Below are 54,120 nucleotides of genomic sequence, written 5' to 3' on the forward strand. Positions count from 1 at the left end.
ACGTCAGCTCGTCGGCGGCGTCAGATGTGGAGAAGAGACAGGCGGTGCGCGGCGGGTGGGCCGGCAGCGCCTCCACGGCCGCGAGGACCGAGCGAGCGCGCGTGCTCTCGAGCGCTGCGGTCGCGCGCCGCGCCGCCTCCGCCGCGGCGGCGGCGAACCACTCGCCGATCTCGCCGCTCGGGCAGGGCACCGAGCCGTCCAGCCCCTCGATCGCGGCCTCGATGCGCGCCTCCTGCACCTGCAGGTCGCGCAGCTCGCCGAGCTCGCGACCGAGCCAGCGCAGCTCCTCGACGAGCGCGTCCGTCTGCTCGCGCACCAGGACCGACCGGAACGCCTGCAGCGTCGCCCGCGATCGCCGCAGCGCCACCCGCAGCTCGTGCACGGCGTCGTGGTCGCCGCGGAGCGCGCCGGGCAGCTGCCCGCGGGCCGCCTCAGCCTGCGCCGCCAGGTACGGCAGCACGACATCGCCGGCAGTGCCTGCCGCATGCTTCGCGTCGCCCATGCGCCCAGCCTGTCGCAGCTCTCGCGAGCGGTCGCGAGTATCCTGGGGGGACATGGCTCCCACCCTCCGCCCCCGCAGGCTGCGGCAGAGCGCTCCCATGCGCCGCCTCGTGGCCGAGACCCGCATCCACCCCGCGCAGCTGGTGCTGCCGATGTTCGTCGCCGAAGGGCTGAGCGAGCCGAGGCCCATCTCGTCGATGCCCGGCCAGGTGCAGCACACGCTCGACTCCGCCGCGCGCGAGGTCGAGCGCGCGATCGCCGCCGGCGTCGGCGGCGTCATGCTCTTCGGCGTGCCCGAGCACAAGGACGCCGAGGGCTCGGGCGCGACCGACCCCGACGGCATCCTCAACGCCGCGACGCGCTTCCTCGCCGAGCGGTTCGGCGACGCGACGGTCGTGCAGACCGACCTCTGCCTCGACGAGTTCACCGACCACGGCCACTGCGGCGTGCTCGCCGCCGACGGCGCGGTCGACAACGACGCGACGCTCGAGCGCTACGCCGACATGGCGGTCGCCCAGGCTGCCGCCGGCTCCCAGATCCTCGGGCTCAGCGGCATGATGGACGGCCAGGTCGAGCGCGTGCGCGAGGCGCTCGACGTGGCCGGCCACCAGCAGACGGCGATCCTCGCCTACAGCGCGAAGTACGCCTCCGCCCTCTACGGGCCGTTCCGCGAGGCCGTCGACTCGAGCCTGCAGGGCGATCGCAAGACCTATCAGCAGGATCCGGCGAACCGCCGCGAGGGGCTCCGCGAGGCGCTGCTCGACCTCGCCGAGGGCGCCGACATCGTGATGGTGAAGCCGGCCTCCCTCTACCTCGACGTGCTCGCCGACGTGGCCGCCGCATCCGACGTGCCCGTGTGGGCCTACCAGGTGTCGGGCGAGTACGCGATGGTCGAGGCCGCCGCCGCGAACGGCTGGATCGACCGCGACCGCCTCATCGCCGAGAGCCTCACGAGCATCGTGCGCGCAGGCGCCGACGTGGTGCTCACCTACTGGGCGATCGAGCAGGCCGAGTGGCTGGGGGCCATGCGATGAGCACCAACGCCGAGCTCTTCGAGCGCGCCAAGCTCGCGATCCCGGGCGGCGTCAACAGCCCGGTCCGCGCCTTCGGCTCCGTCGGCGGCACGCCCGCCTTCCTCGTGCGGGCGCACGGCGCCCACGTGACGGATGCCGAGGGTCGCGACCTCGTCGACCTGGTCGCGAGCTGGGGCCCGGCCATCCTCGGCCACGCCCACCCCGAGGTGGTGGAGGCCGTGCAGGACGCCGCCGCCCACGGCCTCTCGTTCGGCGCCTCGACGCCCGCGGAGGCGCTGCTCGCCGAGGAGGTCGAGCGCCGCGTCGGCCCCGTCGAGCGGCTGCGGCTCGTCTCGACCGGCACCGAGGCGACCATGACGGCCATCCGCCTCGCCCGCGGCGCGACCGGCCGCGACCTGCTCGTGAAGTTCGACGGCCACTACCACGGCCACTCCGACGGCCTCCTCGTGGCCGCCGGCTCCGGCCTCGCGACGCTCGCCATGCCCGGCTCGGCCGGCATCCCGGCGTCGGTCGCCGCGACGACCGTCGTCGTGCCGTACAACGACCGCGAGGCGATCGAGCGGCTCTTCGCCGAGCGCGGCGACCAGATCGCCGCGATCATCGTCGAGGCGGCCGCCGCCAACATGGGCGTCGTCGCGCCCGACGGCGACTTCAACGGCTTCCTCGCCCGCACCGCGCACGCGCACGGCGCGCTGCTCATCAGCGACGAGGTGCTCACCGGCTTCCGCGTGCACCGCGCAGGCATGTGGGGCCTCGAGCAGTGGGTCGGCGACGAGGCGCCCGACCTCATCACCTTCGGCAAGGTGATCGGCGGCGGCATGCCGCTCGCGGCGCTCGGCGGCCGGCGCGACCTCATGGAGCTGCTCGCGCCGCTCGGGCCCGTCTACCAGGCGGGCACCCTGTCCGGGAACCCCGTCGCCGTCGCGGCGGGCCTCACGACGCTGCGTCTCGCGACCGACGAGGTGTACCGCCGCCTCGACGCGGCGGCCGACGTCATCACGGCCGCGCTCGCCGACGCGCTGACGGCCGAGGGCGTCGCCCACGCGATCACCCGCGTCGGCAGCCTCTTCTCGGTGGCCTTCCGCGAGGGCGCGCCGCGCGACTTCGACGAGGTGCGCGCGCAGGACGCCTTCCGCTACCCGCCGTTCTTCCACGCGATGCTCGACGCGGGCGTGAGCCTGCCGCCGAGCGTCTTCGAGGCGTGGTTCGTGACCGCGGCGCACGGCGACGAGCCGCTCGGCCGCATCGTCGAGGCGCTGCCCGCGGCTGCCCGCGCGGCGGCCGCCGCCAAGGGCGCCTGAAGGCCCGAAGCACCTAGCCTCCGGCGCTCGCCGGGACTACCGTTGCGGCATGGCGACGACGCTGGCGTGCCCCGAGTGCGGCACCCCCATGCGCGAGATCGTGTGGGGGTACGGCACCATCCCCGACGTGCTCGAAGCCGGTGACGTGGTGATCGGCGGATGCGTCGTCGACGTCGACGACGCCGGTCGCGTGGCCGCGCTCCAGTGCCCGATCTGCGGCACCCGCGCCGACGCCGAGGGCGTCGCGCTCGCGCGCCCCGAGCCCGCCGCGCCCGCCGAGCACCCCTTCGCCGTCAGCTTCAGCAGCCCGCCGCGCGGGAGATGGGAGGTCACGATGTCCGATCCAGCACCGACCCAGGGAGCCGCCGGCCCGCAGCCGAGCGGCACCGACGCCGCATCGCCGTTCGTCGACGAGGACTTCGGCGGCGCGCCCTCGGCGCCCGGCACGTGGCGCGACCGGGTGCAGCCCTACTCGTCGCACGAGGACGAGCTGCCGCCGCCGTCGGCGCCGACGCCCGACCACGTCGAGCCGTACGCCTCGCGCGAGGACGCGCTGCCGGCCGGCGGTGCGGCAATGCCCGACCGCGTCGAGCCCTACGCGGCCCGCGAGCACGACCTGCCCGCCGCATCCGCCCCCGCCCCCGACCACGTCGAGCCGTACGCGTCGCGCGAGGACGCGCTGCCCGACCGGAGCGCAGCGTGGCAGGAGCGCATCCCGCCGTTCAGCGGCGGCGCGGCCGACGACGCGGCGCCGGGCGAGGCGGTGCCGGGCGGCGAGGCGCCGGGCGAGGCGGCCGACGACGAGGTGCCGCTGCCGCTCGACGTGCGCATCGACCCGCGGTCGCTCGACACGAGCGACTTCACCGACGCCGAGGAGGAAGGGTGGCCGCCGCGGGGCGACTGACCGGCCTCAGAACAGCCGCGCGTGGCCCGAGTCGATGCCGCGCATGTCGTCGTAGTCGAGCACGACGCAGCGGATGCCGCGGTCCTCGGCGAGCGTGCGCGCCTGCGGCTTGATCTCCTGGGCGGCGAAGACGCCCGTCACGGGCGCGATGCGCGGGTCGCGGTTCAGCAGCTCCAGGTAGCGGGTGAGCTGCTCGACGCCGTCGATCTCGCCCCGCCGCTTGATCTCGACCGCCACGGTCGTGCCCGTCGCATCCTTCGCCAGGATGTCGACCGGGCCGATGGGCGTCATGTACTCGCGCCGCCACAGCTCCCAACCGTCGCCGAGGCGCTCGATCTGCTCGGCGAGCAGCACCTGCAGGTGCGCCTCGACGCCGTCCTTCACGAGCCCCGGGTCGACGCCGAGCTCGTGGCTCGAGTCGGCGAGCACCTCGTGCACCGAGACGATGAGCGAGTCGCCCGTCTTGCGGTGCGTGACCGTCCACACCTCGGTGATGCCCGCGGCCCGCTGGTCGTCGTCGGGCTCGGATGCGCTGAAGACGGCGGGCGGGCTCATCCAGTTGAGCGGCTTGTACGAGCCGCCGTCGGAGTGCACGAGGATCGAGCCGTCGGCCTTGAGCATGAGCACGCGCGGCGCGAGCGGCAGGTGCGCCGACAGGCGGCCGGCGTAGTCGACGGAGCAGTGGGCGACGACGAGCCTCATGAGGCGACCTCCTGCGGCGTGGCGGGCGAGACGCGCTCGCGCGCGACATGGCTGGTGACGAGCGAGAGCAGCACGAAGACGAGCACGGCGAGCAGGGCGTTCCGCAGCCCCACGAGGTCGCCGAGCAGGCCCAGCAGCGGCGGGCCGGCGAGGAAGGCGATGTAGCCGATCGCCGAGACCGTGCCGACGCGCGCGGCGGCCATGCGCGGCTCGTCGGCGGCGGCGCTCATGCCGACGGGGAAGCCGAGGCTCGCGCCGAAGCCCCACAGCAGCACGCCGGCGACGACGAGCCAGGAGGCGTCGGCGAAGATCACGAGCAGGAGACCCGCGGCGGCGCACGCGGCGGTCGCGCGCAGCACCGGCACGCGGCCGAAGCGCGCCAGCATGCCGACGCCCAGCAGGCGGCCGCCCGTCATGGCGGTGAGGAACAGCGCGAGCATGAACGCGCCGCCCTCCTTCGAGAAGCCGTGGCCGTCGACCATCACGAGCGCGAGCCAGTCGTTGGCGCTGCCCTCGGTGAGCGACATGCCGAGCACGAGCAGGCCCAGCAGCAGCGTGCGCGGATCCTTCCAGACCGCGAGCCGCTCGCGCAGCGTCACCGGCTCCTCGTGCTCCTCGACCGTGTCGGCGGGCAGGTGCCGGTGGACGACGAAGCCGAGCGCGATCGTCAGCACGGCGATCGAGGTCGCCTGCCAGCCGAGCCCGATGCCGAGGAGCTCGCACAGGCCGCCGAGACCCGCGCCGGCGACGGTGCCGAACGAGAAGGAGGCGTGGAAGAGCGGCATGATGGGCTTCCCCAGCCGCCGCTCGTTGGCGGCGCCCGAGATGTTCATCGCCACGTCGGTGACGCCGGTGAGGCTGCCGCCCACGATGAACCCGGCGATCACGAGCCACGCCTGCCCGGCGTCGGCGGCCCATCCGGCGAGCGCGAGGCCGCCCGAGACCGCGATCATGCCGAACGACACCACGAGCCGCGTGCCCACGGCGTGGATGATGTGGCTCGCCAGCAGCAGGCCCGTGACCGAGCCGATGGAGATGCCGAGCAGGATCATGCCCATCTCGCCGGTCGAGATGTCGAGCACGTCGCGCACGTGCGGCACGCGCGCCATCCAGCTGGCGTAGCCGAGGCCCATCGCGAAGAACGTCGCGAACACGGCGTTGCGCCAGGCGGTGAGGGAGTGCACCGATCCATTCTGCCGTGCCGGGGAGCCGGGCCGCGTCGGGCCGCCGCGCACGACGCAAGCCCCGCGCGCCGCTTCCGCGCCGCTCCGGCGGCCCGCCCCCGATCCGCCGCGCGATCGGGCGGAACGGCTTGCGTTGTGCGGGGCCCGCGCAGGAGTAGCGTCAGCGCCATGGCGGATCGGGTCATCGAGACGAGCGGTCTCGACAAGCGGTTCGTGCGCGTGCAGGCGCTCGACGGGCTCGACCTCGCGGTCGAGCAGGGTGCGGTGCGCGGCTTCCTCGGCCCCAACGGCGCCGGCAAGTCGACCACCATCCGGGTGCTGCTCGGGATGCTGCGGGCCTCCGGCGGCGAGGCGCGCGTGTTCGGCATGGATCCGTGGCGCGACGCGGTCGCGATCCACCGCCGCGCGGCGTACGTGCCCGGCGACGTGACCCTCTGGCCCGGCCTCACCGGCGGCGAGGCGATCGACACGATCACGCGCCTGCGCGGCTACCGGGCCCCCGCATCCGACCGTGCCCGCCTCATCGAGGCGTTCGACCTCGACCCGCGCCGCCGCTCGAAGACCTACTCGAAGGGCAACCGGCAGAAGGTCGCGCTCATCGCCGCGTTCGCGAGCGAGGCCGACCTCTACATCCTCGACGAGCCGACGAGCGGGCTCGACCCGCTGATGGAGAGCGTCTTCCAGGCCGAGATCCGCCGCGTCGCCGACCGCGGCGCGACGGTGCTGCTGTCGAGCCACATCCTCAGCGAGGTCGAGCGGCTCTGCTCGACCGTCTCGATCATCCGCGACGGGCGCATCGTCGAGGCCGGCACGCTCGAGCAGCTGCGCCACCTGCACCACACCGTCGTCGCCTACCGCGGCCCGGCGCCGCAGGGACTGCCGCTCGCCGACGTCTCGGTCGACGGCGAGCACGTGCGCGCCTCCGTCGCCGCCGAGCACATGCCGGCGGTGCTGCGCTGGCTCGGCGACCGCGGGGCGCAGGCCGTCACGCTGACGCCGCCGAGCCTCGAGGAGCTGTTCCTGCGCCACTACGGCGACGAGGCGCGCGTCGACTCGGCGCGGGCCGAGCGCGCGAAGGGCCAGCGGCACGCCGACGAGACGGGCCTGGCAGAGGGGCCTGATCCCGATGGGTCGGAGGCGGCGGATGCGCCGGCGGTCGCGCCGTCGTCGGCCGACGTCGACGACGTCCACGGCCGGCACGCGAGGTGAGCCGGCGATGACCGGCACCGGCCTGCTGCTCGTCGCGGCGCTGCGTCGCGACCGGCTGCACGTCGTGCTGTGGGTGCTCGCGGTCGCCGGCATGTGGTCGGCCGTGCTCGGCGGGCTCGGCGCCGCCTTCGACGAGGAGTCGCGCCGCGGGCTCGTCGCGCTGCTGGCGGCGCAGCCGGGCCTCCTGCTGCTGCGCGGCGCGCCCGCCGGCACGGGCCTCGGCGCGGTGATGTTCGTCTCGACCTTCGCCTACCTCGCCGTGATGGTCGCGTTCATGATGACCTTCTTCGCGGTGCGCCACTCGCGCGGCGACGAGGACGCCGGCCGCGCCGAGCTCGTGCGCGGCACGGCGGTCGGCCGCTGGGCGCCGCTCGTGTCGACGCTGCTCGCCGGAGCCATCGAGCTCGCGGTCGTGTGCGGCGTCACGCTCGCGGCCTCGCTCGCGCTCGGGCTCGACGCGCTCGGCTCGGCGCTCATGGCGGCGGCGCTCGCGGGCGTCGGCGTCGTCGCGATGCTCGTCGGGCTGCTCGCCGGACAGGTCTTCCCCACCTCGCGCGCCGCGAACGGCGCCGCGTCGATCGTCGTGGGGCTGTGGTTCTTCGTGCGCGGCATCGGGGATGCGCTCGGCGAGCCGAGCGCCGACCTCACGCGGGTCGAGTCGGCGTGGCCGATCTGGCTCTCGCCGATCGGCTGGGGCGCCCAGGCGCACCCCTTCGCGGACGAGCCGTGGGAGCCCGACGGCACGCCGCTGCTGCTCTTCGTGCCCGCCGCGCTCCTGCTCGGCGCGCTCGTGGTGGCGCTCGAGGCGCGGCGCGAGCTCGGCCGCTCGCTGCTGGCGGAGCGCCGCCGCCGCGGCGCCGGCACCGCGCTGCTCGGCTGGCACCCCGGCGGTGCGCCGCTCGGCCTCACCGGCCGGCTGCAGCGCGCCGCGTCGCTCGCGTGGCTCGTCGTCGGCGCGGTGATCGGCGCGATCGCCGGGCGCCTCGCGCCGGTGATCTCGGAGGCGCTCGCCGAGAACCCGGCGCTCGGCAGGATCGTCGAGACGCTCGGCGCCGAGGGCGGCGGCGACACCGAGGGCCTGTTCCTCACGGCGCTCGCGGGCGTCATCGGCGTGGTGGCGAGCGCGGCGGGCATGCAGGCGGTGCTGCGGCTGCGGCACGAGGAGCAGGCGCACGGCGAGCTCGTGCTCGCGACGACCGTGCGCCGCACCGGGTGGCTCGGCAGCCACCTGCTGCTCGGCGCCCTCGCGTCCCTCGCGGTGCTGGCGGCCTTCACCGTCGTGACCGGCGCATCCCTCGCCGCCGGGGGCGAGGAGCGCTGGGAGCAGCTGTGGCGGATCGCGCTCACGCACCTGCCGCTCGTCGCGGTCTACCTCGCGGTCGGCGCGGCCCTCGTGGCGTTCCTGCCGTCGACGGTCGCGTGGCTCGGCTGGGTGCTGCTCATCGGGCTGCTGCTGGTCGGCGACTTCGCGCCGCTGCTCGGCGAGGCGTGGGAGTGGCTCGAGAACCTCAGCCCCTTCCACTGGCTCGCGAACCCGCTCGCCGACGACCCGGACTGGACGGGCTCGTGGTGGCTGCTCGCGATCGCGGCGGCGCTGCTCGCCGCGGCCGCCGCGCGCTTCCGCGCCCGCGACGCCCTGGTCTGAGCGCGTCGGGCGGCTACGCCTGGCGCAGGAGCGCGGCCGACATCATGCGCGTCATCGTCGCGACGTAGGCCTCGGCGTCCCAGCCGGCGCGCAGCACGAGCCGGTCGTAGATGTCGCCCGAGAAGACGAGCAGCAGGTCCCTGGCCGCCTCGACGCTCAGGTCGGGCCGCAGGTGGCCGCCGTCCGCCAGGGCGCGGGCGTTGTGCAGCATCCGCGCGGAGCGACCCCGCTCGATCTCGTCGAGCAGCGCCCGGGCCTCCTCGTCGACCTCGGCGGCCGAGCGCACGAGCGCGAGGACGGCGCTCGCCCGCGGTGCGACCTCGAGCGCGAGCCGCAGCCACCCCTCGACGATCGCCTCCCCGCCGGGCGCGGAGGCCGCGATCGCGTCCGCCCGGTGCTCGGCGTGCTCGGGTCCGCCTCCCGCGAGCGCGCCCTCCCAGATCGAGCGCACGAGGCCGCCCTTGCCGCCGAACGACTTGTAGACGGTCTCGGGGGAGACGCCGGCGGCGTCGGCCACGGCACCGACCGTCGTCCGCGCGAAGCCCTGCGCGGCGAAGAGCCGGCGCGCCGCCTCGACGACCTCGCGCCGACGCGCCTCGGCGCGGTCCCGCCGACGCGCCGCGTCGTAGCGCCTCTTGACAGGCTGCTCCACCACGAGGATCCTCCGAATCAGATACACAGCACTGTACCGAATCTTCGGAGCGTGCGTGACGGAGGGTGGAGCGATGGCACAGGAGGATCCGGGCCCGATGGGCTCGACGGCCTCGGCGGCGGATGTCGTGCGGAGCCTGCACCGCGCGGTCGGCGCCCACGACCTGGAGGGCATCGTGGCGCACTTCGCGCCCGACTACGCGCTCGAGGATCCGGTCCGGCCCGACCGGAGCTTCCGCGGTCGCGAGCAGGTGCGGCGCAACTGGTCGCACCTCCTCGCCTCGATGGACGGCCTCGCGCTCGAGGAGCGCCGGCTGGTCGCCGACGGCTCGACGGTCTGGGCCGAGATCGCGATCCGCGGGCGCCTGGCCGACGGGCGCGAGCAGGCGCTGCGCGGGGTGATGCTCTTCCGCGTCGCGGGAGGGCTCATCGCAGCGGGCACCTTCTACCTGGCGCCGGTCGTCCGCGACGGGATCGACGCGGACGCGGCAGTGCTCGACCTCGTCTCGGAGCCGGGGCGATGATCCTCCTGGTGGGCGGCACCGGCCGCCTCGGCCGCCTCGTCGCCGACGCGCTCGTCCCGCGGCACGAGGTGCGCGTGCTCGCGCGGCACGCCTCGACCGCGGAGCCCCCGCTCGACGGCCGCGTCGGTCTCGTCGACGGCGACGTCCGCGACCCGGAGGCGCTGGCCGCGGCCGCCGCGGGCGCCGCATGCATCGTGGTCGCGTCCCACGGCGTGGAGAGCCGGGAGCGCGACGGGCTGGAGTCGGTCGACGTCCTGGGCGCGAAGGCCGTCGTCGCCGCCGCGATCCGGCACGGGTGCGCGATCGTGCTCGTCTCGGCGGTCGGGGCGGCGCCCGACGCCGCGCAGCCGCTCGCGCGCACGAAGTGGGCCGCGGAGCAGATCGTCCGGGACAGCGGCGTGCCGTGGACCATCGTGCGCGCCGCCGCGTTCGCGCAGACCTGGGCCATGATCCTGACCCTGTCCGCCGGCCGCTCGGGCCGCCCGGGGCTCATCGGTGCCGGCTCGGCCCTCCATCGCTTCGTCGACGTCCGCGACGTCGCCGAGGTCGTCGCGCGCGCCGCGGTGGACGAGACGCTCCGCGGCCGCATCCTCGAGGTGTGCGGCCCGGATGCGCTGAGCCCCTCCCGGCTCGCCGAGCTCGTGCAGGCGGCCAACGGCTGGCACGGCGCACCGCGGCACCTGCCCGTGCCGCTCGTGCGGGCCATCGCCGGCGCCCTGGCGCCGCTCCGCCCGGACCTCGCGAGGCGCTTCACGCTGGGGATCGCGATGAACGTGCCGCAGCCTGCGCCCCGCGCCGATGCCGACGTCCCGGCGTGGCTCGAGCCGCACCGGATCTCGCCGGAGACGATGCGCTGGGCGCCGGGGCCGAGGCCCGTCGCGACCTGAGCCGCGGCGGCCGAGCCGTCGGCAGCGACGGATGCGTCAGGCGCGCCCCGTGCGCATCCACGCGTCGGAGCGGGCCCGCAGCCCCAGCGTCACGGCACGGGCGCCCAGGTACCCGAACGAGAACGCCGCCCAGATCACCGCGAGCGCGCTCCAGCCGGGCACGAGCGCGAGCAGCAGCAGCGGCAGGTAGACGGCGAGGTTGAGCACGCCCGTCCACGCGAGGTAGCGCACGTCGCCCGCGCCGATCAGCACCCCGTCGAGCACGAACACGAAGCCCGCGATCGGCTGCGCGAGCGCGAGCAGCACGAGCGCGACCGGCAGCGCCTCGAGCACCGCCGCGTCCGAGGTGAAGGCGCCGCCGAGCACCCAGGCCGCGGCCAGGAGCGCCGCGCCCACGACGCACCCGAACCCCACGCCCCACCGCTGCAGGCGTCGGGTCACCGCTCGCGCCTGCGCGACGTCGCCCGCGCCGAGCGCCTTGCCGAGCAGCGCCTGCCCCGCGATCGCGAGCGCGTCGAGCGCGAAGGCGAGGGTCGAGAAGAGCGCGAAGGCGATCTGCGTCGCGGCGAGCGTCGTGGTCCCCGCTTGCGTCGCGACCGCCGTGGTCGCGAGCAGCGCCGCGCGCAGCGACAGCGTGCGCACGAAGAGCCAGCCGCCGGTGGTGGCGGTGCGGCCGAGGTCGCCCCAGTGCAGGCGCAGCGGCACGCCCTCGCTGCGCGCCTCGCGCACCGCGAACCGCAGGAGGAACGCGGCCATGCCCCACTGCGCGAGCACCGTGCCGAGGGCGCTGCCGGCCACGCCGAGGCCCAGGCCGTAGATGAGCAGCGCGTTCAGCGCGGCGTTCGCGGCGAAGCCGGCGGTCGCGACGACGAGCGGCGTGCGGGTGTCCTGCAGTCCGCGCATGAGGCCGGTCGCCGCGAGCACGATGAGCATCGCCGGCAGCCCCAGGATCGAGATGCCCAGGTACACCGCGGCGTGCTCGGTGACGGCGGATGCGGCGCCGAAGAGGGCGACGACGGGGTGCGCGAGCGGGGTGGCGAGCAGGAGCGCCGCGCCTGCGACGATCGCGAGCCAGATGCCATCGACGCCCGCGCGGATCGCGGCGGGCCGGTCGCCGGCGCCGAGCAGGCGCGCGACCGCCGGCGTGGTGCCGTAGGCGAGGAAGACGAGCAGGCCGACGGCGGTCGAGAGCACGGCGACGCCGATGCCGACGCCGGCGAGCTGCTCGGCACCGAGGTGCCCGACGAGGGCGGTGTCGACGAGCAGGAAGGCGGGCTCGGCCATGAGGGCCCCGAGCGCCGGGACGGCGAGCCGCAGGATCTCCCGATCCAGCGCATCCGCCCGCATCCGCACCCGCCAACGCTACCGGGAGGCGCCCCGCGCGCCCGCGGGCGCGCGACTCCCGCCCGCGGGGCCCGCGACGCGCGCGCAACCCGCGCCGGCGTGGGCATCCGAGCGGTGCGCCCCGGCATAGGCTGACACCATGACGACCCTGCCCTCCGGCCTGCCTGTCGAAGAGTTCAGCGACCGCATCCGCCCCCAGGACGACCTGTTCCTGCACGTGCACGAGCGCTGGCTCGAGCGCACCGAGATCCCCGACGACAAGGCCCGCTGGGGCTCCTTCGCGGTGCTCGCGGAGGAGGCGGAGGAGGCGGTCAAGGAGATCGTCATCGAGATGCAGACGGCCGAGCCGGGCACCGACGCCCGCAAGGTCGGCGACCTCTACGCATCCTTCCTCGACGAGGAGGCAGCCGATGCCAAGGGGCTCGAGCCGATCCGCCCGCTGATCGACCGCATCGACGCGGTCGACTCGATCGACGGCATGCTCGCGCTGCTGGGCGACCTCGAGTCGATCGGCGGCCCGGGCTTCGTCGGCATCTGGGTCGACACCGACCCTGGCGACCCGAGCCGCTACCTGGTGCAGATGAACCAGGGCGGCCTCGGCATGCCCGACGAGTCGTACTACCGCGACGACGCGTTCGCCGAGGTCCGCGAGGCGTACCTCGCGCACCTGACGACGATGTTCGGCCACCTGGGCGCCGAGCACCCCGACGCCGAGGCCGCGTGCGTGTTCGCGCTCGAGACCGAGCTCGCCGGGCACCACTGGGACCGCGTCGCCTCCCGCGACGACGAGAAGACCTACAACCTCCAGCGGCCCGCCGTCGACCACCCGCGGCTGCAGCCGTACCTGCGTGCGATCCACGCGCCCGAGGGCGCCTTCGACGAGGCGGTCGTGCGGCAACCGAGCTTCCTCGAGGGGCTCGCCGAGATGCTCGTCGAGGAGCGCCTCGAGGAGTGGAAGTCGTGGCTGCGCATGGGCGTGCTGCGCTCGTTCGCGAGCTACCTCACCACCGAGGTCTCGCGCGACCAGTTCGCCTTCTACGGCACCGCACTCACCGGCGCCACGGTGCAGCGCGAGCGCTGGAAGCGCGGCGTCTCGCTCGTCGAGAGCATGCTGGGCGATGCGGTCGGCCGCATCTACGTCGAGCGCCACTTCCCGGCGGAGGCCAAGGCGGCGATGGACGACCTCATCGCGCACCTCGTGGACGCCTACCGCGCGTCGATGGCCGAGCTGCCCTGGATGAGCGAGCAGACCCGCGCCCGCGCCCTCGAGAAGCTCGAGAAGTTCACGCCCAAGATCGGCTACCCGGTGCAGTGGCGCGACTACTCGACGCTCGAGATCGGCGACGACCTCGTGACGAACGTGCAGGCGGCGACCCGCTTCGAGCACGACCGCGAGCTGGCGAAGATCGGCAAGCCGATCGACCGCGACGAGTGGTTCATGAACCCGCAGACGGTGAACGCGTACTACAACCCCGGCTTCAACGAGATCGTCTTCCCGGCCGCCATCCTGCAGCCGCCCTTCTTCGACGCGGGTCGGGATGCGGCGGCCAACTTCGGCGCGATCGGCGCGGTCATCGGGCACGAGATCGGGCACGGCTTCGACGACCAGGGCTCGAAGTACGACGGCGACGGCCGCCTCGTCGACTGGTGGACCGACGACGACCGGGCGGCGTTCGAGGAGCGCACCGGCTCGCTCATCGCGCAGTACGACGCGCTCGAGCCGGCCGCGGCGCCGGGCCACAAGGTGAACGGCGCGCTCACGATCGGCGAGAACATCGGCGACCTCGGCGGGCTCGGCATCGCCTGGAAGGCCTACATCGCCTCGCTCGGCGGCGAGGAGCCGCCGGTCATCGACGGGCTGACGGGCGCGCAGCGCTTCTTCCTCTCGTGGTCGAACGCCTGGCAGCTGAAGATCCGGCCGGAGGAGGCCGTGCGGCTCGTCTCGATCGACCCGCACTCGCCCAACGAGCACCGCACCAACCAGGTCGTGAAGAACCTCGACGCCTTCGTCGAGGCCTTCGACGTGCGCCCCGGCGACGCGCTCTGGCTCGACCCGGAGGCCCGCGTCACCATCTGGTGACCGGGCGGAACCTGGGAGCGCGCACGGGCGCGCGCTGGGTATCGTTGGGCACGGACCAGGCCAGCGACGCTGGCGACCCAAGGGCAGGAGTGAACATGCGCGGCAGGATGCTTCTCGTGATCGGCTTCGGTGCGGGCTACGTGCTCGGTGCGAAGGCCGGGCGTCAGCGGTACGAGCAGATCGCCAGCGCGGCCGACAAGGTGTGGAACTCGCCGTCGGTCGCGAAGCAGCGGCACGAGGTGCAGCACTTCGTCGAGACCAAGGGCCCCAAGCTCGTCGAGTCGGCGAAGGAGTCCGCGAGCGACGCGATGGACAAGGTCGGCAAGGTCGGCAAGCGCCGCCACTCGCGCGACCTCGACATCCCGAAGGACGTCTGATGGCGTTCGGAGGGCCGAGCCGCAAGTCGCTCGGCGAGCTCGTCGCCGAGACGCCGAAGCTGATCGTCGACCTCGCGAAGGCCGAGATCGCGCACTTGAAGGCCGAGATCGGCGCGAAGACGAAGGGCCTCGGCGTCGGCGCTGGGCTGCTCGCGGGCGCCGGCTTCTTCGCGATCTTCCTCTTCGGGTGGCTGCTCATCGCCGCGTTCGAGGGCCTCAACGAGGCGCTCGACCCGTGGCTCTCGGCGCTCATCGTCTCGGCGTTCCTGCTCGTGGTGGTGCTGATCCTCGCGCTCGCCGGGCTCTCGCTCATCAAGAAGAACAAGGACTTCAACAACCTCGAGGCCGTCGACAGCATCAAGGACGACGTCAACATGGTGAAGGGCGTCGGTCACGCCGCCGAGGGCACCGACCCGCTCGACGACCTGCCGACCGCGAACGGAGACCTGCGATGACCGAGCAGCGCGACATCGATCGCCAGCGCGAGGAGGTGCGCCGCCACCTCGACGAGCTCGAGAGCCGCCTCAACCCGAAGAAGGTCGCCAACCGGCTCATCGGCAAGGCGCAGGACTCCTACAACGACGACCCGACGCCGTGGATGGCCGCCGCCGCCGGCGTGGCCGTGCTCGTCGTGGGCGGCATCGCGCTCGCGATCTTCCGCAGGTAGCGGCCGGCTCTACGCCGCGAGCGACGCGCCCAGCAGCTCGCGCCGGTCGACCTGCAGCGTGCTGAGGTCGACGCGCACTGCGGTCTCGGGCGCCATGCGGTTCCAGCCGTCGCCCGTGAGGCCGCTCGAGGTCACGGCGATCGAGCCGTCCTCCGAGCGCCGCCACGACAGCTGGTAGTAGTGGTCGACGTGCCCGGCCGGCAGGTCGTCGCCGAGCCCCGACTCCTCGAACAGCTCGTGGGGGATGGGCGCGCCCTCATTGGCGTGCACGGCGATGAGCTCATCGGGCGAGAGCACCAGCAGGTTGAGCGCCGAGGTCGGGAACTCCCCGCGCAGCTCGGAGACGGTCGCGGTCACCGCGTCGAAGAGCGGCTCACCCGCCTCGTGCCGGCGCAGGATGAGGGCGAAGACGACCGCGGTGTCGGTCTCGCCGCCCACCCGGGCGAGCTCGGCATCCGTCACCTTCTCGCGCAGCCGCGCGTAGGGCGTGACCGAGCCGTTGTGGGCGAGCACGATGTCGCCGACGCGGAACGGGTGCGTGTTCTGCACGCGCGTCGCGAAGCCCTCGGTCGCGAGGCGCAGGTGCGTCAGGCGCGCGCGGGACGGGGTGTCGCCGAGCGCGTCGGTGAGGTCGGGGTTGTCGAGGCCGCGGGCGGCGTCGCGGTAGCGGCGCACCTCGTCGCCGTCGAGCCAGGCCGTGCCCCAACCGTCGGTGTGCAGGCGCCCGAGCCGCTGCCACTCGTGGCAGCTCGCGTCGCCGATGACCTCGCGCGTCGTGACAGGGGTGGGGGAGGCGTGTGCGAGCAGTCGGCACATGTGAGCATCCCCTTTCCGTTCCGTCCATCCTCTCGCATCCGGGCCGCAGATGCCCGGATGCGTCGTCACAGTCGGTAACAGCGCGTCGCGCGCCGCTGTTCCACACCCGTCGCGGTGGGCGCGGCGCGCGGGTGCGGCTCGCCGCTAGCCTCGCGCGGGTGCGGGAGGATGGTGGGATGACCGTCGAGCTGACCCCGGAGCAGCTGGCGATCCATGAGCGCATCGAGCGGGGCGACGGGCACCTGTTCATCACGGGCCGCGCGGGCACGGGCAAGTCGACGCTGCTGCGCCACCTGATCGAGCACTCGTCGAAGCAGATCGTGGTGTGCGCGCCGACGGGCGTGGCTGCGCTCAACGTCGGTGGCCAGACGATCCACTCGCTGCTGAAGCTGCCTCTCGGGGTGATCGCCGACGCGCCGCTGCGGCAGAGCGCCGAGCTGAAGCGGCTGCTCGGCAAGCTCGACGTGCTCGTGATCGACGAGATCTCGATGGTCAACGCCGACCTCATGGATGCGATCGACCGCTCGCTGCGGCAGGCGCGCGGCGTGCGCTCCGTGCCGTTCGGGGGCGTGCAGGTGGTGATGTTCGGCGACCCGTACCAGCTCGCGCCGGTGCCGGGCGATGCCGAGGAGCGCGCCTACTTCGCCGACCACTACGAGTCGATGTGGTTCTTCGACGCGCGGGTCTGGCGCGAGGAGTGCGACCTGCAGGTCGTCGAGCTCGTGCACATCCACCGCCAGACCGACCTCGAGTTCAAGCAGGCGCTCAACGCGGTGCGCCACGGCACCGTGACGGCCGAGATCGCGCAGCTGCTGAACGACGCGGGCGCCCGCACGCCGCCCGGCGACGACGTGCTGACGCTCGCGACCCGCAACGACACGGTTAACCGCATCAACGCGCGCGAGCTCGCGCGGCTCCCGGGTCGCCCCAAGACGGCCACCGCCGAGATCACCGGCGACTTCGGCGGCCGGCAGTACCCGGCCGACGCCGAGCTCGAGCTCAAGCTCGGCGCGCAGGTGATGTTCCTGCGCAACGACGCCGAGCAGCGCTGGGTCAACGGCTCGCTCGGCCGCGTGGTCGACATCGGCGGCACGGTCTGGGTCGAGGTCGACGGCGAGCAGCACGAGGTCGAGCCGGCCGTGTGGGAGCAGTACCGCTACTCCTACTCGCCGACGACGAAGGAGATCAAGCGGGATGTCGTGGCCGAGTTCACGCAGTTCCCGCTGCGGCTCGCGTGGGCGGTGACGATCCACAAGTCGCAGGGCAAGACCTTCGAGCGGGCGGTCGTCGACCTCGGCCAGCGGGCGTTCGCGCCGGGCCAGACGTACGTGGCGCTCTCGCGGCTCACCTCGCTCGACGGCCTCTACCTCTCCCGGCCGCTGCAGCCGCGCGACATCATCGTCGACCAGCGCGTTCGCCGCTTCATCCACGAGGTGCGGGAGCGGGATGCCGCGCGCGCATCGGGCGCGGATCTGCGCGACGCCCCCGCGGCGGGTGCCCCGCCGGCCGAGACGGCCGCGCAGGAGGACCGGCGCGATCGCATCGAGGCGCTCTTCGCGCCCGACGCGCCGACGCCCTTCTAGCGCGCTAGTCGGCGTCGGCGTCGCTCGCGGCGGCCGACTCGGAGCGCGGCCGCCCGCGGCCGCCGGAGCCGGCATCGCCGGCGCTGGCACCGCCGCCGCCGGCGTCGCCGCCCGCTGCCGCGCGGTCGTGCTCGAGCACGGGCAGGTCGGCGAGCGCGCGCAGGAAGCGGGTGGCGGCCTGGCGCTCCTCGCTCGACATCTCGGCGGCGATCGCGAAGCGACGGGCGTGGTCGCGCCCGACCGAGGCGGTCGCCGATCGGCTCGACTCCGGGGTGACCACGATCGAGAGCGCGCGCCGGTCGGTGGGGTGGGGCTCGCGGCGGATGTGGCCGGCGCGCTCGAGCCGGTCGAGCATCTTGGTCACCGACGGGCCCGTGATGCCGAGGTGCTCGGCGATCATCGTCGAGGTGACGACGGTGCCGTCGCGCGTGACGGCCATGATGTAGCGGATGGCGCGCATGTCGTTCTCGCCGAGCTTCATGTGGCGCCTGCTGGCCTCGGTGTGCTCTTCCGACGCGCTGTGCCAGCGGCGCAGGGCGTGGAAGAGCTCGACGATCTCGTCGACGTCGGCATCGGTCAGCCCGAACTCGCCGACGAGCGCTGCGGAGGCGTCGTAGCGTCGCGGATCGAGCAGCGCGCGCCCGTCGGGGCCGTCGATCGGCGGTTGCAGCATGAGGGGATTCTATTGCAAAAACTCATAGTTGCACAGGCTCACTATTTGCTACGCTCGACCCATGACCTCACACGCGCAGCAGCCTGAGGAGCTGGTGGTGCTCCTCGACGACGCCGGGAGGCCGATCGGCTCCGCGCCCAAGTCCGAGGTGCACACCGACGCGACGCCCCGCCACCTCGCCTTCTCCTGCCACCTGCTCGACGCCGACGGGCGGATGCTCGTCACGCGCCGGGCGCTCGGCAAGATCGCGTGGCCGGGCGTGTGGACGAACAGCTGCTGCGGCCACCCCGCACCGGGCGAGCGGCTCGAGGCCGCCGTGCAGCGGCGCCTCCAGCATGAGCTCGGCACGGTGGCCGAGGGGCTCGAGCTCGTGCTGCCCGGCTTCTCCTACCGGGCCGTCGACGCGAGCGGCATCGTCGAGCACGAGCTGTGCCCCGTCTACGTGGGTCGCATCGCGGGCCCGCTCGACCCCGACCGGAGCGAGGTCGCCGAGTGGCGGTGGGTGGAGCCGGAGCGGCTCCGCACCGCCATCGCGGCGACCCCGTGGGCGTTCAGCCCGTGGCTCGTGCTGCAGGCCGAGCAGCTGCCTGCGCTGGCAGGTGCCTCGTGACCGCCATCGACGCCCCCACGCTGCTCGCCGAGGTCGAGCAGCGGCTCGCGCGGCTCGCTGCGCCGACCGGGCCGCACCCCGTGCAGGCGGCCGCGGCCGGCGCGGTGGGCGGCGGCAAGCTGCTGCGGCCCCGGCTCGTGCTGGCGGCCGCGGGGGAGGGGGCCGACCGCGAGGCCGTCGTGGCGACCGCGGCGGCGATCGAGCTGCTGCACGCTGCCCTGCTCGTGCACGACGACGTGATCGACGACGACGACGAGCGCCGCGGCCAGCCGTCGGTCTCCCGCGGCGCCGCCGTCACCGCGACCGAGGCGGGCCTGTCGCCCGCCGCAGCGCAGCGGCTCGGCCTGACCACCGCGATCGTCGCAGGCGACGCGCTCCTCGTGCGCGCGCTCGCGGCGCTCGCCCGGCTCGACGTGCCCACCGCGGTGCGGGTGCGCCTCGTCGACATCGTCGAGCGCGCGATGATCCGCGCGGCCGAGGGCGAGCACGACGACGTGCTGCTGGCGGGGTCGACCCCCGACGACGAGACGATCGACCGCATCCTGCGCGGCAAGACCGCCGACTACTCGTTCCGCGCGCCCCTCGAGCTCGGCGCGGTGCTCGGCGGCCGCGACGAGGCAGCGATCGAGGCGCTCGGCGAGATCGGGCTGCGGATGGGCGTGGTCTACCAGCTGCGCGACGACGTGCTCGGGGTCTTCGGCGACGAGGCGACGACCGGCAAGAGCGTGCTGAGCGACATCCGCGCCGGCGCGCCCACGATGCTGTCGACGCTCGCGAGCCGCGAGCCCCAGTGGGCGTCCGTCTCGCGCCACTACGGCGACCGCGAGGCCGACGAGGGCGCCGCCGCGCGCATCCGCTCGGTCATGCGCGGCAGCGGCGCGCTCGGCGAGGTCGAGCGACGCATCGCCGAGGGCGCCGACGAGGTGCGCACGATGCTCGCCGAGGCGCCCGTCGAGCAGCGGCTCCGCGACGAGCTGCAGCTCATCCTCGAGCGCTGCGCGGAGCGCCGCCGATGACCGGGCTCGACCTCTACACCGCCACCGCGCGGCGCGCGAGCGCCACGGTCATCGAGGCGTACTCCACCTCGTTCGGCATGGCGAGCCGGCTGCTGCCCACGCAGATGCGCGGCGACATCCAGTCCGTCTACGCGCTCGTGCGCGTCGCCGACGAGATCGTCGACGGGCCGGGCGCCGAGTCCGGCCTCGACACCGCGGCGTGCCGCGAGGTGCTCGACGCGCTCGAGCGCGAGGTCGAGCGCGCGATGCGGACCGGCTTCAGCGCCGACCTCGTCGTGCACGCCTTCGCCGAGACCGCTCGCCGCGTGGGCATCAGCGCCGACCAGACGCAGCCGTTCTTCGCCGCCATGCGCCGCGACCTCGACCCGGTCGCCTTCGCCGACGAGCGCGAGCTGCGCAGCTACGTCTACGGCTCCGCCGAGGTCGTCGGCATCATGTGCGTGCGCTGCTTCCTCGGCGGCCGCCGCCTGCCCGACGCCGAGGCGCGCCGCGTCGCCCGCGGCGCCCGCGCCCTCGGCAGCGCCTTCCAGGTCGTCAACTTCCTGCGCGACCTCGGCGCCGATGCCGACGCGCTGGGCCGCGCCTACCTGCCCGGGCTCGACCCGGCGCATCCGACCGACGAGGCCGTCGCCCGCGTGCTCGACCGGCTCGAGGGCGAGCTGCGCCTCGCACGAGCCACCATCCCGAGCCTGCCCCGCGAGGCGCGCCCGGCCGTGCTCGCGGCCCACGACCTCTTCGCCGCCCTCGCGCGGCGCATCCGCGCCACCCCCGCCGCCGAGCTGCGCTCGCGCCGCATCAGCGTGCCGCGCACCGAGAAGGCCGCGATCATCGCCCGCGCCGCCGTCGGCGCGGGGCTCTCGCGCGGCCTGCCGGCGCGCGAGCGCGCCGCCCGCCCGGAGCTGGCCCGATGAGCCGCATCGTCGTCATCGGCGGCGGCATCGCCGGCATCGCGAGCGCGGGCCTGCTCGCGCGCGACGGGCACGCGGTCACGCTCGTCGAGCAGGGCCCGACGCTCGGCGGCCGCGCCGGCACGTGGCGCTCGAAGGGCTTCCTGTTCGACACCGGGCCCTCGTGGATGCTCATGCGCGAGCCCTACGAGCACGCGTTCCGGCTGCTCGGCTCGAGCCTCGAGGCCGAGCTCGACCTCGTGCGCCTCGATCCCGCCTACCGGGTGCTCTTCGAGGGGGAGGCCGAGCAGCTCGAGGTCTCGGGCGACCTCGAGACGACGATCGCGCGCTTCGAGGCGGTCGAGCCCGGTGCCGGGCAGGCGCTGCGGCGCCACCTCGCCTCGGCGACCGAGACGGCAGAGCTCGCCACCGCGGGCCTGCTCTCCAACCGCTTCGACTCGCCCGGCGCGTTCGCGGGGCTCGGGCTCGCGCGCCGGCTGCCCACGCTCACGCGGCTGCTCATCGAGTCGCTCGAGTCGCGCATCGCGCGCGGCTTCCGCGACCGCCGCCTGCAGCAGACGCTCGGCTACCCGGCCGTCTTCCTCGGCACCGAGCCCCGGTCGGCGCCGTCGATGTACCACCTGATGAGCCACTTCGACCTCGTCGAGGGCGTCTGGTACCCGCAGGGCGGGTTCACGGCCGTGGTGGATGCGCTCGCGCGCCTCGCGCGCGAGGCCGGCGTCCTGGTGCGCACCGGCACCCGCGTCGAGCGCATCCTCGTCGACGGCGGCGCGGCCCACGGCGTCGAGCTCGCCGGCGGCGAGCGCATCGAGGCCGACCTCGTCGTCTCCGCCGCCGACGGCCACGCGACCGACACCCGGCTGCTCGCGCACGTGCCCGGGATCGCCGAGCGAGCCCGCCGCCGCTGGGCGAAGCGCGTCGCGGGCCCCTCGGCGGTGCTCGTCATGCTCGGCGTCGAGGGCGAGCTGCCCGAGCTCGCGCACCACTCGCTGCTGTTCACGCGCGACTGGGAGGACGGCTTCGGCCGGATCTTCGGCGCTCCCGCGGCCGACCCCGCCGACGGCGTCACCGACCCGGCATCGCTCTACGTGAGCCGCACCTCCGCCACCGACCCCTCGGTCGCGCCCGCGGGGCATGAGGCGCTCTTCGTGCTCGTGCCGGTGCCGGCCGACACGCGCCTCGGCGCGGGCGGCGTCGACGGCGCCGGCGACGCGGCGGTCGAGGCGATCGCCGACCGCGCCATCGCCCAGATCGCAGAGTGGGCCGGCATCGACCGGCTCGCCGAGCGCGTCGTCACGCGCCGCACCATCGGCCCGGCCGACTTCTCGCGCGACTTCGACTCGTGGCAGGGCACCGCGCTGGGGCCGGCGCACACGCTGCGGCAGAGCGCCTTCTTCCGCGGCTCCACCAAGCACCCGAGCGTCGAGCGGCTCCTGCTCGCCGGCGCGACGACGGTGCCCGGCATCGGCGTGCCGATGTGCCTCATCTCGGCCGAGCTCGTCGTCAAGCACGTGCGCGGCGACCGCTCCACCGGGCCGCTGCGGGCGCTGGGCGCCGCCACGCAGACCCGGGAGGAGGCGGAGCCGGCATGAGCCTCGCCTACCTCGCGGGGCTGCTGCTGGCCACCCTCGGCGTCGGCGCCATCGACGCCCGGTGGCGGCTGGCCCTATTCCGCGACCCGCTGCGCGCGATCGGCGCCGTCGGCGCGACCGCCGCGGTGCTGCTCATCATCGACCTCGCGGGCATCGCCACCGGCAACTTCCGGCTCGGCGCCTCACCGTGGATGACGGGCCTCGAGGTGCTGCCGCACCTGCCGATCGAGGAGCTCGGCTTCATCGTCTTCCTCGCCTACGTCTCGCTCGTCGCGCTCGCGGGCGCCGAGCGCATCCTCGACCGCCGTGCGGAGGCCGCGGCATGAGCTACGCGATGCTCCTGACACCGCTGCTCGTGGCCGCCGCGATCGCCGCGATCGTCGCGTTCCGCCGCGACCGGCGGGGCTGGGCGGCGCTCGGGATCGCGGCGGTCGTCATCATGGCGCTCACCGTGGTGTTCGACTCGCTGATGATCGCCGCCGACCTGTTCCGCTTCGACGACGCGCTGCTGCTGGGGGTGCGCCTCGGGCTCGCGCCGATCGAGGATCTCGGCTACGCGCTCATCGCGCTGCTGCTCGTGGCGGCGCTGTGGCGGCTGCTGCCCTCGCGAGGCCGCGGCGTCGCGGCGAGCCCGAGCGCGGAGGCGGCGGATGCGTGAGGTCGTGATCGGCGAGCCGAGCCTCGCCCGCCGGCTGCTGCTCGCGTCGCGCCCGGTCAGCTGGATCAACACGGCGTTCCCGTTCGCCGCGGCGATGCTGCTCACGACCGGCCAGGTCGACGCGCGCCTCATCATCGGCACGCTCTTCTTCCTCGTGCCGTACAACCTCGCGATGTACGGCATCAACGACGTCTTCGACTACGCCTCCGACGCCCAGAACCCGCGCAAGGGCGGTGTCGAGGGCGCGCTCCTGCCGCCGTCGACGCACCGCGCGACCCTGCTGTGGTCGGTGGGGCTGCTCGTGCCGTTCGTCGTCGCGCTCGTCGCACTCGGCGGCCCGGCCTCGTGGGCCGTGCTCGCCGTCAGCCTGTTCGCGGTCGTCGCCTACTCGGCGCGCGGGCTGCGCTTCAAGGAGGTGCCGGTGCTCGACTCGGTCACCTCGAGCACCCACTTCGTGAGCCCCGCCGTCTACGGCCTCGTGCTCGCCGGCGCCGACTGGACCCCGCAGCTGTGGGCGATCCTCGTGGCGTTCTTCTGCTGGGGCATGGCGAGCCACGCCTTCGGAGCTGTGCAGGACGTCGTGCCCGACCGCGAGGGCGGCATCGCGTCGATCGCGACGGTGCTCGGCGCGCGCGCGACCGTGCGCCTCGCGATCGGCCTGTGGGCCGCCGCCGGCGCGCTCATGCTGCTCGCGCCCTGGCCCGCCTCGGCCGCGGCGCTCGTCGCCGTGCCGTACATCGCGCTCGCCGCGCCCTTCTGGAGCGTCACCGACGAGGGCAGCGCCGCCGCCAACCGCGGCTGGCGCCGCTTCCTCTGGGTCAACTACGCATGCGGCTTCCTCGTGACGATGGTCTGCATCGCGTGGGCGATGGGCGTGCGATGAGCCGCCGCATCCTCGTCACGGGCGCCACCGGCTACGTCGGCGGCCGGCTCGCCCCGCGCCTCGTGGAGGCCGGGCACCACGTGCGGGCGCTGGCACGCGACCCCGGGCGGCTGCGGGATGCCTCGTGGGCGGGCGACGTCGAGGTCGTGCAGGGCGACCTCGAGGTGCTCGCCGACGTGCGGCGCGCCGTCGAGGGCGTCGACGTGGTCTTCCACCTCGTGCACGCGATGAGCGCCGGCGGCGACTGGGCGCACGCCGAGCTCGTGCAGGCGCAGCACGTCGCCGCGGCGGCGAGGGCGGCGGGCGTGCAGCGCATCGTCTACCTCTCCGGCCTGCACCCGGAGGGGGAGCGGCTCTCGAAGCACCTCGCCTCCCGGGTCGCCGTCGGGGAAGTGCTGCTGGCCTCCGGCGTGCCGACGATCGTGCTCGAGGCGGGCATCGTGATCGGCTCGGGCTCGGCGTCGTTCGAGATGATCCGGCACCTCACCGAGGTGCTGCCCTACATGCCGGCGCCCCGCTGGGTGCGCAACTTCGTGCAGCCCATCGCGATCCGCGACGTGCTGCACTACCTCGTCGCCGCGGCCGAGGTACCGGGCGACGTGCACGGCGCGTTCGACATCGGCGGGCCCGACGTGCTGCGCTACGGCCAGGTGATGAACGGCTACGCGGTCGAGGCGGGCCTGCCGCAGCGGCCGATCGCGCCGCTGCCGGTGCTGACGCCGTGGCTCGCCTCGCAGTGGGTCAACCTCGTGACGCCGGTGCCGCGGGCGATCGCCATGCCGCTCATCGGCTCGCTCCTGCACGACTGCGTCGTCGAGGAGCACGGCATCGATCGCGTCATCCCGCCGCCCGAGGGCGGCCTGACCGGCTACCGCGGCGCGGTGCGGCTGGCGCTCGCCCGCGAGCGCTCCGGCGACATCGAGTCGAGCTGGCGCTCGGCGTCGTCGGCGGGCGCCCCCTCCGACCCGCTGCCGAGCGACCCGAAGTGGTCGGGGTCGACGGTGATGGAGGATGCGCGCGAGCGGGTCACGAGCGCGTCGCCCGAGGCGGTGTGGCGCGTGGTCGAGTCGATCGGCGGCGACCGCGGCTGGTACTCGGTGCCGCTGCTGTGGAGCATCCGCGGGCTCGCCGACCGGCTGGTCGGCGGCGTGGGGCTGCGTCGCGGCCGCCGCGACCCGGTGCGCCTGCGCGCCGGAGACGTCGTCGACTTCTGGCGCGTCGAGCGCATCGACCACGGCCGGCTGCTGCGCCTGCGGGCCGAGATGCGCGTGCCGGGGCGCGCCTGGATCGAGTTCACCGTCGAGCCCGCGCAGCTCGAGTCGGGCGGGAGCGGCGCGCGCTACCGGCAGCGCGCCATCTTCCTGCCGAGCGGCCTCGGCGGCCGGCTCTACTGGTGGTCGCTCGTGCCTGCCCACCACGTGATCTTCGAGGTGATGGCCAACCGCATCGTCGCGGCGGCGGAGGCGGAGGCCCGATGAGGCTCTGGTCGCTGCATCCCGGGCTCCTCGACCGGCAGGGCCTCATCGCGTGCTGGCGCGAGGCGCTGCTCGCGCAGGCGGTGCTCGCCGGCCGCACGAGCGGCTACACGCGCCACCCGCAGCTGCAGCGCTTCCAGGAGCAGCCCGATCCCGTCGCGAGCATCGGCGCGTACCTCTCGGGCATCGCCGCGGTGGCCGAGGTGCGCGGCTACCGCTTCGACCGCTCCCGCATCGACGCCCCCGGCCCCGCGCAGCGCATGACCGTCTCCGACGGCCAGCTCGCGTTCGAGTGGCGGCACCTGCGGGCCAAGATGGCCGCCCGCAGCCCGGAGCGCCTGCGGCTCGCGCGGCACCCGGTGCCGCATCCGCTCTTCGAGGTCGAGCGCGGCCCCGTCGCCGAGTGGGAGCGGCCCTAGGGCTCGAGCCCGGCGTCGGCCTCGAGCGGCGGGTGCTCCATCACCGGCAGGTCGGCGAGTGCGCTGAGGAACCTCGTCGCGGCACGTCGCTCGTCGCTCGTCATCGTCGCGGCGATCTCGAAGCGGCGCGTGTGGTCGCGCCCGACCGTCGCGGTCGCCGTCGCGCGCGTGGCATCCGTCACCCGCACCGACAGCGCGCGCCGGTCGGTCGGGTGCGGCTCGCGCCGCACGTGCCCGGCGCGCTCGAGCCGGTCGAGCATCTTCGTCACCGACGGTCCCGAGATGCCGAGGTGCTGCGCGATCATCGTCGACGTGACCGGCCGGCCCTCGCGCGCGACGGCCATCATGAAGCGGATCGCGCGCATGTCGTTCTCGCCGAGCCTCATGTAGCGGCGGCTCGCCTCGCTGTGCTCCTCCGAGGTGCGGTGCCACCGCCGCAGCGCCTGGAACAGGTCGACGATCTCTTCGACCTCGCGGTCGCTCAGGCCGCGCTCGCCGACGAGGCGGGCGGATGCGTCGAGTCGCCTCGGGTCGATGAGCGCCCGTGCGTCGGCGTCCGCGGCCCGCTGTCCCATGGGGCAATGCTACCCGCGCGGCTCATAGTTGCCTTGGCTAATCATCGCCGGTGGCGACACCGTCCTCATAGGACGCCATCCAGGTCGCCAGGATGCGCTGGAGCGCGTCGCGATCGGAGGCGGATAGGACGGACAAGAGCCGGCGTTCGTTCTCCAGGTGCTCCTCGAAGGCCCGGTCGAGCAGGCGGCGACCGGCCGGCGTCAGCTGCACGACCTGGCTGCGCCCGTCGTGCTGCGCTGCCGCGCGAGCCACCAGTCCTCGTGCTGCGAGCGTAGACAGGCGCTTCGAGACCGCGCTCTTCGTGACCATGGTCTCGCGGATGAGCGTGCCGTGACTGCACTCGAACGGCGCACCCTGTCGACGGATGGTTGCCAGGATGTCGAACTCTCCCTCGGAGAGTCCGTAGCTGTCGTAGACCGTCACCAGGTCGTGACGTATCAGGAGGGCGAGGCGGCTGAGACGGCCGACGATCCCGATGGGGGACGCGTCGAGATCCGGCCGCTCCACCCTCCACTGCTGCAGGACCCGGGTGACGTGATCTGTATGCATGCTTGCATGCTAGTTGCCCCGGAAACTAAACTAGTTGCTGTGGAAACTAATGGCGCGCGCGGCGGCTGGCGATGGGGACTGCTCGGTGCCGTCGCTCCGGTCACCTGGGGCTCGGTCTACTTCGTCACGCTCCACTGGATTCCGCCGGAGGAGCCGCTCACCGCGGCTCTGCTTCGGGCCTTGCCGGCGGGGCTGCTCCTCCTGGCAGTTCGTCGGCGACTGCCGAGAGGTGCGTGGTGGTGGCGTGCCGGCGTGCTCGGGGTCCTGAACTGCGGGGCGTTCTTCGTGCTCGTCTACCTCGCCTCCAAGCTGCTGCCTACGGCCGTCGCGGCGATGCTGATGAGCCTGTCCCCCCTCGTCATGATGCTGCTCGCGTGGGCGCTGCTCAACGAGCGGCCGACCGTGCGGCGCCTCGCCGGCGGCGCGCTCGGCGTGCTCGGAGTGGTGCTCATGCTCGCCTCCTCCATCGGTCCGATCGACGGCTGGGGCGTCATCTCATCGCTGACCGCGATGGGCATGTACGCCCTCGGCTCGGTGCTCGCCAAGCGCTGGAGCGGGCACGTCGATGCAGTGACGGCATCAGCGTGGCAGCTGACCGCCGGCGGACTGCTGCTGCTTCCCATCGCGCTGGCGTTCGAAGGGGCGCCATCGCTCGTCGATGCTGAGGCTGTGGTCGCGTATGCGTACGTGTCTGTGATCGCGACCGCGCTGGCGTTCGTGTGCTGGTTCGGCGCGCTGCGGCGCCTGCACGCCGGACAGGTGGGGCTGCTCGGACTGCTGAATCCGGTGACCGGTGTGCTGCTGGGCATGCTGGCCGGCGGTGAGCTGCTCTCGATGCTGCAGTGGCTCGGCATCGCGGCAGTGCTGGCGGGCGTCCTGCTCGGACAGGTCCTCGGCTCGGGGCGCGGCCGAGCCGGCTCGGCATGATCGAGCGGGCCCTCAGCGTCAGCGGTGCTCGAACCGCCAGGGGAGCGAGCCGACGTGGAGGCGGTGGCGCGGGCCCTCCTCGGTCTCCTCGCCGCCGTCGTACGCCTCGTCGCCGTGCCAGAGCGCGAGCCCGCGCTCGTGGTCCTGCTTCGTCTCGTAGCGCTGCATGTCGCGCGCGCCGAGCGAGCGGACCGCGGCGTCGACGGTGGAGAAGGCCATGAGGGTGTCGAGCGTCACCCACGTCGGCGGGAACAGCTTGAGGCGCCCTGCCCCGTGCCGCTTCAGCGCATCCGCCGGGCGCAGCCACTCCGAGGCGACCGCCTCGGCCTCCTGCAGCACGACGTCGCCCTCATGCCCGTGCGCGAAGAAGAACCAGGTGTGGAACTTGGTCGCGAGCTGCTGCGGCGGCGACCAGTGCGACAGCGGCAGCAGCGCATCGGGGTCGACGATCAGGCCGGTCTCCTCGGCCGTCTCGCGCACCGCGGCGTTGCGGGCGGTGCGCTCCTCGTCGTCGGCCTCGTCGTGCGGCTCGACCCTGCCGCCGGGGAACACCCAGCCGCCGGCGAACGCCCCGCGATCGGGCCGCTGCAGCAGGAGCACCTCGATGGCGCCGGCGCCGTCGCGCGCGAGCACGAGGGTGGCGGCGACGGGGATCTCGGTCACACGCTCACGCTACCGCTGAGGGACCCTCATCCGCCGCTGATCCACGCGTCATCTCGCGGATCGCGTCGTCGGCGCGGCTGCCGCCGGGCCCGGCCGGATCGGCGGCGTGCAGGTCGGGCTTCTGGGCGGGCACGGCCAGCACCTCGAGCGGCGGCGCGTGCTCGATCGCCGGCTCGAGCCCCTGCAGGGCCGAGAAGCGGCGCGCCTGGGTCACGACGTTGCGGTCGAGCGACGAGTTGAAGGCGTTGTACGCCTCGACGGTGCTGTTGAGGCGCTTGCCGAGCGTGGCCAGGTGCGTGCCCATCGTGCCGAGCCGCTTGTGCAGCTCGCGGCCCACCTCGAGCACCCGCATCGCTTCGCCCGCGAGCTGCTCCTGCCGCCAGGTGTAGCCGACGGTGCGCAGCAGCGCGACGAGCGTCGCGGGCGTCGCGAGCACGACGTTGCGCTCGAAGGCGCGCTCGAAGAGGGTCGGGTCGCGCTCGAGCGCCGCGTTCAGGAACGGCTCGGCCGGGATGAACATGACGACGAACTCGGGCGTGCCGGGCACCGCCTCCCAGTAGGCCTTCGAGCCGAGCTGGTCGATGTGGTCGCGGAGGTGGCGCGCGTGGGCGTCGAGCCGCTTGTCGCGCGTCGCGTCGTCGCGGGCCTCCATCGCCTCGAGGTAGCCGTTGAAGGCGACCTTCGCGTCGACGATCACCTGCTTCTCGCCCGCGAGGTGCACGAGCATGTCGGGGCGCAGCGCTCCGTCGTCGGTCGCGTGGTGCGCCTGCTCGGTGAAGTCGACGTGCTCGAGCATGCCCGCCGCCTCGACGACGCGGCGCAGCTGCAGCTCGCCCCACCGGCCGCGCACCTGCGGGGCTCGGAGGGCCGTGACGAGCTGGCGCGTCTCGAGCGTGAGCTGCTCGGAGGAGGTGCGCATCGCGTGCAGCTGCTCGGCGAGCGCGGCGCCCGCCTCGGCGCGCGCCTTCTCGGCGGCCGTCACCTCGGTGCGCACCGAGTCGAGGGTCTTCGACAGCGGCTCGACGAGCTGCTGCACCGCGGCCTCGCGCTTGGCGAGCTCGGCGGCGCCCTCGGTCTGCGACCTGCGCAGCCGCTCCTCGGCCTGCTCGAGGAAGACGGCCGAGTTGCGCTCGAGGGCCGCGCGGCTCAGCGCCGCGAACTCGTCGGCGCGACGCTGCGCATCCTGCTGCAGCTCGGCGATGGCCTCCCGGCCGCGCTCGCGCTCCTCGACGAGCCGGCGGTGCGCCTCGGCGCGCGCCTCATCGAGCTGCCGCTGCGCCTCGGCGCGCAGGTCGTCGAGCTGCGCCGCGTGGCGCCGCTCGGCGAGGTCGCGCTCGCGGGCGCGCTCGCCCTCGACGACCTCGAGCCGGCCGCGCACCGCCTGCAGCTCGCCCGCGGCGCCGCTCTGCTCGGCGGCGGCCCGCGCGCGGCCGACGCGTGCGCCGAGCAGCGCGCCCAGCGCACCGGCGAGCAGCACGGCCGCGGCGACGACGATGACGGTCAGCGGATCCATGGAGGTATCGCACCACGGGCCACCCACGCCCGGGCGAGCGACGCGCGATCCGCCGCGGACCGGCCGTCGCGCCCACCCCCCGATGCACAACGCAAGCCCATCCGCGATGTCCGGCGGCGGATCGGCTCGACCGCTCCGATCCTCCGCCGAACCGCCGGCTCGGGCTTGCGTCGTGCGCGGGCGGGCGCCGCTGCGGGCCCGGAGGGCTGTCCGCGCCCAGCCGGCGCCGCGTAGGGTCGGGGCATGGTGGAGATCGAGCGCATCCTGGCGCCCAACCCCGGACCCATGACCCTCGAGGGCACCAACACCTACGTCATCGGCGGCGAGATCGTGGTCGACCCCGGCCCCGCCGACGTCGACCACGTGGAGCGGCTCGTGGCGGTGCAGCCGCGGCTGATCCTCGTCACGCACAAGCACACCGACCACACCGAGGCCGCGAGCGAGCTCGCCCGCTCGACCGGCGCCGTGCTGCGCGGCCTCGACCCCGACGAGTGCTACGGCGGCGAGCCGCTCACCGACGGCGAGTGGATCCCGGTCGGCGACGTCGAGCTGCAGATCCTCGCCACACCCGGCCACACGCACGACTCGATCTCGATCGTCGTCCCGGGCCGCGCGGTGCTCACCGGCGACACGATCCTCGGCCGCGGCTCGACCGTCATCATGCATCCCGACGGCGCGATCGCGCCCTACCTCGCCACCCTCGACCGGCTCGAGGCGCTCGGCGACCTGCAGGTGCTGCCGGGCCACGGCGAGCCGCTGCCGTCGGTGGCGGCGATCGCCCGCGAGTACCGCGCGCACCGGCTCGAGCGGCTCGACCAGGTGCGGGCGGCGCTGCGGCAGCTCGGCACGACCGCGGCCGACGCGTCGGTCGGCAAGGTCACCGACCTCGTGTACGGCGACGCCGACGGCTCCGTGCGCCAGGCCGCCGAGGCATCCGCCGCCGCTCAGCTCTCCTACCTGGAGCAGACCGAGGCCTGATCCGGCCCGCGTCGGCTCCGGCCCGCGTCAGCCGCTCTTGCGGCGGTGCACGCGCTTCTGCACGGCGGGGCCCGTGTGGGCCGACTGCACGCCCGAGCTCGCGCTCATGCCCTGGCCGTGGTGGCCGAGCTTCTTCTTGTCGAGCGCCTCGCGGAACTTGCGCCGCTGCGCCTCCTCGGGCGTCTCCGTGCCCTCGGGGGTGTCCTGCGGCGTCTCCACCTCTGCGGGATCGTGTTCGCTCATGACCCCACCTTGCCGCGTGCGGGCACCGATGTCGAGTCGAGCCGCCCGGCCAGCAGGTGCGCGCGCTCGGAGGGGCGGGATGCGTCGGGCACGAACGCGGCGAGGGTGCGCACGAGCGTGGTCATCCAGACGAAGCCGACGCCCACGGCGATCGCCTCGAGCCCGGCGGCGCTGTAGACGTCGCCGGGCCGCCACAGCAGCAGCGCGACGAGCAGCGCGACACCGGCGCCGACGGTCGTGAGCAGCATCGCGCGCGGCGGACCCGGCATCACGACGGTGACGACGGCCGCGGTGAGGGCGAACAGCCCGAGCGCGCCGAAGGCGGCGATGTTGTGCGGCAGCGGCGCGAGGTGCAGCGGGAAGAGGCCCACGCCGGCGAGCGCGGCGCCGGTGAGCGCGAAGAGCCCCACGACCCAGGCGATGCGGGGCAGCGCCGCGTCGCCGAGCCAGCGGTGCAGGTCGCGGCCGACGAAGGCGCCGACCGAGCCGACGAGCAGCCCCGCGATCACGACGGTGCCGTTGAAGGCCCACGAGCCCGCGCCGTCGCCCGTGCCGAGGTCGGAGAAGTGGCGCTGCCACCAGGCGGGGTCGGCGGCCGTGATCATCGCGAAGAGCGAGCCGATCGTCAGGTACGCGAACAGCAGCGTCGCGAGGTCGCGGGTCGTCAGCTCGACGCCCGCCTGGAAGGCGAGCCAGCCGCCCGTCGACGCGGCGATGCCCGTGAGCAGCGCGCCGCCGATCGCGGGCGCCTCGAGCCCCTGGAGGCCGAGGGCGAGGATCTCGCCGCCGGTGAGCACCGCGACGTAGGCGACCGCGCCGAAGGCGAGCGTGATCGCGGCGGTCGACAGGTGCGAGACGGTCGTCTGCCAGCCGGGCATCGGCGCGGTCTCGCGCCGGCGGTGCAGGAGCGTGCTGAGCACGAAGGCCGCGGCGGTCACGATCGCGGCGATGCCGGCGGCGGGCTGCGCGATGCCGCCCTCGTCGGCGATCGGGCGCGGCTCGCCCGCGAGCGCCAGCAGGCCGAAGGCCGTGCCGATCCCGAAGCAGGCCCAGGCGGCGACGATCGCGCGCGACTCCCGACGCGCCTCGGACTGCGGGGCTGCCTTCACGCATCCGATCGAACCATGCCGCGCTGACGGCCGGCCCCGATGGGCCCGGGCGCGCGGCTCGAGCGCCCGCCGAAGACCGATTGACTTTCGATAGATTCCGAGCGAGACTCGATGCATGCTGCGCTCCCGCTGGTCCGTCCTCCTGCTCCGCGTCGCCCTCGTCGTCGCGGCGCTCTGGCTGCTCGTGCTCATGGCGATGTCGCTGCCGGGCGAGCTCCGCGACGAGGCGCCCGCCTTCCGCGTGCCGGCGCAGATCGTGCTCACGCTCGTGCTCTCGAGCGTGCTCGTGGTGATCGTCTGCATCTGGCGGCTGCTGACGCTCGTGCAGCGCGACCGGCTCTTCAGCGACGCATCGCGCCGCTGGGTCGACGCGATCGTGTGGGCGCTCGCGATCGGCTGGAGCCTGCTCGCGGCCGGGGCGCTGACGGTCACGACGGTCATCTTCCTGACGCCCGAGATCCGCGACCCCGGCATCCCGATGGCGCTGTTCGGGGTCGTCGTGCTCTCGTCGCTGCCGATGCTGCTCATGATCGTCATGCGCGGCCTGCTGCGGCAGGCGACCGGCTACCGCGCCGAGCTCGACGAGGTCATCTGATGGCCATCGTGGTGCGCATCGACGTCGAGCTCGCGAAGCGCAAGCTCAGCGTGGGCGAGTTCGCCGAGCGCGTCGGGCTGACACCGGCGAACGTCGCCGTGCTGAAGAACGGCCGCGCGAAGGCGGTGCGCTTCTCGACGCTCGACGCGATGTGCAGGGTGCTCGAGTGCCAGCCGGGCGACCTGCTCGAGTGGGTCGACGACGAGGACGACGCGGCCGCTCGCCACGACGACGCCCGGGGTTGATCGCCGACCGCGGTCATCGCGGCATCCGGTCGTGCGGTGCTTCCTCGTGCGCCGCCCCGTCGGGCTCCGCCGCGCGGCGACGGGCGAGCAGCGGCTCGGCCTCGGCGAGCTCCGCCGCGGTCGCGCTGCGGAAGGCGCCCGCCGGGTCGGCCTGCACGGCTCGTCGCCCCTGGCCGCGCGTCGCGACGAGCGAGGCGGCGATCGAGGCGGCGATGATCGTCGCGACGACGACCAGCGACACCGTGGTGGGGATGTAGAGCACGTCGAGCAGCGCCATCTTGGCGCCGACCCAGACGAGCACGAGCGCGAGCCCGACCTTGAGGTAGATGAAGCGGTGGATGAGGTCGGCGAGCAGGAAGTACATGGCGCGCAGTCCCAGGATGGCGAACGCGTTGGCGGTGAAGACGAGGAACGGCTCGGAGGTGACGGCGAAGATCGCGGGGATCGAGTCGACCGCGAACACGATGTCGGTGACCTCCACCAGCGCGAGCACCGCGAGCAGCGGCGTGGCCACGACGACCCCCGCCCGCCGCACGAGGAAGCGCTGCCCGTAGTACGCATCCGTCATCGGCACGAACCGGCGGAACAGCCGCAGCACGCGCGAGCGCTCCGGGTGCGCGTGCTCGTTCCGGGTGCGCAGCATCTGGATGCCCGTGAGGATGAGGAAGGCCGCGAAGACGTAGAGGATCCACGCGAAGTTCTCGATGAGCGCGGCGCCCGCGGCGATGAAGATGCCGCGGAAGACGAGCGCGCCGAGCACGCCGAGGAAGAGCACGCGGTGCTGGTACTCGCGCGGCACGGCGAAGGCGGCGAAGATGATCGCCCAGACGAAGACGTTGTCGACGGCGAGCGACTTCTCGATGAGGTAGCCGGCGAAGTACTGCTGGCCGTACTCCGCGCCCCAGGTGCTCCAGACGACGATGCCGAAGCTGATGCCCGAGAGCACCCAGACGACCGACCAGCCGAGCGCCTCGCGCACGCCGATGACGTGCGCCCTTCGGTGTGCGAAGAGATCGATCGCGAGCATGGCGATGATGGCTGCCAGCACGGCGAGCCAGGCGTAGACGGGTACGTCCATCGTGTCCTCCAGTTGTCGGTGCAACCGGAGGTCTCGCCCGGGAGCGCGAACCGCGATCCCGGATGCGCCGGAGCCCGATGGCGGGCACGAAGTGACGACGCATCCTGGGGGACTACTCCCCTCCGCGAGCACGGTACCATGCGGGCCTGGCGCCGGTCAACGCTCCCGCGCCGACCCATCGGAACCTCAATCCGAACATCGTTGTGGCTCAGCAGGTGCTGTCGCGCGCGCGTCCGAGCGGAGCGGGGTGGCCCGCGCCCCGTATCGTCGCGGCATGACGAGCCCAGACCTCGCGGATCGCGGTCCGCGCGACACCGCAGCACGGCTCCGCGACCTGCTCGCCGAGCTCGAGGACGCCGCCCCCGCGCCCCGCTCCGATCCCCAGGCCGACCGCCAGCTGGCCCTCTGCGCCGAGGTCGAGGCGATCCTGCGCATGCGTTCCGCGGTGCGCGCGGCGCAGCAGGGCGCGTAGCGCCTGCGGCCCGGTCGGCCACAGGAGCGCACCGCTAGCCTCGGCGCATGCGCAACCCCGTGCCCGACCTGCTCGACGAGGTGCGGCGCGCGTGCGTCGACGGCGACGAGGGCGAGCTGCTCGACACGATCCCCGAGCTCGCCGACGCCGATCCCGACCGCTTCGCGATCGCGCTGTGCACGATCGACGGCACCGTCTACGGCACGGGCGACGACGAGCACCGCTTCACGATCCAGTCGATCTCGAAGCCCTTCGCGTACGCCCTGGCGCTCGCCGACCGCGGGCGCGAGACGGTGCTCGAGCACGTCGGCGTCGAGCCCTCGGGCGACGCGTTCAACGAGATCTCGCTCGAGCAGAACGGCCGGCCGCGCAACCCGATGATCAACATCGGCGCGATCGCGACCCACGCGCTCGTCGGCGAGGCCGGCATGAGCCGCGAGCGTCGCGACGTGCGGGTGCGGGAGGGGCTCTCGGCGTTCGCCGGCCGCGACCTCGAGGTCGACGAGGCGGTCTTCGACTCGGAGCGCTCGGAGGCCAGCCGCAACCTGGCGCTCGCCTACCTCGTGCACGCGCAGGAGAAGCTCGACGGCGAGCCGCACGATGCCGTGGAGGGCTACATCCGGCAGTGCGCGCTCCTCGTCGACGTGCGCGACCTCGCGGTGATGGCCATGACGCTCGCGGCGGGTGGCCGGAACCCCGTCACCGGCGAGCAGGTCGTGCCGACCTGGGTGTGCACGCAGGTGCTGAGCGTCATGGCGACGTGCGGCATGTACGACGCCGCGGGCGACTGGATGAGCACGGTCGGGATCCCGGCGAAGAGCGGCGTCGCGGGCGGCGTGCTCGGATCGCTGCCCGGCCAGGTCGGCATCGGCACCTTCTCGCCGCGGCTCGACGAGATCGGCAACAGCGTGCGCGGCGTGCGGGCGTTCGAGCGGCTGTCGGCCGAGCTCGGCTTGCACCTGATGCACGCGCCCGAGGTCGCGTCGCACGTGCTCTACGGCGTCGTCGAGCCCGATGGTGACAGCGATGGTGTGCGGGAGGTGCAGCTGCAGGGCACGATGCACTTCGCCGCGGTCGAGGTGGCCCTGCGCGAGCTGGAGGAGCTGCCCGACGACGGCGCCCTGATCGTGCTCGACCTCTCGCGCGCCGCGTCGGCGACCGAGGTCGGCCGCCGTCTGCTGCGCGAGGGCGTCGAGCGGATGCGTGAGGACGGCCGTGAGGTGCGGGTCGCCGACCCCGACGGGCTGCTCGACGGCTGAGCCAGCACGCAGCGAGCGGGCCGCGCGCCGACGGCCGGTCTCGCGTCGTCGCCGGTCCTGTCAGAACGGCAGCGTCGGAGAGGCGCCGACCGGCATGCTCGCACCCCATCGCCCGGATGCGGGAAGCGTGCGAGCGATCTCGTCTGCTCGCCGTTCCAGTGCCTCCCGCTGGTGCCGGCGACTCAGGCGAGGCTCGCGGGTCGCCGGTTCGGGCCGGGAGCGCGGCACGTCGGTGAAGCGCGGCCCGACCGGCGGCGGCTCATCGACGATCACCTGCCCGATCGGCGAGGTCCAGCGGAGCACCCCTCCTTCGCGCTGTTCGACGCGCCAGCGGGTGTCGTGCTTGAGCGTGTGATCGCTGCGGCAGAGATGCTCGAGGTTGCTGAGCGACGTGCGGCCGCCAGCCGCGAAGTCACGGGTGTGATCGAGATCGGCGCGGAGCACGGCCCGGTCGCAGCCCGGGCCGCGGCATCGCCCATCGCGCGCCCGCAGCCACCTGCGTTGCGCGGCGCTGGAGCGGTAGGTGTCGACGGTGACCGCGACCCCGCTCACCGGATCGGTGAAGAGCCGCTCCCATGTGTGGGTGTCGCCGGCGATGCGGCGCGCGGTGTCGCGATCGACCAGCACCTTGCCGTCGAGCGCCGCGGGGAAGCGCAGCTCGTGGAACGAAGGGGCCTGCGCGTCGCGATCGTGCAGCAGCTCGGTCGCGGGGATCGTGATCGCCACATGCGCCTTGATGTGTGCCGTGCCGTGCAGATCTTCGGGGACGACGCCGGCGAGCAGCAGCTCCTGGAACGCGTCCGCCCGGAACTGATCGAAGGTGCGAGGGTCGTCCTTCGGCTTGCTGCGCGCCGCCTGCGTGAGGCGATCGAAGATGGCGGCGCCCTCGAGCGCCGGCACGCGTGCGACGAGATCGGCCATGCCGTCACCTGCATCGAACAGCTCGACGCGTCTGCGCTCGCGGGCGGCGTCGTGCCGCACCTGCAGGGGCTCGGTGAGCACGTCGTTCACGATCCGCTTCGCGCGAGAGCGCAGCCGGCTGGTGCTGGTGCTCTCGGCCACTTCGACCAGCTGCTTGACGACTCGCTGCCGCTCGGACGGCTCGACCTGGGCGTCGAGGCGAAGCGCTCGGGTCTCGGCTTCGATCACCCGGAGGTGCGAGGTCGTGATGCGGCCTTGCGAAGCGGCTTCGTGCGCGGCGGGCAGCTCGGTGACGATGGTCCAGGCCTCAGTCATGCGCTGCACCATGCCACCGCCGGTGAGTCCCAGCTCGACCGCCGCCATCATCGCGAGCTCCTTGACCTTGGGGCCGGCGTCGCCGGCCATGTCGAGCACGCGCTGCATGTGAGCGGCGAGCAGCGCGCGCCGCTCGCCCTCGACGCGCGCGGACTGCGCCTCGATCGCCCGGAGGCGACCCACGAACGCCTCGTCAGCGCGCAGACGCTCGGCGTGCGCGGAGAGCGGCTCGCGAGGCAGCGGCGGGATGGGCGCACCGCGTGATGCGGCCGCCTCGAGCTCCGCATCGCTCATCGCCGCGATGCGTGCGCTCAGCTCGCGGTCGAACGCGTCGAGCGAGTCCTGCAGCTCGTCGGCGGAGCAGCCGGACGGGTCGATGGCGCCGGCGCGGATCGCGGCGATGTACTCCTCGCCGTCGATCCCGAAGCCGTCCACGCAGGCATTGCATCACGGGCCACTGACATGCCCGCCCAGAGCACGTGCTGCTGTGACCCATGGCATAGCCTCGGCGCATCCCGCTTCGCAGGGAGCGCGCGGCACGAACTGAGGACGACGATGACGGCACCCGGGCTCATCCTGTTCGACGTGAACGAGACGCTGTCCGACATGTCGCCGATGGGCGCGGCGTTCGCGGCCGAGGGGCTCGCCCCGCACCAGGTGAAGGAGTGGTTCGCCGGCGTGCTGCGCGACGGCTTCGCAGCTGCCGCGGCAGGCGGCAGCGCGGCATTCGCGGAGATCGCGCGCGATGGCGCGGTGCGTCTGCTCGAGGCCGGTGGCGCGGCGGATGCGTCAGCCTCGGCGGAGCGGATCATGGAGGCCATGCATGGCCTCGACGTGCACCCGGATGTCGCGCCCGGCGTCGAGGCGCTCGCCTCGGTCGCTGAGCTCGCGACCCTCAGCAACGGCGCGGCCTCGGTCGCAGACGGACTGCTGCGCCGCGCGGGCCTGCGGGAGCGGTTCGCTGCCCTGCTGAGCGTGGAGGATGCCCCGGCGTGGAAGCCGTCGCGGGTCGCGTATGCCTTCGCGGCGGATGCCCTCAGCCGGCAGCCGGGAGAGATGCTGCTGGTCGCGGTGCATCCGTGGGACATCCACGGTGCCTGTCGCGCGGGCCTCCGCACGGCCTGGATCAACCGTGGCAGCGCGACGTACCCGGCCTACTTCGCGCAGCCGGAGCTCCAGGCCTCAGACTTGCCGTCCCTGGCCGATCAGCTGGCCCCGCGCCCGTAGGAGCACCGCCGCACCGTGCAACGTCCGTCCCGGGATCTCCGTCCGAAGACCCCGAGAGTCGTCCTCATCGGCGGCGGCCGGCCCTCGCGCTGCGACCGTAGACGAGCCAGAGCACCGCACCCTGGACGACCATGAGCAGCACCGTCATCACGAACGTGATCGACATCGCGTCGAGGTTCGCCTCTCCCTCGGTCGAGCGCTTGATGGCGATGCCGAGCGGCTCGGCGAGCGGGTGGTAGAGGAAGACGGCGGCGTCGTAGTCGTCGATCAGGCTGTTGAAGTTGAGCGCCGTGATCGCGGCGACGGTCGGCGCGATCATGGGCAGGACGACGCGAGCCAGTGTCTGCAGCTGGCCGGCTCCCAGGATGCGCGCGGCGTCCTCGACGTCTCGCGGCACCGACGCGAACGAGGCCTTGAGCAGGCGCAGCGTGAACGGCAGCTTGATGATCACGTAGGCGACCAGCAGCAGCGCGACGGTGCCGGTGAGCACCTGGCCGCCGAGGAGGGCCTGCGGTCGGTCGAACGCCATCACCAGACCCAGCGCGATCAGGATCGTCGGCAGGATCCAGGGGATGTGGAGCACGTACTCGATGGCGCTCGAGAGCCAGCCCGGGTGGCGAGTGATGACGCGGGCCACGAAGAAGAGCCCCACGACGGCGATGACGGAGGCGAGCGCCGAGTAGGCGACCGACACCAGGAACGGCTGCAGCGCATCCGCACTCGTGAGCACGGTGGTCCAGTGCTCGAACGTGAGGTCGCCGACCCCGATGGAGCCCGCGGCGATGGCTCGCGCGTCGACGAAGGAGAACAGCACCACGGAGGCGACCGGGAAGACGTAGACGATCCAGAGCGACCACGCGGCGACGTGCACGAGCGTCGAGCCCCAGCGGGTGCGGAACGGCTGCGGCTCGAGCGGGGCCGCGACCTTGGCGACGGCGAAGTAGGTGCCGCTGCGCTCGACGCGGTTCATGACGGCGAGCAGCAGGATCGTCGCGAGGCCGAGGATGATCGCGAGCAGCGCCGCGACGTCCCGCGACGTCTGCGACCGCGAGAAGGTGAGGATCATCGGGGAGACCGTCTGGAAGTCGTCGCCGCCGAGCACGATCGGCGCCGTGAGCGCACCGAGGCCGGTGAGGAACGTCAGGACGGTGACGGCGAAGATCATGGGACGCAGGGTCGGGAGCACGATCCGCCACAGGATGGTCCAGGTGCGCGCACCCATGAGCCGGGCGGCCTCGATCGCATGCCGATCGACCTTCGCGAGGGCCGCGGAGAGGAACAGCATGTGGTTCGTGGTCGTCGCGAACGTCATCACGAGAACGACGGCGAAGAAGCCCGAGAACCAGTTGCGGTCGAGATCCGGCACCCAGGTCGCGAGCCAGTTCGTCACGAATCCGAAGCGGCCGTAGATGAAGTTGTAGCCGGCGGCGAGCACGATGCCGCCGTAGATGAAGGTGGTCGCGAAGCCCAGCCACAGGACTCGCCGCGCGCGCATCCGGAACCACTGCGTGACGAGCACGATGAAGATGCCCACCACGTTCACCGTGATGGCGAGGGTGCACGCCAGCAGCACGCTGTTGCCGAGCGACCGGAGCGCGCGCTCGCTCGAGATCAGCCGCTCGACCGACGAGAGCGAGAGCTGGCCCTCCGGTGCGAAGGTCGCTCCGAGCAGCGACAGGTTGGGCAGCAGCAGGAACGTCGCCGCGAACCAGATGACGACGGCGGCGACGACCAGCGCCAGCGGCGATCGCAGCAGGCCGCGGGTGCTCGCGGTCGTGCGCGTCACGCCGGCGGCCCGTAGCGCAGCAGTGCGCCCTGGTCGACCGCGACGCGTGCCGCGTCGCCGATCTCGAGCGCAGCCGCGGCCCTGCTGGCGCTCGCGGCGAAGATCGGCGCGCCCGCGACCTCGAGCTCGAGCAGCGTCGAGGCGCCTCGATAGGCGTGGGCGCGCACGACCGCCGCTGCGCCACCGTCGTCTGGCAGGTGCACGTGCTCCGGGCGCACCCAGGTCTCGCCTGAGCCCAGGATGCCGAGCTCACGCAGCTGGGGCTCGGTCAGCTTCGTGGCCTCTCCGATGAAGTCGCAGACGAACGGGGATGCCGACTGCTCGTAGATCTCCTGCGGCGTGCCCACCTGTTCGACGCGGCCCTCCGACAGCACGGCGATGCGGTCGCTGAGGGCCAGCGCCTCCTCCTGGTCGTGCGTGACGTAGAGGGTCGTGACACCCAGCTCGCGCTGCAGCCGCTGCAGTTCGCCGCGCAGCTGCACGCGCAGCTTCGCGTCGAGGTTCGAGAGCGGCTCGTCGAGCAGCAGGATGCTCGGCTCGAGCACGAGTGCGCGGGCGATCGCCACGCGCTGCTGCTGCCCGCCGGAGAGCTCGGCGACGCCGCGCTCGAGCTGGGCGGGCGCCAGGCCCACCTGCGCGGCCACGCGGTCCACCCGCTCGCGCCGCTCGCCACCCGCGAGCCGGCGCACGCGCAGCCCGAAGGCGATGTTCTCGCGCACCGACATGCTGGGGAAGAGCGCGTAGCTCTGGAACACCATCCCGATGCCGCGCCGCTCGCTGGGCAACCGGGTGACGTCTCGCTCGTCGACGAAGAGGCTGCCGGAGGTCGGTTCGATGAAGCCCGCGAGAGTGCGGAGGGCCGTGCTCTTGCCGCACCCGGAGGGGCCGAGCAGGGTGAAGAACTCGCCCTCGCGGATCTCGAGGTCGAGTCCCTCGAGCGCCACGTGGCCCTCGTACTCCACGCGGACGCTGTCGAATCGGATCATGGTCGCTCCTCGTGGGCGCGGTGAGGGGCGGGAACGGCTGAGCCGCCCCCGCCCCGGTCGGTCACGGCAGGTACTCGAGCTCGATGCGCTCGATCCACGCGCCGATGTGCTCGCGCACGAGGGCGAAGTCGATGTCGGCGCGCTCGACCGAGCCGACGAGCTCGACGACCTCGGGGTTCGCCTGCTCCTGCGCGGCCTCGCTGACGGGCATCGAGTTGAACTCCTCGGCGAAGGCGCCCTGCACCTCGCTCGAGCCGAACCAGTCGATGAACGCCTGCGCCTCGGGCTCCTGGTCGGTGCCGGCGATGACGCCGATCTGCTCGGTGACGAAGGGCACGCCGTTCTCGGAGGGCACGACCGCGGTGGTGGTGCCGTACTCCTCGTCGCGGGCGATGATGCCGCCCGAGGGCACGATGCCGTAGTCGACCTCGTCGCGCTCGAAGCGCGCGTAGAGGTCCGTGCCCTCCACGGCCGGGCTGCCGTTGGCGAAGTAGGCCTCGACCTGCGCCCAGCCCTCCTCGGAGACCTCACCCGACTCGTCGACGTACGGGGCGAGGATGCCGGCGACGACGAGCTGCGGCGTCGCCTGGCCGAGCGCCGTGTTGACCTCGTACGTGCCCTGGTACGCGGGGTCGTTCCAGAGGTCGGCCATGTCGGCGGGCGGCGAGTCGACGGATGCCTCGTCGTAGACCATCACGATGGCCTGGTCGACGAGGGGCCAGTAGGCGCCGTCGACGGGGTCGCCGGCATCCTGCGGCACCTCGTCGGCCCAGGCCGGCTCGTATGCGGTGATCGCGCCGTCGGCCTTGAGGGTCTCGAAGAACATGGTGTTGAGCCCGAACACGACGTCGCCGACGGGGTTGTTCTGCTCGGCGAGGATGCGGTTGGTGAGGTCGGCGCCGCCGAGTCCGACGATCTCGATGTCGAAGCCAGCCTCAGCTGCCTGCTCGGTCACCCACTCGCCACGGCCGTCGGAGTTCGAGTTCGTGTACACGATCAGGGTCTCGCCGCTGCCCGCCGCCGTCGCGCTCTCGCCTGCCGGCGCGCTCTCGCTTGCCGGGGCTGCGCTGGAGCAACCTGCCAGGAGGATCGATCCGAGCGCCAGGAGCGCCGCGCCGCGTGCCGCGCGGGTCTTCAGAACGTGCATGTCTTAGGCCTCTCTTCGGAGCGTTTCTATGTCATCGCTATGGTGCAAGGTGGCGCGCCGATGTCAAGCAGCGGCGCGCCGACTCACCGTAGGAGAGGACGGTGAACGGCCCGGGGTCGGCAGGTGAACGGGCAGGGCTCGCTGCATCCTCGGTGCGCGGCCGAACTCCCCGTCACGGCGACGGGGGACGGCGATCGGCCTCAGAGCAGCGTCTCCTCCGCGACCACGAAGGGCACGGACGCGTCGACGTCGATCGTGCAGAATCGACTCTGGTTCTTGTGCACCTGCGGCGATGCGGCGGCCTCGAGCCACGCATACACGTAGATCGCGTAGCGCCTGCCGGGCACGGCGACGAAATCGGTGGCCAGGCCGTCGCTCACGGTCGCGGTGCCGCTCTCCGGCACGCCGCGGAGCAGTTGCGTCGTCTCATGCGCGTAGGCGGTGATCCAGTGGTCGCGCTCCTGCTGCACGGTCGTCGCGCCCGCCCGCCAGCTGTCGACGACGATGCCGAGCAGGCAGGTGACGGATGCGCGCGTCGCCTCGGGATCCTCGTCCCACGTCGAGTGGGTGAACGAGGCAGTCGTGCGCCACGGCAGGTACGGCCGCACCGACACCCGTGCTGCCCCGTGCTCGGGCGTGAAGAGCATGCCGGCGCCGGTGACGGCGAACGCCGCCTGGCCCGAATACGCGTAGGCGCTCGCCTGCAGCAGCCCGCGCCCGATGATCTGCGGCTCCTTGGCGACGATGATGCCGCCGCCGGCCGTCGTGTCGGTCCAGGCGAACCGGTAGTAGCGGCGCTCGCGCGTGCTGTCGCGGTCGGGCCCGTACACGTGCAGCAGGTCGCGCGGCTGCGGCGGCGCCTTCGGCGCCACGTGCTGCGCCCCGGTGATCTAGCTTGAACGTCTCAGGGCTGCTCGTGGGCTTCTTCACCCAATTTGCGATGCTGACGTGCACCTTTGCCTCACCAGGCCACTTCTGGCTCGACACCGCATCCGTGATGACGCCGCCCTGCGCGACGACGTAGTCGAGCGAGGCGGATCGTGCCCGGTTCTGCGAGATGGAGTTCGTGCCGACGAGCCCGGCTCGCTGGCCGGGCTTCATGTGGTCGATGGCCTTGCGGAACCAGTAGACGCAGAGATCCTTGATCCCGACCCTGAAGCGCTTGCTGAGCCATTCGACGTAGTCGTCGCCGAGTGTGCCGCACAGGTGCTGTGAGCCGAGGAAGGGCGGGTTGCCGATGATCGCGTCGGTCTCGGGCCACTCCACCTGTAGCGCGTCGGCCGCTCGGATCGCTGAGAGGTCCTGCAGGGGCAGCACGGGCTCGGCCCCGCCGTAGCGGTCGATCATCTGGCGGTGGCCCATCCACAGCGTGACCTGCGCGATCCGCACCGCGACGCGCTCGATGTCGATGCCTTGCATGTTGGCGAGCGGGTAGTAGGGCAGGTCCTTCGGCTTCGGCAGGCCGTCTCGCCCGGCCAGGTCAACCACGCGCGCCTTGAGCTCCGCTTCGAGACCGCGCAGCTCGCGGTACGCCACGTAGAGGAAGTTGCCGCAGCCGCACGCCGGGTCGAGCACGCGGAACGAACACAGCTCGTCGAGCAGCGCCCGCGCCTCCGCCGAGGTGGTGGTCGCCTCGATGCGCTCGCGCCACGGCCGCACGATCGTCGGCGTGACGATCTTCATGATGTCGGCCTCGTGTGTGTAGTGCGCGCCGAGCTCAGAGCGGCGCTCGTCGCCGAGCACGCCCTCGAGCAGCGAGCCGAAGATCGTCGGGTTGACCTGGCGCCAGTCGAACTCCGACGCGCGCTTGAGGTGCTCGAGCTCGTCGCGCGTCATGTAGACCGCATCCGACTGCGCGAAGAGCTCGCCGTTGACGTACCGTGTGCCGGCGTAGATGCCGCGGCGGTTCTGGTCACCCTTTTGGTTGAGCAGCTTGAACAGGTGGCCGAGGTCACGCGAGGAGTCGGGGTCATCCTCGCGCAGCAGCCGCTCGACGGTCTGCTGCAGCGGGTAGCCCGCGAGCATGCCAAGGTCCTCGGCGAAGAGCGTCCACACCAACTGCATCGTGAAGCGTTGCATCTCATCGACCGGTGCTGCGTTCCGCTCCGCCATCGACACGTAGACGTCGGCGATGTGCTTCGCGGCGTCCGCCGTCAGCTCGCGGCGATGCTCGGAGAAGACAGGCTCGATCGACTCGGACTGCAGGAAGAGCAGGGCGTCGTAGTGGTCGGGCAGCTCTTCGAGCGTGAAGCGCACCCGCGGCTGGTTGGGGAAGCGACCGGGCTCCCAGATCTCGAACTCGTGGAAGTTGCAGGCGATGACCCAGCGAGCCGCCGGGACGTCGCTCTCGGGATCGCTCGACTCCTGCCAGTAGCGGCGGCGCTGCTCGGCCGCCTCCTCGAGCGCGCGGCCGGGCTTCTTCATCTCGACGATGAGCACGCCCGGCTGGTGGAGGTCCATGAAGCCGGCCGAGGTGCGGAAGTCCTCGAACTTCGCGCCCGCCGCAGTGCGGTCGGTGCAGTAGGCCGCGTAGAGCTCGTTCAGGAAGGTCTGGGCTTCCGCTCGCTCGCTGCCCGAGTAGGAGCGCCACTTCGAGACGAACCGCTCGAGATCCCGCTGGATCTCGAGGCCGGACTTTGACGCCACTACAGCAGCCTGGTGTCGGTGCCGGCGTAGTACGTGCCCTGCACGAGGCGCTTGCGGGTCGCCTGCATCTCGGCGAGGGCGTCTTCGAGCGGCTCGATCACGTTGGTCTGCACGCCCGACCTGCGCAGCTTGGTGAGCGCCTTCTTCGCGCGGCCGATCGCGAAGTCGAGATTGGTCAGCACGTCGGAGACCTCGCCCATCGACAGCTCATGCGCGACCTGCTCGGGAGACCGGGAGTCGAGGTTCGTGCCAGGGATGCTCATGGTGTGCCTTCTCGCGTGGTGCCGCCAGGCTACCGCCGACCGCCCTCGGGACGGGCGGCGACAGCCTGACGGTGTGGACGCATCCGTCGTGCTCTCAGAAGTCCCAGTCCTCGTCGGCCGTGGCCTCGGCCTTGCCGATCACGTACGAGGAGCCCGAGCCCGAGAAGAAGTCGTGGTTCTCGTCGGCGTTGGGCGACAGGGCCGACAGGATCGCCGGGCTGACGTCGGTGACGGTCGACGGGAACAGCGGCTCGAACCCGAGGTTCATGAGCGCCTTGTTCGCGTTGTAGTGGAGGAACTTCTTGACGTCCTCGGTCAGGCCCACCGAGTCGTAGAGGTCGGCCGTGTACTTCGACTCGTTCTCGTAGAGCTCGTAGAGCAGCGAGTACGTGTAGTCCTTGATCTCGGCCTGGCGCTCGGGCGTCAGCTGCTCGAAGCCCTTCTGGAACTTGTAGCCGATGTAGTACCCGTGCACGGCCTCGTCGCGGATGATGAGGCGGATGAGGTCGGCGGTGTTCGTGAGCTTCGCGCGGCTCGACCAGTGCATCGGCAGGTAGAAGCCCGAGTAGAACAGGAACGACTCGAGCAGCGTCGAGGCGATCTTGCGCTTCAGCGGGTCGTCGCCCTCGTAGTAGTCGATGATGATCTCGGCCTTGCGCTGCAGGTACGGGTTCTCCGTCGACCAGCGGAAGGCCTCGTCGATCTCCTTCGTCGACGACAGGGTCGAGAAGATCGACGAGTACGACTTCGCGTGCACCGACTCCATGAACGCGATGTTCGTGTAGACGGCCTCCTCGTGCGGCGTGATCGCGTCGGGGATGAGCGAGACGGCGCCGACCGTGCCCTGGATGGTGTCGAGCAGCGTCAGGCCGGTGAAGACGCGCATGGTGAGCGTCTTCTCCTCGGGCGTCAGCGTGCCCCACGACTGCACGTCGTTCGACAGCGGCACCTTCTCGGGCAGCCAGAAGTTGTTGACGAGCCGGTTCCAGACCTCGAGGTCCTTGTCGTCCTCGATGCGGTTCCAGTTGATCGCCTGCACCAGGTGGTTGTGGCGGTGCTGGCGCTGCTGGGCCTCGGTCTGCGGCTTGCCGGCGCCGAGCGCCGCCTCGACCTCGTCGCGCTCGGCCTCGATGGCCTCGCGCGCCTGCTCGGCGTCGACGGGCGACTCGGCGATCTCGTCGAAGGCCGAGCCCGCCTGGGTGTCCTGGGTGTCCATGTCCTGTTCCTTGTCCGTCTCGTCGCCGCGCGTCACAGCATGCAGCTGACGCAGCCGTCCACTTCGGTGCCCTCGAGCGCCAGCTGGCGCAGACGCACGTAGTAGATCGTCTTGATGCCCTTGCGCCAGGCGTAGATCTGCGCCTTGTTGATGTCGCGCGTCGTGGCCGTGTCCTTGAAGAAGAGCGTCAGCGACAGGCCCTGGTCGACGTGCTGCGTGGCCGCGGCGTAGGTGTCGATGATCTTCTCCGGGCCGATCTCGTACGCGTCCTGGAAGTACTCCAGGTTGTCGTTCGTCATGAACGGCGCCGGGTAGTAGACGCGGCCGAGCTTGCCCTCCTTGCGGATCTCGATCTTCGACGCGATCGGGTGGATCGACGACGTCGAGTTGTTGATGTACGAGATCGAGCCGGTCGGCGGCACCGCCTGCAGGTTCTGGTTGTAGATGCCGTGCTCCTGCACGAGCGCCTTGAGCTCGCGCCAGTCGTCCTGCGTGGGGATGCGGATCTCCGACGCGTCGAAGAGCTCCTGCACGCGGGCCGTGGCCGGCTTCCACTCCTGCTCGGTGTACTTGTCGAAGAACTCGCCCGACGCGTACTTGGAGCGCTCGAAGCCGTCGAACGTCTCGCCCTTCTCCCGCGCGATGAGGTTCGACGCGCGCAGCGCGTGGAACAGCACCGTGTAGAAGTAGATGTTCGTGAAGTCGAGGCCCTCCTCGGAGCCGTAGTGGATGCGCTCCCGGCCGAGGTAGCCGTGCAGGTTCATCTGGCCGAGGCCGATCGCGTGGCTCATGTCGTTGCCGCGCGCGATCGAGGGCACCGAGCCGATGTGCGACTGGTCGGAGACCGCCGTCAGGGCGCGGATGGCCGTCTCGACCGTCTTGCCGAAGTCGGGCGAGTCCATCGACAGCGCGATGTTCATCGAGCCGAGGTTGCAGGAGATGTCCTTGCCGACGGACTCGTAGTCGAGATCGTCGTCGTAGGTCGACGGGGTGTTGACCTGCAGGATCTCGCTGCAGAGGTTGGACATGTTGATGCGGCCGTCGATCGGGTTGGCCCGGTTCACCGTGTCCTCGAACATGATGTACGGGTAGCCCGACTCGAACTGGATCTCGGCGAGCGTCTGGAAGAACTCGCGGGCGTTGATCTTCGTCTTCGTGATGCGCGAGTCGTCGACCATCTCGTGGTACTTCTCGGTCACGGAGATGTCGCTGAAGGGCACGCCGTAGACGCGCTCGACGTCGTAGGGCGAGAAGAGGTACATGTCCTCGCCCTTCTTCGCCAGCTCGAACGTGATGTCGGGCACGACGACGCCCAGCGAGAGGGTCTTGATGCGGATCTTCTCGTCGGCGTTCTCGCGCTTCGTGTCGAGGAACCGCATGATGTCGGGGTGGTGCGCCTGCAGGTACACCGCGCCCGCGCCCTGACGGGCACCCAGCTGGTTCGCGTACGAGAAGCTGTCTTCGAACAGCTTCATCACGGGGATGACGCCGGACGACTGGTTCTGGATCTGCTTGATCGGGGCGCCGTACTCACGGATGTTCGTGAGGTTGAACGCCACGCCGCCGCCGCGCTTCGAGAGCTGCAGCGCCGAGTTGATCGAGCGGCCGATCGACTCCATGTTGTCCTCGATGCGCAGGAGGAAGCAGGAGACGAGCTCGCCGCGCTGCTTCTTGCCGGCGTTGAGGAACGTGGGGGTGGCCGGCTGGAAGCGGCCGTTGACCATCTCGTCGACGAACGCCTCGGCGAGCCGCTCGTCGCCCTCGGCGAGCGCGAGCGCGACGTTGACGACGCGGTCCTCGTAGCGCTCGAGGTAGCGCTTCCCGTCGAACGTCTTGAGCGTGTACGACGTGTAGTACTTGAAGGCGCCGAGGAACGTCGGGAAGCGGAACTTGTAGCCGTAGGCGCGCTTCATGAGCGACTTGATGAACTCGAAGGAGTACCGGTCGAGCACCTCGGCCTCGTAGTACTCGTTCTCGACGAGGTAGTCGAGCTTCTCCTTGAGCGAGTGGAAGAAGACCGTGTTCTGGTTGACGTGCTGCAGGAAGTACTGGTTCGCAGCCTCGCGGTCCTTCTCGAACTGGATCTTGCCGTCCGGTCCGTAGAGGTTGAGCATCGCGTTGAGCGAGTGGTAGTCCATCGCCGACGTCTTGCCCGTCGTCATCTCGGGCGTCACTGTCGCCATAGTGCATCCAATCCGTCGTTGACGACGCGCACGTCGTCGGGGGTTCCGAAGAGTTCGAAGCGGTAGAGGTGCGGCACGTTGCACTTCTGGGCGATGATGTCGCCCGCGAGCCCGTAGCCGGATCCGAAGTTGGTGTTGCCGGCGCTGATCACGCCGCGCAGGTGCTTGCGGTTCTCCTCGTCGTTGAGGAACTTGATCACCTGCTTGGGGACGGCGCCCTTGCCGTCGCCGCCGCCGTACGTGGGCACGATGAGCACGTACGGCTCGCGCTGCCGCAGCGGCGGCTCGGAGGCGTGGAGGGGGATGCGCGAGGCCGGTCGTCCGAGCTTCTCCACGAAGCGGGCGGTGTTCCCCGACACGCTCGAGAAGTAGACGACGTCGCCCACGGCTGCCCCGATCACGGCGGTGCGGCTCAGGCCGCGAGGATCGCCTTGATGCGGTCGGGCTGGAAGCCCGACCAGTGCTCCTCGTCGGCGATGACGACGGGGGCCTGCATGTAGCCGAGGTCCTTGACGGTCTGCAGCGCCTTGTCGTCGGCGGTGACGTCGAAGATCTGGTACTCGATGCCCTGCGCGTCGAGCGCGCGGGTGGTCATCGTGCACTGGACGCAGGCCGGCTTGGAGTAGACGGTGACGGTCATGAGCGGCTCTCCTCGTGTGGATGCTCTGGTGCTGGGAAGCGGTCGGCCGGGGCCGGGCTCCCACTATATGTGGGGTCTGGCGGGGAGCAACGACACAAGATGGTGTGTTTCTCCACACCTCTATCAACAAGAATCCCCAGGCTGTGATTCCCGGCGCGGAACGACGCGGAAAAGGCTGTGGAGAGCGGCTGCTGACAGCTGTGCACGACTGCCGAAGTCGTCTCCGCGACACGCCGACGGAGACTTACAGCGGTGTGGTTCGCGTGCTGCACGGGCGCCTCCGGATGCTCTGTCGCACCCTCGACGCTACGTCCGGCCACCCACATCGGAGCGGGGGTAGCCTGCCCGCATGGAGGGGACCCCGGCGGGCCGGCGGGCGCCCGCGCCCGGCGATCCGCGCATCCGGCGGCTGCAGCGCGCGGCGCTCGTCGTGGCGGGGCTCAACCTCGCCTACTTCTTCGTGGAGTTCTCGGTCGCCGCAGCGATCGGCTCGGCCTCGCTCATGGCCGACGCGGTCGACTTCCTCGAGGACGCGGCGATCAACGTGCTGATCGTGCTCGCCGCGGCGCTCCCGCTCGCCACCCGCGCCCTCGCGGGGCGGGCGATGGCCCTGCTCATCCTCATCCCCGCGGCGGTGGCCGCCTGGCAGGTCGTGCAGAAGGCGCTCGAGCCCGCGCCCCCGGGCGTGCTCGCGCTCGTCGTGACCGCGGGCGGCGCGGCCGTGGTCAACCTCGTGAGCGCGCTGCTGCTGTCGCGCCACCGCACGAGTGCGGGGTCGATCGGCCGCGCGGCCTTCCTCTCGGCGCGCAACGACGTGCTCGTGAACGTGGCCATCATCGCGATGGGCCTCGTCACATGGCTCACGCGCTCGGGCTGGCCCGACGTCGTGCTCGGCGTCGTCATCGTCGCCATCGCCCTGCACGCCGCATGGGAGGTCTGGGAGGCGGCGGGCGAGGAGCGCCTGCTCGCGAAGCAGCTGCCGCGAGCCTGAAGCGCTCGCTCCGCTCGCATCCAGGCGCGGCGGGTACCGTCGCCGCCGTACCCCAACCAGACAGCGACAAGGAGGCAGCACCATGGCCGACATCACCGGCAAGAAGGTCGCGTTCGTCCTGACGGACGGCTACGAGGACTCCGAGCTCACGAGCCCCTGGGAGGCCGTGCAGGGCGCCGGCGGGCAGCCGACGCTCCTCGCCCCGAAGGACGGCCAGGTCGAGGGCAAGAAGGGCCACACGCAGGCGGTCGACGGGCCCGTGTCGGGCGCCGACGCATCCGACTACGACGCCCTCGTGCTCCCCGGCGGCGTCGTGAACGCCGACCACCTGCGGATGGACGAGGACGCGGTCGCGCTCGTGCGCGGCTTCGTCGAGTCGGGCAAGCCGATCGGCGTCATCTGCCACGGCGCGTGGATCCTCATCGAGGCGGGCGGCGTCGAGGGCCGCACGATCACGAGCTACCCGAGCCTGCGGACCGACCTGCGGAACGCCGGCGCCCAGTGGGTCGACCAGGAGGTCGCGACCGACAAGGGCCTCGTCTCGAGCCGCACGCCCGACGACCTGCCCGCGTTCAACGCGAAGGTCCTCGAGGAGATCGCCGAGGGCGTGCACCCGCGCTGACCCTCGCGCACGCACGACGGAGCCCGGCACGCAGGTCGTGCCGGGCTCCGTCGTGCGGAGGCGGTGTGGATCGCCTAGCCGCGGGCGCTCAGCCCTCGAGCCACCCGAGCTCGCGCCCCACGGCGGCGAGGGACGCGAGCAGGCGGGCGTTCGTGGCGTAGCCGAGCTGGCTCGGCAGCGCGAAGAGCACGGTGCCGGCCTCCTGCACCGCCTCGTCGGCGAGCAGACGCGCCGCGACGTGCTCGGGGTCGCCGGCGTAGGTGGGGCCGCTGCGCGCCGCGCTGCCGTCGAGCCGGCCGACCCCGTCGCGCCGCTCGTCGGCGAGGCCGAAGTAGCGGCGGTCGTCGTCGGTCGCGATCGGGAACGCGCTGCGCGTGACGGCAGTGCGGGGGCGGATGCGGTGGCCGGCCCGCGCGTGCGCCTCGCGGTAGGCGCGCACCTGGTCGGCCTGCTGCACGTGGAACGGCCGGCCGTCGTCCTGCAGCAGCAGCGTCGACGAGAGCAGGTGGTAGCCGTGCTCGGCGGCCCAGAGCCCCGAGGCGTGGTTGCCGGCGCCCCACCAGAGGCGGTCGGCGAGGCCGGGGGAGCGCGGCTCGATCGGCAGGTCGGGGCCGCCACCGGTCTCGACGGCTCGGGCGGAGCGCGCCATCGGCTCGCCGCGGAGCGCCCGGCGCAGGTGGGCGGCGCGCTCGCGCGCGACATCCGACCACGACGCGCCCTCGGGCAGCGGCAGACCGAAGCGCTCCTGCCCGTCGACGGCACGCTCTGGCGAGCCGCGCGAGATGCCGAGCTGCAGCCGCTCGCCCGCGAGGAGGTCGGCGGCGCTCGCGAGCTCGGCCATCGCGAGCGGCTGCTCGTACCGCAGGTCGATCACGCCGGTGCCGAGCTCGAGCCTGCTCGTGCGCGCGCCCATGGCGGCGAGCAGCGGGTAGGGGCTCGCGAGCGACTGGTCGAAGTGGTGCACGCGCACCCAGGCGCCGTCGAGGCCCGCCTCCTCGGCGGCGACGGCGAGGTCGACGTGCATCCGCAGCGAGTCGCCCGCGGTCGGCACCCTCGAGCCGGGGATGTCGCGGTAGTGGCCGAAGGAGAGGAATCCGAGCTGCTTGCGCACGTCGGGGAGAACCGGGCCGGATGCGCCGGCATTCCATCCGCGCGGGGCCGGCCCGGCGCACGGCAGCGCCCCGCCGGGGTCGGCGGGGCGCTGCCTGCTGTGGAGCGGTGCTGCGCTCGTCAGTCGTTCGACTCGGGCGACTCCGCGCTGCCGGCCGAGGGGACCGACACGGGCGACTGGGCCGAGATCGGCGACTGGGCCGAGACCGGGCTCGGCGCCGAGTACGGCGTCGGGGCCGACTCGGGGGCGGGCGCCGGCGCGGGAGCGGGCGCGGGTGCCGGTGCCGGTGCGGGCGACGGGGCCGAGGCGGGGCTCGGCACCGAGGCGGGCGACACCACCGAGGCCGGCGAGGCGGCCGTGGGTGCCGACGTCGTCGACGTGGGCGAGGGCGCCGACTGCGTGGCCGACGGGGCGTCGGTCGCCGACGGGGTCGAGGTCGCCGAGACCACGGAGGCGTGGTCGCCCGTGACCTTCATGCTGAGCGACTCGCGGTCGAGGATGTCGCCGCGCACCTGCGCGCTGTCGACGACGCGGCCCTGCGCGTCGCGCAGCTCGACGGCGTTCGCGACGCCCGCCGCGCTCGCGGCGATGGCGCCGAGCCCGAGCGCTCCGACGGTGCCGAGGGCGATCCACTTGGTGTTCATGCTGTTCCTCCTGGTGATCCGGGGTGCTGCCTGGTGATGACCACTGTCGCCGGTGCCGGTGAGGCGAGGAGGAGGGGTCGGTGAGAGGCCTCTCATCACCCTCCACAGCCGCGCGGACGGGCCCTGCCGCCGCGCGCATCCGAGGTCCATGATGGAGGCGGCGCCGGTGGGGCGCCGCACCGAGCATGCGGAGGAAGTCGTGGCGAAGCAGCAGCAGGACGACACGCTGTCGGACGTCGAGCGCGAGGCGGTGAAGCAGCGCGCGGCCGAGCTGCGCGCCCAGTCGTCGCGCAAGGGCGCCGGCAAGAAGGAGAAGGATCGGCAGGACGTGCTCGACGTGATCGAGGGCCTGCCCGAGCCCGACAAGGGCCTCGCACAGATGGTGCACGAGGTGGTGTCGGAGGTCGCGCCCGACCTCGACCCGAAGACCTGGTACGGGTTCCCCTCCTATGCGCGCGACGGCAAGGTGCTCGTCTTCTTCCAGCAGGCGTCGAAGTTCGACGAGCGCTACTCGACGCTCGGGTTCCAGACGAACGCCAACCTCGACGAGGGCGCCATGTGGCCGACGTCGTACGCCCTCGTCTCCGACACCCCGGAGGTGCGCGAGCGCATCGCCGCGCTCGTGCGGCAGGCCATCAGCTGAGGCGGATGCGCGGGTCGGGAATGCGCGTCGCCTCCCAGGATGTTCCAACTTGAGTCGAGCAGACTCAAGTTCGACGGAAGACCTTCGAGGGGGATGCACATGGCAGCCATCTACGGACCGTCCTTCGGGATCGGCGGCGACGGATCGTTCGACGACTTCATCGCCCGGATCCTGCAGGGACAGCGCGCGCCCGCGCAGCGATCGATCGACCTCTCGCGCCTCGTCTCGCGGCGCACGAGCTCGGTCATGGCGAGCGCCGTCGAGTACGCGCGCGCCCACCGGCACGCCGAGGTCGACGCGCTGCACCTGCTGCGCGCGCTGCTCGAGCTGCCGCAGGTGTCGGCCGCCGTGCGCGCCGCCGGGGCCGATGAGGAGGCGCTGCGCGGCACGATCGAGGACCGCATGCCGGCCGACGGCGAGCGCGAGACGCAGGGGCCGCCGTCGCTGACGCCCTCGGCCCAACGCGCCCTGCGCGACGCGTACCAGATCGCCCGCGCCAACGGCTCGAGCTACATCGACCCTGAGCACCTCTTCTTCGCGTTCCTGCTCGCAGGCGACAGCGCCGTCGGCTCCCTCCTGCACGAGGCGGGCATCACGCCCGAGGCGCTGCAGCGCGGCGCCGCCGAGGCGCAGCGCGCGGCCATCGAGGCGCAGCAGGCGCGCACCCCCGCGAAGCACGTCGACCCCGACTCGACGACGCCGACCCTCGACGAGTTCGGCATCGACCTCACCGCCCGCGCGCGCGACGGCGAGCTCGACCCGGTGATCGGCCGCACCGAGGAGATCGAGCAGACGATCGAGATCCTGTCGCGCCGCACGAAGAACAACCCCGTGCTCATCGGCGAGGCCGGCGTCGGCAAGACCGCCATCGTCGAGGGGCTCGCCCGCGCGATCGTCGAGGGCGGCGTGCCGAAGTCGCTGAAGGGCAA

The 54,120-nt window shown here is 72.7% G+C and carries 59 protein-coding genes (1 of these 59 only partly in view); 32 read left to right on the forward strand and 27 right to left on the reverse strand.

Annotated elements, in window-relative coordinates:
• Positions 1-502, reverse strand: a 502-nt coding sequence (locus AC1RNL_RS02075) for a CHAD domain-containing protein (protein WP_492934273.1), incomplete at its 3' end; no start/stop codon positions are given.
• Between the two features lie 52 nt (positions 503-554).
• Here AC1RNL_RS02075 and hemB point away from each other — a divergent pair.
• The 3 genes from hemB to AC1RNL_RS02090 are packed head-to-tail and all read left to right on the forward strand — an operon-like array spanning position 555 to position 3,740.
• Positions 555-1,535: a porphobilinogen synthase gene (gene hemB / locus AC1RNL_RS02080; RefSeq protein ID WP_492934274.1), complete on the forward strand. Its 981-nt coding sequence runs from the start codon at positions 555-557 to the stop codon at positions 1,533-1,535.
• Positions 1,532-2,836 (forward strand): glutamate-1-semialdehyde 2,1-aminomutase, encoded by a 1,305-nt coding sequence (gene hemL / locus AC1RNL_RS02085; protein ID WP_492934275.1) that lies wholly within the window; start codon positions 1,532-1,534, stop codon positions 2,834-2,836. The genes hemB and hemL overlap by 4 nt, the downstream gene beginning before the upstream one ends.
• A 49-nt stretch (positions 2,837-2,885) precedes the next feature.
• Positions 2,886-3,740 carry a hypothetical protein gene (locus tag AC1RNL_RS02090; RefSeq protein WP_364193467.1) on the forward strand — a complete coding sequence of 285 codons (855 nt, stop codon included), beginning with the start codon at positions 2,886-2,888 and terminating at the stop codon, positions 3,738-3,740.
• Between the two features lie 6 nt (positions 3,741-3,746).
• On the opposite strand, the gene nucS is transcribed toward AC1RNL_RS02090, so the two are convergent.
• Complete coding sequence (gene nucS / locus AC1RNL_RS02095; protein ID WP_364193470.1) at positions 3,747-4,442, reverse strand: endonuclease NucS; 696 nt, start codon at positions 4,440-4,442, stop codon at positions 3,747-3,749.
• Entirely contained in the window at positions 4,439-5,626 is a 1,188-nt protein-coding gene (locus tag AC1RNL_RS02100) for an MFS transporter (RefSeq protein WP_364193473.1), read from the reverse strand. Before AC1RNL_RS02100 ends, nucS begins: the two co-directional genes overlap by 4 nt.
• Before the next feature lie 168 nt (positions 5,627-5,794).
• Here AC1RNL_RS02100 and AC1RNL_RS02105 point away from each other — a divergent pair, with 168 nt between their 5' ends.
• Together AC1RNL_RS02105 and AC1RNL_RS02110 are read left to right on the forward strand one after the other, a co-directional pair.
• The gene (locus tag AC1RNL_RS02105) at positions 5,795-6,835 is read left to right on the forward strand and encodes an ABC transporter ATP-binding protein (RefSeq protein ID WP_364193475.1); all 1,041 of its coding nucleotides are present in this window, start codon (positions 5,795-5,797) and stop codon (positions 6,833-6,835) included.
• A 7-nt stretch (positions 6,836-6,842) separates the two neighbouring features.
• Complete coding sequence (locus tag AC1RNL_RS02110) at positions 6,843-8,480, forward strand: efflux permease Rv1217c-related protein (protein ID WP_364193477.1); 1,638 nt, start codon at positions 6,843-6,845, stop codon at positions 8,478-8,480.
• A gap of 13 nt (positions 8,481-8,493) precedes the next feature.
• Here AC1RNL_RS02110 and AC1RNL_RS02115 read toward each other — a convergent pair whose 3' ends face one another.
• Complete coding sequence (locus AC1RNL_RS02115; RefSeq protein WP_364193480.1) at positions 8,494-9,132, reverse strand: TetR/AcrR family transcriptional regulator; 639 nt, start codon at positions 9,130-9,132, stop codon at positions 8,494-8,496.
• 73 nt (positions 9,133-9,205) lie between these two features.
• Here AC1RNL_RS02115 and AC1RNL_RS02120 point away from each other — a divergent pair, with 73 nt between their 5' ends.
• Together AC1RNL_RS02120 and AC1RNL_RS02125 are read left to right on the forward strand one after the other, a co-directional pair.
• Entirely contained in the window at positions 9,206-9,655 is a 450-nt protein-coding gene (locus AC1RNL_RS02120) for a nuclear transport factor 2 family protein (RefSeq protein ID WP_364193482.1), read from the forward strand.
• Positions 9,652-10,542 carry an SDR family oxidoreductase gene (locus tag AC1RNL_RS02125; RefSeq protein WP_364193485.1) on the forward strand — a complete coding sequence of 297 codons (891 nt, stop codon included), beginning with the start codon at positions 9,652-9,654 and terminating at the stop codon, positions 10,540-10,542. The genes AC1RNL_RS02120 and AC1RNL_RS02125 overlap by 4 nt, the downstream gene beginning before the upstream one ends.
• Before the next feature lie 36 nt (positions 10,543-10,578).
• On the opposite strand, the gene AC1RNL_RS02130 is transcribed toward AC1RNL_RS02125, so the two are convergent.
• Positions 10,579-11,889: an MATE family efflux transporter gene (locus AC1RNL_RS02130; RefSeq protein ID WP_492934503.1), complete on the reverse strand. Its 1,311-nt coding sequence runs from the start codon at positions 11,887-11,889 to the stop codon at positions 10,579-10,581.
• Positions 11,890-12,025: 136 nt separating this feature from the next.
• Here AC1RNL_RS02130 and AC1RNL_RS02135 point away from each other — a divergent pair, with 136 nt between their 5' ends.
• From AC1RNL_RS02135 to AC1RNL_RS02150, 4 genes are all read left to right on the forward strand, one after another.
• Positions 12,026-13,966: a M13 family metallopeptidase gene (locus tag AC1RNL_RS02135; protein WP_128189882.1), complete on the forward strand. Its 1,941-nt coding sequence runs from the start codon at positions 12,026-12,028 to the stop codon at positions 13,964-13,966.
• Positions 13,967-14,061: 95 nt separating this feature from the next.
• Positions 14,062-14,343, forward strand: a complete 282-nt coding sequence (locus tag AC1RNL_RS02140) for a hypothetical protein (RefSeq protein WP_128189881.1) — start codon at positions 14,062-14,064, stop codon at positions 14,341-14,343.
• On the forward strand, positions 14,343-14,798 hold the full coding sequence (locus AC1RNL_RS02145; protein ID WP_146354721.1) for a phage holin family protein: 456 nt from the start codon (positions 14,343-14,345) through the stop codon (positions 14,796-14,798). The genes AC1RNL_RS02140 and AC1RNL_RS02145 overlap by 1 nt, the downstream gene beginning before the upstream one ends.
• Positions 14,795-15,010, forward strand: coding sequence for a DUF3618 domain-containing protein (locus AC1RNL_RS02150; protein WP_400531022.1), 216 nt, complete (start codon positions 14,795-14,797; stop codon positions 15,008-15,010). The genes AC1RNL_RS02145 and AC1RNL_RS02150 overlap by 4 nt, the downstream gene beginning before the upstream one ends.
• 9 nt (positions 15,011-15,019) lie before the next feature.
• Here AC1RNL_RS02150 and AC1RNL_RS02155 read toward each other — a convergent pair whose 3' ends face one another.
• Positions 15,020-15,826: a class II glutamine amidotransferase gene (locus AC1RNL_RS02155; protein WP_400531020.1), complete on the reverse strand. Its 807-nt coding sequence runs from the start codon at positions 15,824-15,826 to the stop codon at positions 15,020-15,022.
• Between the two features lie 176 nt (positions 15,827-16,002).
• Here AC1RNL_RS02155 and AC1RNL_RS02160 point away from each other — a divergent pair, with 176 nt between their 5' ends.
• Positions 16,003-17,409 carry an ATP-dependent DNA helicase gene (locus AC1RNL_RS02160; RefSeq protein ID WP_128189877.1) on the forward strand — a complete coding sequence of 469 codons (1,407 nt, stop codon included), beginning with the start codon at positions 16,003-16,005 and terminating at the stop codon, positions 17,407-17,409.
• 4 nt (positions 17,410-17,413) lie between these two features.
• Here the strand turns inward: AC1RNL_RS02160 and AC1RNL_RS02165 are convergent, their stop codons facing one another.
• On the reverse strand, positions 17,414-18,082 hold the full coding sequence (locus AC1RNL_RS02165) for a MarR family winged helix-turn-helix transcriptional regulator (RefSeq protein WP_310123390.1): 669 nt from the start codon (positions 18,080-18,082) through the stop codon (positions 17,414-17,416).
• A gap of 61 nt (positions 18,083-18,143) precedes the next feature.
• Here AC1RNL_RS02165 and idi point away from each other — a divergent pair, with 61 nt between their 5' ends.
• The 9 genes from idi to AC1RNL_RS02210 are packed head-to-tail and all read left to right on the forward strand — an operon-like array spanning position 18,144 to position 25,643.
• Positions 18,144-18,692, forward strand: a complete 549-nt coding sequence (idi, locus tag AC1RNL_RS02170) for an isopentenyl-diphosphate Delta-isomerase (RefSeq protein ID WP_492934276.1) — start codon at positions 18,144-18,146, stop codon at positions 18,690-18,692.
• On the forward strand, positions 18,689-19,708 hold the full coding sequence (locus AC1RNL_RS02175) for a polyprenyl synthetase family protein (RefSeq protein ID WP_492934277.1): 1,020 nt from the start codon (positions 18,689-18,691) through the stop codon (positions 19,706-19,708). Before idi ends, AC1RNL_RS02175 begins: the two co-directional genes overlap by 4 nt.
• The gene (locus AC1RNL_RS02180; protein WP_492934278.1) at positions 19,705-20,619 is read left to right on the forward strand and encodes a phytoene/squalene synthase family protein; all 915 of its coding nucleotides are present in this window, start codon (positions 19,705-19,707) and stop codon (positions 20,617-20,619) included. Before AC1RNL_RS02175 ends, AC1RNL_RS02180 begins: the two co-directional genes overlap by 4 nt.
• Positions 20,616-22,208 (forward strand): phytoene desaturase family protein, encoded by a 1,593-nt coding sequence (crtI, locus tag AC1RNL_RS02185; protein ID WP_492934279.1) that lies wholly within the window; start codon positions 20,616-20,618, stop codon positions 22,206-22,208. The genes AC1RNL_RS02180 and crtI overlap by 4 nt, the downstream gene beginning before the upstream one ends.
• Positions 22,205-22,534: a lycopene cyclase domain-containing protein gene (locus AC1RNL_RS02190; RefSeq protein ID WP_128190420.1), complete on the forward strand. Its 330-nt coding sequence runs from the start codon at positions 22,205-22,207 to the stop codon at positions 22,532-22,534. The genes crtI and AC1RNL_RS02190 overlap by 4 nt, the downstream gene beginning before the upstream one ends.
• A complete protein-coding gene (locus tag AC1RNL_RS02195; protein ID WP_492934280.1) occupies positions 22,531-22,866 on the forward strand; it encodes a lycopene cyclase domain-containing protein in 336 nt (111 codons plus the stop codon). Before AC1RNL_RS02190 ends, AC1RNL_RS02195 begins: the two co-directional genes overlap by 4 nt.
• Complete coding sequence (locus AC1RNL_RS02200; protein ID WP_492934281.1) at positions 22,859-23,749, forward strand: prenyltransferase; 891 nt, start codon at positions 22,859-22,861, stop codon at positions 23,747-23,749. The genes AC1RNL_RS02195 and AC1RNL_RS02200 overlap by 8 nt, the downstream gene beginning before the upstream one ends.
• Positions 23,746-25,227, forward strand: coding sequence for an SDR family oxidoreductase (locus tag AC1RNL_RS02205; RefSeq protein ID WP_492934282.1), 1,482 nt, complete (start codon positions 23,746-23,748; stop codon positions 25,225-25,227). The genes AC1RNL_RS02200 and AC1RNL_RS02205 overlap by 4 nt, the downstream gene beginning before the upstream one ends.
• Complete coding sequence (locus AC1RNL_RS02210) at positions 25,224-25,643, forward strand: pyrimidine dimer DNA glycosylase/endonuclease V (RefSeq protein WP_310123412.1); 420 nt, start codon at positions 25,224-25,226, stop codon at positions 25,641-25,643. The genes AC1RNL_RS02205 and AC1RNL_RS02210 overlap by 4 nt, the downstream gene beginning before the upstream one ends.
• On the opposite strand, the gene AC1RNL_RS02215 is transcribed toward AC1RNL_RS02210, so the two are convergent.
• The gene (locus AC1RNL_RS02215; protein WP_492934283.1) at positions 25,640-26,218 is read right to left on the reverse strand and encodes a MarR family winged helix-turn-helix transcriptional regulator; all 579 of its coding nucleotides are present in this window, start codon (positions 26,216-26,218) and stop codon (positions 25,640-25,642) included. The two genes, AC1RNL_RS02210 and AC1RNL_RS02215, sit on opposite strands and share 4 nt — an antisense overlap.
• A 37-nt stretch (positions 26,219-26,255) precedes the next feature.
• Positions 26,256-26,768: a MarR family winged helix-turn-helix transcriptional regulator gene (locus AC1RNL_RS02220; protein WP_492934284.1), complete on the reverse strand. Its 513-nt coding sequence runs from the start codon at positions 26,766-26,768 to the stop codon at positions 26,256-26,258.
• Between the two features lie 39 nt (positions 26,769-26,807).
• On the opposite strand from AC1RNL_RS02220, the gene AC1RNL_RS02225 reads away from it, so the two are divergent.
• Positions 26,808-27,695 carry an EamA family transporter gene (locus tag AC1RNL_RS02225; RefSeq protein WP_400531004.1) on the forward strand — a complete coding sequence of 296 codons (888 nt, stop codon included), beginning with the start codon at positions 26,808-26,810 and terminating at the stop codon, positions 27,693-27,695.
• 18 nt (positions 27,696-27,713) lie between these two features.
• On the opposite strand, the gene AC1RNL_RS02230 is transcribed toward AC1RNL_RS02225, so the two are convergent.
• Positions 27,714-28,358: an NUDIX hydrolase gene (locus tag AC1RNL_RS02230; protein WP_400531002.1), complete on the reverse strand. Its 645-nt coding sequence runs from the start codon at positions 28,356-28,358 to the stop codon at positions 27,714-27,716.
• A 4-nt stretch (positions 28,359-28,362) separates the two neighbouring features.
• Positions 28,363-29,871, reverse strand: a complete 1,509-nt coding sequence (locus AC1RNL_RS02235) for a DNA recombination protein RmuC (protein WP_492934285.1) — start codon at positions 29,869-29,871, stop codon at positions 28,363-28,365.
• A 243-nt stretch (positions 29,872-30,114) separates the two neighbouring features.
• Here AC1RNL_RS02235 and AC1RNL_RS02240 point away from each other — a divergent pair, with 243 nt between their 5' ends.
• Positions 30,115-30,849, forward strand: coding sequence for an MBL fold metallo-hydrolase (locus tag AC1RNL_RS02240; protein WP_492934286.1), 735 nt, complete (start codon positions 30,115-30,117; stop codon positions 30,847-30,849).
• A gap of 27 nt (positions 30,850-30,876) precedes the next feature.
• On the opposite strand, the gene AC1RNL_RS02245 is transcribed toward AC1RNL_RS02240, so the two are convergent.
• Positions 30,877-31,092: a DUF5302 domain-containing protein gene (locus AC1RNL_RS02245; protein ID WP_128189974.1), complete on the reverse strand. Its 216-nt coding sequence runs from the start codon at positions 31,090-31,092 to the stop codon at positions 30,877-30,879.
• Entirely contained in the window at positions 31,089-32,201 is a 1,113-nt protein-coding gene (locus tag AC1RNL_RS02250) for a DUF998 domain-containing protein (protein ID WP_492934287.1), read from the reverse strand. The genes AC1RNL_RS02245 and AC1RNL_RS02250 overlap by 4 nt, the downstream gene beginning before the upstream one ends.
• A 115-nt stretch (positions 32,202-32,316) precedes the next feature.
• Here AC1RNL_RS02250 and AC1RNL_RS02255 point away from each other — a divergent pair, with 115 nt between their 5' ends.
• Positions 32,317-32,796 carry a DUF2975 domain-containing protein gene (locus AC1RNL_RS02255; protein ID WP_400530992.1) on the forward strand — a complete coding sequence of 160 codons (480 nt, stop codon included), beginning with the start codon at positions 32,317-32,319 and terminating at the stop codon, positions 32,794-32,796.
• Complete coding sequence (locus tag AC1RNL_RS02260) at positions 32,796-33,041, forward strand: helix-turn-helix domain-containing protein (protein WP_246992701.1); 246 nt, start codon at positions 32,796-32,798, stop codon at positions 33,039-33,041. The genes AC1RNL_RS02255 and AC1RNL_RS02260 overlap by 1 nt, the downstream gene beginning before the upstream one ends.
• Positions 33,042-33,054: 13 nt before the next feature.
• Here AC1RNL_RS02260 and AC1RNL_RS02265 read toward each other — a convergent pair whose 3' ends face one another.
• On the reverse strand, positions 33,055-34,119 hold the full coding sequence (locus AC1RNL_RS02265) for a TerC family protein (RefSeq protein ID WP_492934288.1): 1,065 nt from the start codon (positions 34,117-34,119) through the stop codon (positions 33,055-33,057).
• Between the two features lie 274 nt (positions 34,120-34,393).
• Between AC1RNL_RS02265 and AC1RNL_RS02270 the strand changes: the two genes are divergently transcribed.
• Positions 34,394-34,591, forward strand: coding sequence for a hypothetical protein (locus AC1RNL_RS02270; protein ID WP_492934289.1), 198 nt, complete (start codon positions 34,394-34,396; stop codon positions 34,589-34,591).
• A 47-nt stretch (positions 34,592-34,638) separates the two neighbouring features.
• Positions 34,639-35,850 carry a glutaminase gene (locus AC1RNL_RS02275; RefSeq protein WP_492934290.1) on the forward strand — a complete coding sequence of 404 codons (1,212 nt, stop codon included), beginning with the start codon at positions 34,639-34,641 and terminating at the stop codon, positions 35,848-35,850.
• A 60-nt stretch (positions 35,851-35,910) separates the two neighbouring features.
• Here the strand turns inward: AC1RNL_RS02275 and AC1RNL_RS02280 are convergent, their stop codons facing one another.
• Positions 35,911-37,380: an HNH endonuclease signature motif containing protein gene (locus AC1RNL_RS02280; RefSeq protein WP_492934291.1), complete on the reverse strand. Its 1,470-nt coding sequence runs from the start codon at positions 37,378-37,380 to the stop codon at positions 35,911-35,913.
• Positions 37,381-37,641: 261 nt separating this feature from the next.
• Between AC1RNL_RS02280 and AC1RNL_RS02285 the strand changes: the two genes are divergently transcribed.
• Positions 37,642-38,313 carry a haloacid dehalogenase type II gene (locus AC1RNL_RS02285; RefSeq protein WP_400531212.1) on the forward strand — a complete coding sequence of 224 codons (672 nt, stop codon included), beginning with the start codon at positions 37,642-37,644 and terminating at the stop codon, positions 38,311-38,313.
• A gap of 64 nt (positions 38,314-38,377) precedes the next feature.
• Here the strand turns inward: AC1RNL_RS02285 and AC1RNL_RS02290 are convergent, their stop codons facing one another.
• The 10 genes from AC1RNL_RS02290 to nrdH all read right to left on the reverse strand — a co-directional run bounded on the left by AC1RNL_RS02290 (position 38,378) and on the right by nrdH (position 49,180).
• On the reverse strand, positions 38,378-40,099 hold the full coding sequence (locus AC1RNL_RS02290; protein WP_400530981.1) for an ABC transporter permease: 1,722 nt from the start codon (positions 40,097-40,099) through the stop codon (positions 38,378-38,380).
• The gene (locus tag AC1RNL_RS02295) at positions 40,096-41,085 is read right to left on the reverse strand and encodes an ABC transporter ATP-binding protein (protein ID WP_246992687.1); all 990 of its coding nucleotides are present in this window, start codon (positions 41,083-41,085) and stop codon (positions 40,096-40,098) included. The genes AC1RNL_RS02290 and AC1RNL_RS02295 overlap by 4 nt, the downstream gene beginning before the upstream one ends.
• 61 nt (positions 41,086-41,146) lie before the next feature.
• Positions 41,147-42,079, reverse strand: a complete 933-nt coding sequence (locus tag AC1RNL_RS02300; protein ID WP_492934292.1) for an extracellular solute-binding protein — start codon at positions 42,077-42,079, stop codon at positions 41,147-41,149.
• 353 nt (positions 42,080-42,432) lie between these two features.
• The gene (locus tag AC1RNL_RS02305; protein ID WP_400530975.1) at positions 42,433-42,702 is read right to left on the reverse strand and encodes a hypothetical protein; all 270 of its coding nucleotides are present in this window, start codon (positions 42,700-42,702) and stop codon (positions 42,433-42,435) included.
• On the reverse strand, positions 42,659-44,878 hold the full coding sequence (locus tag AC1RNL_RS02310; RefSeq protein WP_492934293.1) for a DNA methyltransferase: 2,220 nt from the start codon (positions 44,876-44,878) through the stop codon (positions 42,659-42,661). Before AC1RNL_RS02310 ends, AC1RNL_RS02305 begins: the two co-directional genes overlap by 44 nt.
• Entirely contained in the window at positions 44,878-45,141 is a 264-nt protein-coding gene (locus AC1RNL_RS02315) for a hypothetical protein (RefSeq protein WP_400530969.1), read from the reverse strand. The genes AC1RNL_RS02310 and AC1RNL_RS02315 overlap by 1 nt, the downstream gene beginning before the upstream one ends.
• A gap of 94 nt (positions 45,142-45,235) precedes the next feature.
• Positions 45,236-46,357, reverse strand: coding sequence for a class 1b ribonucleoside-diphosphate reductase subunit beta (gene nrdF, locus AC1RNL_RS02320; protein ID WP_205649660.1), 1,122 nt, complete (start codon positions 46,355-46,357; stop codon positions 45,236-45,238).
• A gap of 32 nt (positions 46,358-46,389) precedes the next feature.
• Complete coding sequence (nrdE, locus tag AC1RNL_RS02325; protein ID WP_492934294.1) at positions 46,390-48,540, reverse strand: class 1b ribonucleoside-diphosphate reductase subunit alpha; 2,151 nt, start codon at positions 48,538-48,540, stop codon at positions 46,390-46,392.
• On the reverse strand, positions 48,528-48,926 hold the full coding sequence (gene nrdI, locus AC1RNL_RS02330; protein WP_492934504.1) for a class Ib ribonucleoside-diphosphate reductase assembly flavoprotein NrdI: 399 nt from the start codon (positions 48,924-48,926) through the stop codon (positions 48,528-48,530). The genes nrdE and nrdI overlap by 13 nt, the downstream gene beginning before the upstream one ends.
• Positions 48,927-48,952: 26 nt before the next feature.
• Entirely contained in the window at positions 48,953-49,180 is a 228-nt protein-coding gene (nrdH, locus tag AC1RNL_RS02335) for a glutaredoxin-like protein NrdH (protein WP_128189966.1), read from the reverse strand.
• A gap of 349 nt (positions 49,181-49,529) precedes the next feature.
• Between nrdH and AC1RNL_RS02340 the strand changes: the two genes are divergently transcribed.
• Complete coding sequence (locus AC1RNL_RS02340; RefSeq protein ID WP_492934295.1) at positions 49,530-50,171, forward strand: cation efflux transmembrane domain-containing protein; 642 nt, start codon at positions 49,530-49,532, stop codon at positions 50,169-50,171.
• Positions 50,172-50,253: 82 nt separating this feature from the next.
• On the forward strand, positions 50,254-50,793 hold the full coding sequence (locus tag AC1RNL_RS02345; protein WP_128189965.1) for a type 1 glutamine amidotransferase domain-containing protein: 540 nt from the start codon (positions 50,254-50,256) through the stop codon (positions 50,791-50,793).
• Positions 50,794-50,881: 88 nt separating this feature from the next.
• Here AC1RNL_RS02345 and AC1RNL_RS02350 read toward each other — a convergent pair whose 3' ends face one another.
• Positions 50,882-51,904 carry an LLM class flavin-dependent oxidoreductase gene (locus AC1RNL_RS02350; RefSeq protein ID WP_492934296.1) on the reverse strand — a complete coding sequence of 341 codons (1,023 nt, stop codon included), beginning with the start codon at positions 51,902-51,904 and terminating at the stop codon, positions 50,882-50,884.
• A gap of 119 nt (positions 51,905-52,023) precedes the next feature.
• A complete protein-coding gene (locus AC1RNL_RS02355) occupies positions 52,024-52,548 on the reverse strand; it encodes a hypothetical protein (protein ID WP_492934297.1) in 525 nt (174 codons plus the stop codon).
• A gap of 199 nt (positions 52,549-52,747) precedes the next feature.
• On the opposite strand from AC1RNL_RS02355, the gene AC1RNL_RS02360 reads away from it, so the two are divergent.
• Positions 52,748-53,191, forward strand: coding sequence for an iron chaperone (locus tag AC1RNL_RS02360; RefSeq protein WP_164877140.1), 444 nt, complete (start codon positions 52,748-52,750; stop codon positions 53,189-53,191).
• A gap of 99 nt (positions 53,192-53,290) precedes the next feature.
• Positions 53,291-54,120 carry the 5' portion of an ATP-dependent Clp protease ATP-binding subunit gene (locus tag AC1RNL_RS02365; RefSeq protein ID WP_492934298.1) on the forward strand. 1,711 nt of this gene lie beyond the right edge of the window, so only the first 830 of its 2,541 coding nucleotides appear in the window; the start codon lies at positions 53,291-53,293; its stop codon lies beyond the right edge, outside the window.

Source organism: Agrococcus sp. GW821-FHT14H11, from assembly GCF_058803545.1.

Coding starts and splice junctions, on each gene's coding strand:
- AC1RNL_RS02220 (WP_492934284.1), bottom strand. CDS start 26,768: ATGCATACAGATCACGTCACCCGGGTCCTGCAGCAGTGGAGGGTGGAG.
- AC1RNL_RS02120 (WP_364193482.1), top strand. CDS start 9,206: ATGGCACAGGAGGATCCGGGCCCGATGGGCTCGACGGCCTCGGCGGCG.
- AC1RNL_RS02150 (WP_400531022.1), top strand. CDS start 14,795: ATGACCGAGCAGCGCGACATCGATCGCCAGCGCGAGGAGGTGCGCCGC.
- AC1RNL_RS02235 (WP_492934285.1), bottom strand. CDS start 29,871: ATGGATCCGCTGACCGTCATCGTCGTCGCCGCGGCCGTGCTGCTCGCC.
- AC1RNL_RS02295 (WP_246992687.1), bottom strand. CDS start 41,085: ATGATCCGATTCGACAGCGTCCGCGTGGAGTACGAGGGCCACGTGGCG.
- AC1RNL_RS02180 (WP_492934278.1), top strand. CDS start 19,705: ATGACCGGGCTCGACCTCTACACCGCCACCGCGCGGCGCGCGAGCGCC.
- AC1RNL_RS02200 (WP_492934281.1), top strand. CDS start 22,859: ATGCGTGAGGTCGTGATCGGCGAGCCGAGCCTCGCCCGCCGGCTGCTG.
- AC1RNL_RS02315 (WP_400530969.1), bottom strand. CDS start 45,141: ATGAGCATCCCTGGCACGAACCTCGACTCCCGGTCTCCCGAGCAGGTC.
- AC1RNL_RS02130 (WP_492934503.1), bottom strand. CDS start 11,889: ATGCGGGCGGATGCGCTGGATCGGGAGATCCTGCGGCTCGCCGTCCCG.
- AC1RNL_RS02205 (WP_492934282.1), top strand. CDS start 23,746: ATGAGCCGCCGCATCCTCGTCACGGGCGCCACCGGCTACGTCGGCGGC.
- AC1RNL_RS02255 (WP_400530992.1), top strand. CDS start 32,317: ATGCTGCGCTCCCGCTGGTCCGTCCTCCTGCTCCGCGTCGCCCTCGTC.
- AC1RNL_RS02285 (WP_400531212.1), top strand. CDS start 37,642: ATGACGGCACCCGGGCTCATCCTGTTCGACGTGAACGAGACGCTGTCC.
- nrdH (WP_128189966.1), bottom strand. CDS start 49,180: ATGACCGTCACCGTCTACTCCAAGCCGGCCTGCGTCCAGTGCACGATG.
- idi (WP_492934276.1), top strand. CDS start 18,144: ATGACCTCACACGCGCAGCAGCCTGAGGAGCTGGTGGTGCTCCTCGAC.
- AC1RNL_RS02160 (WP_128189877.1), top strand. CDS start 16,003: ATGACCGTCGAGCTGACCCCGGAGCAGCTGGCGATCCATGAGCGCATC.
- AC1RNL_RS02145 (WP_146354721.1), top strand. CDS start 14,343: ATGGCGTTCGGAGGGCCGAGCCGCAAGTCGCTCGGCGAGCTCGTCGCC.
- AC1RNL_RS02355 (WP_492934297.1), bottom strand. CDS start 52,548: ATGAACACCAAGTGGATCGCCCTCGGCACCGTCGGAGCGCTCGGGCTC.
- hemB (WP_492934274.1), top strand. CDS start 555: ATGGCTCCCACCCTCCGCCCCCGCAGGCTGCGGCAGAGCGCTCCCATG.
- AC1RNL_RS02280 (WP_492934291.1), bottom strand. CDS start 37,380: ATGAGCGATGCGGAGCTCGAGGCGGCCGCATCACGCGGTGCGCCCATC.
- AC1RNL_RS02140 (WP_128189881.1), top strand. CDS start 14,062: ATGCGCGGCAGGATGCTTCTCGTGATCGGCTTCGGTGCGGGCTACGTG.
- nrdF (WP_205649660.1), bottom strand. CDS start 46,357: ATGGACACCCAGGACACCCAGGCGGGCTCGGCCTTCGACGAGATCGCC.
- nrdE (WP_492934294.1), bottom strand. CDS start 48,540: ATGGCGACAGTGACGCCCGAGATGACGACGGGCAAGACGTCGGCGATG.
- AC1RNL_RS02340 (WP_492934295.1), top strand. CDS start 49,530: ATGGAGGGGACCCCGGCGGGCCGGCGGGCGCCCGCGCCCGGCGATCCG.
- AC1RNL_RS02240 (WP_492934286.1), top strand. CDS start 30,115: ATGGTGGAGATCGAGCGCATCCTGGCGCCCAACCCCGGACCCATGACC.
- AC1RNL_RS02215 (WP_492934283.1), bottom strand. CDS start 26,218: ATGGGACAGCGGGCCGCGGACGCCGACGCACGGGCGCTCATCGACCCG.
- AC1RNL_RS02260 (WP_246992701.1), top strand. CDS start 32,796: ATGGCCATCGTGGTGCGCATCGACGTCGAGCTCGCGAAGCGCAAGCTC.
- AC1RNL_RS02195 (WP_492934280.1), top strand. CDS start 22,531: ATGAGCTACGCGATGCTCCTGACACCGCTGCTCGTGGCCGCCGCGATC.
- AC1RNL_RS02190 (WP_128190420.1), top strand. CDS start 22,205: ATGAGCCTCGCCTACCTCGCGGGGCTGCTGCTGGCCACCCTCGGCGTC.
- AC1RNL_RS02105 (WP_364193475.1), top strand. CDS start 5,795: ATGGCGGATCGGGTCATCGAGACGAGCGGTCTCGACAAGCGGTTCGTG.
- AC1RNL_RS02155 (WP_400531020.1), bottom strand. CDS start 15,826: ATGTGCCGACTGCTCGCACACGCCTCCCCCACCCCTGTCACGACGCGC.
- AC1RNL_RS02270 (WP_492934289.1), top strand. CDS start 34,394: ATGACGAGCCCAGACCTCGCGGATCGCGGTCCGCGCGACACCGCAGCA.
- AC1RNL_RS02245 (WP_128189974.1), bottom strand. CDS start 31,092: ATGAGCGAACACGATCCCGCAGAGGTGGAGACGCCGCAGGACACCCCC.
- AC1RNL_RS02345 (WP_128189965.1), top strand. CDS start 50,254: ATGGCCGACATCACCGGCAAGAAGGTCGCGTTCGTCCTGACGGACGGC.
- AC1RNL_RS02125 (WP_364193485.1), top strand. CDS start 9,652: ATGATCCTCCTGGTGGGCGGCACCGGCCGCCTCGGCCGCCTCGTCGCC.
- hemL (WP_492934275.1), top strand. CDS start 1,532: ATGAGCACCAACGCCGAGCTCTTCGAGCGCGCCAAGCTCGCGATCCCG.
- AC1RNL_RS02110 (WP_364193477.1), top strand. CDS start 6,843: ATGACCGGCACCGGCCTGCTGCTCGTCGCGGCGCTGCGTCGCGACCGG.
- AC1RNL_RS02275 (WP_492934290.1), top strand. CDS start 34,639: ATGCGCAACCCCGTGCCCGACCTGCTCGACGAGGTGCGGCGCGCGTGC.
- AC1RNL_RS02210 (WP_310123412.1), top strand. CDS start 25,224: ATGAGGCTCTGGTCGCTGCATCCCGGGCTCCTCGACCGGCAGGGCCTC.
- AC1RNL_RS02090 (WP_364193467.1), top strand. CDS start 2,886: ATGGCGACGACGCTGGCGTGCCCCGAGTGCGGCACCCCCATGCGCGAG.
- nucS (WP_364193470.1), bottom strand. CDS start 4,442: ATGAGGCTCGTCGTCGCCCACTGCTCCGTCGACTACGCCGGCCGCCTG.
- crtI (WP_492934279.1), top strand. CDS start 20,616: ATGAGCCGCATCGTCGTCATCGGCGGCGGCATCGCCGGCATCGCGAGC.
- AC1RNL_RS02165 (WP_310123390.1), bottom strand. CDS start 18,082: ATGCTGCAACCGCCGATCGACGGCCCCGACGGGCGCGCGCTGCTCGAT.
- AC1RNL_RS02265 (WP_492934288.1), bottom strand. CDS start 34,119: ATGGACGTACCCGTCTACGCCTGGCTCGCCGTGCTGGCAGCCATCATC.
- AC1RNL_RS02135 (WP_128189882.1), top strand. CDS start 12,026: ATGACGACCCTGCCCTCCGGCCTGCCTGTCGAAGAGTTCAGCGACCGC.